The organism is Microbacterium testaceum (genome assembly GCF_006539145.1).
GTDB lineage: Bacteria > Actinomycetota > Actinomycetes > Actinomycetales > Microbacteriaceae > Microbacterium > Microbacterium testaceum.
The window spans coordinates 222476-279668 of record NZ_BJML01000001.1 but is presented as its reverse complement, the minus strand read 5'-3'; the positions used below and the strand labels follow the sequence as shown (position 1 = coordinate 279668).

Here is a 57193-nt window from a genome sequence, read left to right as displayed (position 1 = left end):
AGCCACCAGACGAACACGGTGGCGATCACGACGAGCACGAAGCCGAGGTCGAGAAGGGGGAACTGCGGCCCGAGGAGCTTGGGGAACTGGGCGTTGGCGGGTGTTGCCGCCGAGATCGGCTGGTCGCCCGCGGGACGCTGCAGCAGTCCCGGGGTGCGCACCATCCACGTCACCAAGTAGTAGGCGACGTAGTTGAGCATGATCGTGAGGATCACCTCGTGCGCCCCCGTGCGCGCCTTCAGCAGGCCGACGATGCCGCCCCAGATCGCTCCACCCGCGATACCCGCGACGAGCGTGAGCGGCAACTGGATGATCATCGGCAGGTTGAGGTTGAAGGTGATGAGACCGGCGAAGGCGCAGGCGATGAGGATCTGACCGCGCCCACCGATGTTGAACAGTCCCACCCGGAACGCGAGGGCGACGCCGAGACCGGCCGCGATCAGCGGAGCCGCGAACCCGAGAGTGTTCGTGAGCGGGCGGATCTGCGCGCCGAAGTCGGAGACGCGGGAGTTGAAGACCGCACCGCGGAACAGCGCCTCGTACCCGCCGTAGACGGAGTTCCAGATCGCGCCCAGCATGTCGCCGGGCCGCGCGAAGAAGTAGCCGGAGGTCTCGCGCACCTGGTCATTCGTGGCCGCCATCAGGATGCCACCCACGATCATCGCCGCGACGACGGCGAGGAGCGTCGTGATCCACGACGAACGCAGCAGCTCGGTGAGGAACTGGTTCGTGCGGGGCGGCGCGGGCGTCTCGGCCGGGCTGTGGCCGGTCAACGGCCCCGATGCGGTCGGCAGCTGCTCGGGCGGGAGACCTGCGTCCCCGGTCGCGCCCGTGCTCGGGTTGTGGCCGCTCACGCTGTCTCCTCCGCGGGCTGCTCGCCCGCCATCATGAGCCCGAGGACCTCGCGCGGGGTGTTCCCCGGCACGATGCCCACGATGCCGCCGCGGTACATGACCGCGATGCGGTCGCCGAGGGCGGCGATCTCATCGAGCTCGGTCGACACGACGATCACGGGCACGCCCGCATCGCGCGCGGCGACGATCTGCTTGTGGATGAATTCGATCGAGCCGACGTCGACGCCGCGGGTGGGCTGGGCGGCGACGAACAGCTTCAGCGGACGGCTCATCTCGCGGGCGATGACGACCTTCTGCTGGTTGCCGCCCGAGAGGGTTCCGACCGGGGTGGATGCCGACTGGGTACGGATGTCGTACTCCGCGATGCGGTCGCGAGCGAAGGCGGTGAGCGCGGCGCGCTTGATCGTGCCGCCGGAGACGAACGCGGAATCGGAGGAGCGGTCGAGGATGAGGTTCTCGGCGACGGAGAAGCCGCCCACCAGTCCGTCTTCCTTGCGGTCCTCGGGAACGAATCCGACGCCCGCGTCGAGGATCGCGCGCACGCTCTTGCCCACGAGGTCGGCGCCGTCGAGGTCGACGGTGCCCGTCACGCCCTCGGCGAGACCCACGATGGCCTCCACGAGTTCGGTCTGACCGTTGCCCTGGACACCGGCGACGGCGAGGATCTCGCCGGGCCGCACGTCGAGGTCGACGTCGTCGACGACGACGGTGCCGTCCGCGGTCACGACGCGCAGGTTGCGCACCGTCAGACCGCCGGATGCCGCCGCCTTCGGTGCGTCCTTGACGACGGTCAGCTCGACGGCGCGCCCCACCATGAGCGAGGCGAGCTCGCCGTTGCTCGCCGTAGGCTCGGCCTCGCCGACGATCTTGCCGAGGCGGACGACCGTGATGCGATCGGCGACCTCGCGCACCTCGCGGAGCTTGTGCGTGATGAACACGATGGACGTGCCCTCATCGCGCAGCTGACGCATGATGCCCATGAGCTCGTCGGTCTCCTGCGGAGTGAGCACGGCCGTGGGCTCGTCGAACACGAGCACCTTGGCATCCCGGGACAGGGCCTTGATGATCTCGACGCGCTGCTGCACGCCCACGGGCAGGTCGCCGACGAGGGCGTCGGGGTCGACCTCGAACCCGAAACGCTGCGCCACGTCGCGGACGTGTTTCCGAGCCGCGTTCAGGTCGAGCGCACCCAGGGTCTTGGTGTTCTCGTGACCGAGCATGACGTTCTCGGCGACGGTGAAGACGGGGATGAGCATGAAGTGCTGGTGCACCATGCCGATACCCGCGGCCATGGCGTCGCCGGGGCCGCGGAAGCGCTGGACGACGTCGTCCAGCAGGATCTCGCCCTCCTCGGCCTGATACAGGCCGTAGAGGACGTTCATGAGTGTGGATTTACCGGCACCGTTCTCTCCGAGGAGAGCGTGGATCTCACCAGGCTGGACGACCAGATCGATGTGGTCGTTCGCAACCAGGGACCCGAACCGCTTGGTGATGCCGCGGAGCTCGAGCTTCATGCTGTGCACCCTATTCGAAGACGTTAAGAAGACGGAAAGAAACCGCGGTCCCTCGGACTCCTGGTCCGAGTGACCGCGGCTGATTCTCTGGGCCTCACGGCCGCGGCCGCCCGGACTCCTGGTCCGAGCGACCGCGACGCGAGACGTGCTGCTTACGGCGAGCTGGGCGAGGTGACCTTCAGCGAGCCGGAGACGATCTGCTCGCGCAGAGCCGACAGCTCGTCCTGCAGACCGGCAGGCAGGGTGAACTTCGAGTTGAAGTCGGCCAGGCCGACGCCGTCGTTCTCGAGGGTGCCGACGTACGGCGTCACGTCGAAGTCGCCCTTGGCGGCCTGGGTGACCGAGTCGTACACGGCGGTGTCGATGCGCTTGAGGATCGAGGTCAGGACCAGGTCCGACACGTTCGGGTCGGCCTTGGCCAGGTCGGAGTCCACACCGAGCATGACGCTCTTCGAGCCGCTGTCGCGGATCGCGTCGGCGGCGCTGCTGTAGATCGGGCCACCGACGGGCAGGAGCACGTCGACGCCCTGGTCGAGCAGACCCTGAGCGGCCTGCTTGGCCGCGTCGTTGGCGGCGAACGCACCGGTGAACGAGCCGTTCTGCGCGGCGACGTCCCAGCCGAAGGTCTGGACGCTGGCGCCCTTGTCCTCGTCGAACTTCTTCACGCCGTCGACGAAGCCGTCCATGAAGATGGTGACGGGCGGGATCGGGATGCCACCGACGGTGCCGACCTTGTTGACGCCGTTCTCGGCGGAGTAGGCGGCGGCGGCGTATCCACCGAGGTAGGCGGCCTGGACGGTGTCGAACAGCAGCGGCTTGATGTTCGGCGCGTCGGTCTTGCCGTCGTTGTCGGTGTCGGCACGGTCGTCGATGATCGCGTACTGCAGGTTCGGGTTGGCCTTGGCCGACGCGACGGTGTCGGCGCTGAGCTTGAAGCCGACCGCGACGATGAACGTGCAGCCCTCGGCGACGAGGTTCTCGAGGTTCGGGGCGTAGTCGTTGGCCGAGCTCGACTCCACGTCGATCGCCTTGACGCCGAGCTCCTTGGCGGCCTTGTCGATGCCTTCCTTGGCCGACTGGTTGAACGAGCGGTCGTTCCAGCCGCCGTCGTCCGAGATGATGCAAGGGGTGAAGCCCTCGACGAGGTCTCCCCCGGCCGCAGCGGTCGAGCCGTTGCTCTCGGGCGCAGCGCCGCAACCGGCGAGCAGCACGGCGGCGCCGATCATGGCGAGGCCGCTGACGACGGCCTTCTTCGTGGTCTTCACGAATGGTCCTCCAAGACGGATGCCCCCAACGGGTTTGAGGGACGATCCCGTCACGTTACCTACTGTGTCGCCGCGCTTGCGTGCCGGGACCCCCCGCGTGCGCCAATGGTTACAAAGACGCAATCTCGCGTCACGCCCCCGCCACACATCGCGCCAAACGAGAGACCGGATGCCACGAAGTGTGGCATCCGGTCTCAGAACCGTTTCGAGCGTCGGCGCTAGAGGACGTCGCCTCGACCCGTGAGCTTGAGCGCGTCCACGACGCCCTTCACGCGCTGGGCGTTCTCGCTCGTGGTGACGAGCAGGGCGTCCGGCGTGTCGACCACGACGATGTCGCGCACGCCGATGAGGCTGATGACGCGCTTCGTCTGCGAGACGACGATGCCGCTGGAGGCGTCGGAGAGCACGCGCGCGTCCTCGCCGAGGATCGCGAGTTCGTTCCGACCCCCCGAGGAGTTGAGCTTCGACAGGCTCGCGAAGTCGCCCACGTCGTCCCAGTCGAAGTGCCCCGGGATGACCGCGAGGCGGCCCTTCTCGGCGGCGGGCTCGGCCACCGAGTAGTCGATCGCGATCTTCTTCAGGCCCGGCCAGATGCGGTCGACGGCGGGGCCGCGACGGTCGCGGTCGTCCCACGCCTCGGCGAGCTCGAGCAGACCCGCGTGGAGCTCCGGCTCGTTGACGGCGAGTTCCGCCAGGAGAACGTCGGCACGAGTGATGAACATGCCGGCGTTCCAGAGGTAGGCGCGGTCGGCGAAATACTGCTTCGCCGTGTCGAGGTCGGGCTTCTCGACGAACCGCTCGACGACGTAGGCCTCGGGGGCGCCGTCGACGATGAGTTCACCGGCCTGTTTGATGTAGCCGAACCCGACCGACGGTTCGGCGGGCTGGATGCCGATCGTGCAGATGTATCCCTCGCGCGCGACCGCGACGGCCTGCCGCACGGCGAACTCGAACTGGCGGGTCTGGCGGATGACGTGGTCGGCCGCGAACGAGCCGATGATGACGTCGGGCTCGCGACGGACGAGGATGGCCGCGGCGAGGCCGATGGCCGCCGAGGAATCGCGCGGCTCGGACTCGAGGAAGACGTTGTGATCGGGTACACCCGGCAGCTCGCGCTCGACGGCTGCGCGGTGGGCGCGGCCGGTCACGACCGCGATGCGCCCTTCGCCCGAGAGCGGGGCGAGCCGGTCCCAGGTGTCGCGCAGCAGCGTCTGGCCCGACCCGGTGAGGTCGTGGAGGAACTTGGGTGCGTCGGCACGGGAAAGAGGCCACAGGCGGCTGCCGATCCCTCCGGCGGGAATCACGGCGTAGAAGTCGTCGATAGCGGGGTCTGCCATGGCTCCGACCCTAGCGGTCGTGTCTGCGAGCCCACCGGAGGCGGGACGCGCGGTGGCGCTCGGCGAATCGGCATCCGCAGATATCTCGATATCGAGAGAGTCTTAGGTGGCCCTAATCCCCGCCGTTCATAGGCCGGACGTAGTATTCAGTGGCGCCCGTGTGACGCTGGGAGCCCGTGCGGGCCCCACACCGTGTTCGATCAGGGAGGACGACCGTGTCAGCACCAGCACGTGCCACGCCGTCGGTGAAAGAGACCACCTCGAAGAGGCCCCGCGGCACTCTCTACCGGGGCCGCGAAGGCATGTGGTCCTGGGTTCTGCACCGCATCACGGGTGTGGCGATCTTCTTCTTCCTCCTGGTGCACATCCTCGACACGGCGCTCATCCGCGTCTCCCCCGAGGCCTACGACGCGGTCATCGGCACCTACAAGAACCCGATCATGGGTCTGGGTGAGGTGGCGTTGGTCGGCGCGATCGCTTACCACGCCTTCAACGGCCTGCGCATCATCCTCGTGGACTTCTGGCCCTGGGCCACGCGTCACCAGCGTCAGCTGTGGTGGGGCGTGCTCGGCCTCTGGGTCGTCACGATGCTCGGCTTCACGCCGCGCCACCTGATCAACGTCTTCAGCGCCGTCACCGGGAGCCACTGATGTCCGTCGCCCAAGAAGCCGCCACGATCCCCGCGCCCCGCACGCCCAGCGTGCGCAAGAAGGGCTCCAACCTCGAGAAGTGGGGCTGGATCTACATGCGCGCCTCCGGCGTGCTGCTGATCGTCCTGATCTTCGGCCACCTCTTCGTCAACCTCATGACCGGCGAGGGCATCCATCAGATCGACTTCGCCTTCGTCGCGGGCAAGCTCGCTTCGCCGTTCTGGCAGTGGTGGGACGTCCTGATGCTGTGGCTGGCCCTCATCCACGGCGCCAACGGCATGCGCACGATCGTCAACGACTACGTCGGCAACGCCACCGTCCGCAAGATCCTCATCGGGTCGTTGTGGGCCTCGGCCGGATTCCTCATCCTGCTCGGCACGCTCGTCGTCTTCACCTTCGACCCCTGCCTCGGTGTGACCGAGAGCAGCTCCCTGTGGGACGTGTGCCAGTCGGCCTGAGCCGGCGGCATCCCTTCTTCCCCTGACAGCAGAGGTATTGCACACGTGAGCACTCAGACCGCTTCGGACTCGATCGTCAAGGACGGCGTCCACTACCACCAGTTCGACGTCGTGATCGTCGGCGCCGGCGGCGCCGGGATGCGCGCGGCCATCGAGGCCGGACCCGGCGCGAAGACCGCCGTCATCTCGAAGCTGTACCCCACCCGCTCGCACACCGGTGCGGCGCAGGGCGGCATGGCGGCGGCGCTCGCCAACGTCGAGGAAGACTCCTGGGAGTGGCACACCTTCGACACCATCAAGGGCGGCGACTACCTCGTCGACCAGGATGCCGCGGAGATCCTCGCCAAAGAGGCCATCGACGCCGTCATCGACCTCGAGAACATGGGCCTGCCGTTCAACCGCACGCCCGAGGGCAAGATCGACCAGCGTCGCTTCGGCGGCCACACGGCCGATCACGGCAAGACCCCCGTGCGTCGCGCGTGCTACGCCGCCGACCGCACCGGCCACATGATCCTCCAGACGCTGTTCCAGAACTGCGTCAAGCTCGGCATCAACTTCTTCAACGAGTTCTACGTGCTCGACCTCATCACGGTGAAGGATGCCGCGGGCACGACGCAGGTGGCCGGCGTCGTCGCGTACGACCTCGCCACCGGTGAGCTGCACGTCTTCCAGTCGAAGGCCGTCATCTTCGCGACCGGCGGGTTCGGCAAGATCTTCAAGACCACCTCGAACGCCCACACCCTCACCGGTGACGGCGTGGGCATCGTCTGGCGCAAGGGCCTGCCGCTGGAAGACATGGAGTTCTTCCAGTTCCACCCGACCGGCCTCGCCGGTCTCGGCATCCTGTTGACCGAGGGTGCGCGCGGCGAAGGTGCGATCCTGCGCAACGCGAGCGGTGAGCGCTTCATGGAGCGCTACGCCCCCACCATCAAGGACCTCGCCCCCCGTGACATCGTCGCCCGCTGCATGGTGCAAGAGGTCGCAGAGGGCCGCGGCGCCGGTCCCCACCGCGACTACGTGCTGCTGGACTGCACCCACCTGGGCGCCGAGGTCCTCGAGACGAAGCTCCCCGACATCACCGAGTTCGCCCGCACCTACCTGGGCGTCGACCCGGTCGTCGAGCCCGTGCCGGTCATGCCGACCGCGCACTACGCGATGGGCGGCATCCCCACCAACATCAAGGCCGAGGTGCTCGCCGACAACGACACGGTCGTTCCTGGCCTCTACGCCGCCGGCGAGTGCGCGTGCGTCTCGGTGCACGGCTCCAACCGCCTGGGCACCAACTCGCTGCTCGACATCAACGTCTTCGGCAAGCGCGCCGGCCGTAACGCCGTCGAGTACGTCAAGACCGCCGACTTCGTCCCGCTCCCCGAAGACCCCGCCGCCGAGGTGCGCGGCCTCATCGAGGACCTGCGCAACAACAGCGGCACCGAGCGCATCGCGGTGCTCCGCAAGACGCTGCAGGACGAGATGGACAAGGGCGCGCAGGTCTTCCGTACGCACGAGTCCCTCGCCCACGTCATGGACGTGATCGCGGATCTGCGCGAGCGCTACAAGAACATCCACGTCGACGACAAGGGCAAGCGCTTCAACACCGACCTCCTCGAGGCCGTCGAGCTGGGCTTCCTGCTCGACCTCGCCGAGGTCGTCGTGTACTCCGCGCAGAACCGTGAAGAGAGCCGCGGCGGTCACATGCGCGACGACTTCCCCACGCGCGACGACGAGAACTACATGCAGCACACCATGGCGTACCTGTCGGGCGACCCCCACTCGTCGCACCCGGCCGATCACATCGAACTCGGCTGGAAGCCCGTGGTGTTCACCAAGAACGAGGCCGGGGAGCTCCGCTACCCGCCGCTGGAGAGGAAGTACTGAGATGGCATCCACCGTCATCGAACAGGTCGACACCTCGGACGAGGTCGCGGAGACCCCCGAAGACACCGGGATCCAGTCGTTCCTGGTCACCTTCAACATCCGCCGCTTCGACCCCGAGGTCGACGACGAGCCGCGCTGGGTCGACTACGACGTGGAGCTGTACTCCACCGACCGCGTGCTCGACGCGCTGCACAAGATCAAGTGGGAGGTCGATGGTTCGCTGTCATTCCGCCGCTCGTGCGCGCACGGCATCTGCGGTTCCGACGCGATGCGTATCAACGGCCGCAACCGCCTGGCCTGCAAGACGCTGATCAAGGATCTCGACATCTCGCAGCCCATCTACGTCGAGGCGATCAAGGGGCTCCCCCTCGAGAAGGACCTCATCGTCGACATGGAGCCGTTCTTCGCCTCCTACCGCGAGGTGCAGCCCTTCCTCATCTCGAACTCGAAGCCCGAGCCCGGCAAGGAGCGCGTGCAGTCGATCGTCGACCGCGAGGTGTTCGACGACACCACCAAATGCATCCTGTGCGCCGCGTGCACCTCGTCGTGCCCCGTCTTCTGGACCGACGGCCAGTACTTCGGCCCCGCCGCGATCGTCAACGCGCACCGCTTCATCTTCGACTCGCGCGACGACGCGGGCGATGTGCGCCTCGACATCCTCAACGACAAAGAGGGCGTGTGGCGCTGCCGCACCACCTTCAACTGCACCGAGGCGTGCCCCCGCGGCATCGAGGTCACCAAGGCCATCGCCGAGGTCAAGCAGGCCGTCCTCCGCGGCGGTCGCTGACCCCTCCCCCTCGCGAACGGCGGGTGCGCTTCGGCGCCCCGCCGTTCGGCGTGAGCGGCCCTGACATCCCGGATGCCGTGAGCTCTGCGCGACGCGGGTGTCACGGCATCCATTCATTAGGCTTTCCCGGTGACCGAGACCCGCCACGACCCGCGGCCGCTTCCCGCGGTGCGCGACGACGACGCGTCGCTGCGCGACCGGCTCGAGGCGGCGCAGACCGCCGTGCGCGAGCGCCTCGATCAGCCGATCGCCCGTGCGGCTCGGATCGCGCAGTGGTTCCCGATCCGGGTCTGGCGGCACTTCCTGCAGCACAACGGGTTCCTGCTCGCCGCGGGCATGAGCTACCAGGGGCTGTTCGCCGTGTTCTCGGCTCTGTACCTCGCCTTCGCCGGCGTCGGCATCTGGCTCGGCGGCAGCAAGACCGCGATCGACGGCCTCATCCACATCGTCAACAGCTACATCCCCGGCATCATCAGCGAGAACGGCCTCGTCGACCGTGACCAGGTCGAGGCCGTCGCTCAAGAGAGCGGTCGACTCCTCACGATCACGGGTGTCGTGGCCGTCGTGGTGGTCGTGTGGACGGCGATCGGGTTCGTCACGTTCACCCGCCGAGCCGTACGCGATACGTTCGGCCTCCCCTTCGATCTGCGCAACTACGTGCTGTTGAAGGCCCGCGACCTCGTCGCCTCGCTCCTCTTCGGCATCGCCCTCCTCGTGGGCGCGCTGCTCGGTTCGATCACCACCGGTGCCGTCGACCTGGTGTTCGGTTTCATCGGGTGGGATCGCGAGACCCTCGGCTGGTCGGTCGGCGCGCGGGTCGTGTCGCTCGTCGTGGCCTTCGGCGTGAACACCGTGGCGCTCGCCTCGCTGTTCCGTTTCCTCACCGGCACGACCCTGACCTGGCGACGCACGTGGCCGGGCGCGATCGTCGGCGCCACGGGCATGGTCGTGCTGCAGGTCGCCGCCGGCTTCCTCTTCGTCTACACGCCGTCGAACCCTCTGCTGGCCACCTTCGCCGTGCTCATCGGGTTCCTGCTGTGGTTCCGCTTCATCGGGATCGTGATCCTCGTCTCCGCCGCGTGGATCGCCGTGTCCGCGAGTGACCGCGACGTTCCCCTGCGCTCCCCCGAGGACCGACTCGCGATGGAACAGGCGGCCCTCGTCATCGCCGCCCAGGTCGGGGTGCGCGAGGCCGAGAAGCACCTCGCGATGTCGCGGTGGCCGTGGCGCTGGCGCGCGAAGCGCGCCCTCCGCTCGGCGGAGAAGCAGCTGGCACGGGCCCGGGCCGACGTCCCCGCGCCGCGTCGGGTGTCGCTCATCCCCGACTGAGCAGTACCCCGCCGCCGCCGCGTGCGACCTCGATGTCGGAGGCCTTCGTTAGGCTCAACGGGTGGCTCGTTCCGTACGCATCGTCTCCGTCAACGTCAATGGCATCCGTGCCGCCGTCCGCAAGGGCATGACCGAGTGGCTCGACGCCTCGGGCGCCGACATCGTGGCTTTGCAGGAGGTGCGGGCGACCGCCGAGCAGCTGGCTGAGGCCCTGCCGGGGTGGGAGATCGTCAACGACGAGGCGCTGCAGAAGGGCCGCGCGGGCGTGGCGATCATCAGCCGCCTCCCCGGTGTCGAGACCCGCACGCACCTCGGTCCCGAGCCGCTCGACGCCTCCGGCCGATGGATCGAGACCGATTTCGACATCGACGGCGAGACCGTCACGATCGTCAGCGCCTACGTGCACAGCGGCGAGGTCGACACCCCGAAGCAGGATGCCAAGTGGTTGTTCCTCGATGCCATGGAACGCCGCCTCGTCGAGCTCAAGGCCGAGCGCGAGCTGGCACTGGTGGTGGGCGACCTCAATGTCGGTCACCGCGAGCTCGACATCAAGAACTGGCGGGGCAACCGCAAGAACGCGGGCTTCCTCCCCCGTGAGCGCGCGTACTTCGACCGCTTCTTCGGACCCGAGGGCGAGCAGGTCGAGGGCGTCGACGGTTCGACGGGCGCGGGCCTGGGCTGGATCGACGTCGGGCGCCGCGCCGTCGGCGAGGTCGACGGGCCGTACACGTTCTGGTCGATGCGCGGAAAGGCCTTCGACACCGACAGCGGCTGGCGCATCGACTACCACGTCGCCACGCCCGCCCTGGCCGAGCGCGTCACGTCGTACAGCGTCGAGCGCGCCCCCTCGTACGACACTCGCTGGAGCGACCACGCCCCCGTCATCGTCGACTACACGCTCGGGGCCTGAGGCCGGCCGAGGCGGGCGTCCGTCGGCATCCCTCCCCCGTCTCACCTCGGCGCACGGATCCCTCGGCGAACGCCCGGCCGCCCGACGCCTAGGATCGAGGGGTGACCCAGCAGCGCCTCTACTCCGGAATGCAGCCCTCCGCCGACAGCCTCCAGATCGGCAATTACATCGGAGCCCTGCTGCAGTGGCGCGACCTCCAGGACGAGTACGACGCCTTCTTCTCGGTCGTCGATCTGCACGCCCTGACGCAGCCCGGCGACCCCGCCGAGCGCCGCGAGAAGACCCGCCGCACCGCCGCCCAGTACATCGCCGCCGGCATCGAGCCCTCGCGCTCGACCCTGTACGTGCAGTCGCACGTGCCGGCGCACGCCGAGCTGCAGTGGGTGCTGTCCACCCTCACCGGTTTCGGCGAGGCCGGGCGCATGACCCAGTTCAAAGACAAGTCGGCGCGCTACGGCACGGATGCCACCAACGTCGGCCTCTTCACCTACCCGGTGCTCATGGCCGCCGACATCCTGCTGTACCAGACCGATGTGGTGCCCGTCGGCGACGACCAGAAGCAGCACATCGAGCTCACGCGCGATCTCGCCGAGCGCTTCAACCAGCGCTTCGGCGAGACCTTCACGGTGCCCAAGCCCGTGATCCGACGTGAGACCGCCCGCATCTTCGACCTGCAGAATCCGACGTCGAAGATGTCGAAGTCGGCCGAGTCCGACGCCGGTGTGCTGTGGCTGCTCGACGACCCGAAGGTCAGCGCGAAGAAGATCATGCGCGCCGTCACCGACTCCGAGGGCGCGGTGCGCTTCGACCGCGACGAGAAGCCGGGCGTCTCGAACCTGCTGGTGATCTACTCGGCCCTGACCGGCCGCGAGGTCTCCTCGATCGAAGACGAGTACGCCGGTCGCGGCTACGGCGACTTCAAGAAGGGCCTCGCCGAGGTGGTCGTGAACGAGTTCGAGCCCGTGCGCACCCGCGCCCTCGAACTGCTCGACGACCCCGCCGAGCTCGACCGCGTGCTGGCGGTGAACGCCGGCAAGGCGGCATCCGTCGCCGAGAAGACCCTCACGGATGTGTACGACCGGATCGGTCTGCTGCGCCGCGGCTGACCCCTCCCCTCCGACGCCCGCGCGACCTCTCGGCTCGTGCGGGCGTCGTCGTCTGCGCCGCCGGGGCGGGCGCATCGGAATCGGATAACCGCACCGCAATCGGATGCCGGGGCTCATGGCATCCGATTCCGACGCGTTTCTCCGACACCGAGGTGGGGCGAGACCCGTCCGCCGCCGCCGGTAGCGTGGCCGCATGGAACCGGAGATCCTTCGCACCGCCCGCCTCGAGCTGTCGGCGCCGCGCGTGAGCGACGTCGCCGTCATCCACGAAGAGTGCCAGGATGCCGCGATCCAGCGGTTCACGACGGTGCCGTCACCGTATCTGCTCGCCGATGCGGAAGCATTCGTCGAGCTCGCGCACGGCTGGTGGGCCGAGGGGTCGGAGGCGACGTGGGCGATCCGGCTCGAGCAACGCCTCGTCGGGATGGTGGGCCTGGCCAAGCTGCCGAGCGGCGCCCCGGAGATCGGGTATTGGGTGTCGTCGACCGTGCGGGGGCGCGGCATCGCGAGCGAAGCGGCTCGAGCCGTGGTCGACTGGGCCTTCTCCCCCGAGCGTCCGGAACTGGCCCGCATCGAGTGGCGCGCCGTCGTCGGCAACCTCGGGTCGGCGCGCGTCGCGCGCTCGCTCGGCTTCCGCTACGAGGGCCTGCTGCGGCAGGCGCACGTCAATTCGCTCGGCCGGTCGGACCTGTGGGTGGCCGGTCTGCTGCGTACCGACCGGCGCGACCGGCAGCCCTGGCCCGTGATCTAGGCCGGCCGCAAGGCCCGACCGGATGTCGGGGGTCGGTGGCACCATGGGCCCATGCCGGAGATGCCAGAGGTCGAAGGGCTCGTCAAGTTCCTGCGGGGGCGACTCGCGGGGCTTCGCGTCGACAAAGCCACCGTGTCGGCCATCAACGCCCTCAAGACGTACGACCCGCCCCTGACCGATCTGGTCGGCGCCCCGGTGACGGCCGTCGAGCGGCACGGCAAGTTCGTCGACGTGGCGACCGACGGCGGCATCCACCTCGTCTTCCATCTCGCCAAGGCGGGCTGGCTGCGGTGGTACGACGCACTGCCGACGACCCTCATCAAACCCGGCAAGACTCCGATCGCGCTGCGCGTGGGCTTCGACGACGGATCGGGCTTCGACCTCACCGAGGCAGGAACGAAGAAGTCGCTGGCCGTCTACGCGGTGACCGACCCGGCGGAGGTACCCGGCATCGCCCGGCTCGGCCCCGATCCGCTCGACGACGATTTCGGTCGCGCCGAGTTCGGCGCTCTCCTCCACGGGCGCCGTACGCAGATCAAGGGCGTGCTGCGCGATCAGTCGATCATCGCGGGAGTCGGCAACGCCTATTCCGACGAGATCCTGCACGCCGCCAAGATGTCGCCGTACGCGTTGGCAGCGAACCTCACCGACGACGAGGTCGATCGCCTGTTCGAGGCGATGACGACCACTCTCGCCGAGGCGATCACCGCGGCCCGCGGCAAGCCGCCCGCCGAGTTGAAAGATGCGAAGCGTCGCGGCATGCGCGTGCACGGACGCCGCGGCGAGGCCTGCCCCGTGTGCGGCGACGAGGTGCGCAGCGTGTTCTTCGCCGACAACTCGCTCGAGTACTGCCCCACGTGTCAGACCGGCGGCAAGCTCCTGGCCGACCGGCGCCTGTCTCGGTTGCTCAAGTAGGTCGGGGCGTCGACCGCCGGCTGCTTTCGAAACGTCGCCGTATGACCGGGAATGAAACCGCCGAAGGCACGTTGAGTAGGATCAGAAGTGCAACAACGTGCTCCGGGGTCGGTGAGAATCCGAACCGGCGGTGATAGTCCGCGAACCCCTCCGCTCCGGCGGTGGGGCCGATCCGGTGGAATTCCGGGACCGACGGTGATGCGACGGGTATCCGTCGCTAGTCCGGATAGGAGGCAGCACGGATGGCGCGACGCGCCTTCCCGCTGGCCCTGCCCCGATTCCGCGGGAAGGACAAGGAAATGGCATCCGCCGTCGAGATCGACGCCATGCGGCGAGCGCTGGAGCTCGCCCGGCGCGGCCCGCGCGGGCTGAACCCCCAGGTGGGTGCCGTCATCCTCTCCCCCGCCGGTGACATCCTCGCCGAGGGCTACCACCGGGGCGCCGGGACCGCGCACGCCGAGGTCGACGCCCTGTCGCAGCTGTCTCCGGATGCCGCGCGCGGCGCCACCGCCGTCGTGACCCTCGAGCCCTGCAATCACACCGGTCGCACCGGGCCGTGTGCTCTCGCGCTCATCGAAGCCGGTATCGCTCGGGTCGTGTACGCCCTGGACGACCCGACCGATGCGGCGTCGGGCGGTGCCGACAGGTTGCGCGCCGCCGGGGTCGACGTCGAATCGGGCCCCGAGGCGGATGCCGCCGAACAGCTCGTGCGGGACTGGACCCACCTGCAGCGCACGGGCCGCCCACACGTCACGGTGAAGTGGGCGCAAAGCCTCGACGGTCGCGCCGCCGCTGCCGACGGAACGAGCCAGTGGATCACCGGACCCGACGCCCGCCGAGACGTGCACGCGCGGCGCGCACAGGCCGATGCGATCGTCGCGGGTACTGGCACCGTACGCTCCGACGACCCCGCGCTGACCGCGAGGGCGGACGACGGGTCGCTCCTCGAAGACCAGCCGATGCCCGTCATCGTCGGAGAGAGCGAGACCGCTTCGGATGCCGCCGTGCGCCGTCACCCGCGCGACCCCCTGTTCTACTCGACGCACGACCTGCACGCGGTGCTCGAAGACCTCGCCGAGCAGGGCGTGCAGCGCGTCTTCGTCGAGGGCGGCCCGACCCTCGCGAGCGCATTCATGCGCGAGGGTCTCGCCGACGAACTGCTCGTCTACATCGCGCCCGTGCTGCTCGGGGGTTCGCGCCTCGCGCTCGGCGACGTGGGCGTGCCGAGCATCGATGCCGCGAAGCGCCTGTCGGTGGCATCCGTCACCTCCCTCGGCGACGACCTCCTGATCGTCGCCCGCCCGGCCGTGCCCGGGCCCCGAAGCCCCGAGACTGTGCCCGCGACCGCGGGCGAGAACGAAGGAGTGGCCTGATGTTCACCGGAATCGTCGAAGAGATCGGTGCCGTCACCGCCGTCGAGCCCTCGGGCGACGGCGTGCGGCTGACGTTGCGCGCCCCCCTGTCGGTGTCGGATGCCGGCCACGGCGACTCGATCTCGGTCAGCGGCGTGTGCCTCACGGTCGTCGATCAGGGCGAGGACTGGTTCACCGCCGACGTCATGAAGCAGACCCTCGACATGTCGACTCTCGCCGGAGTCGCCCCCGGACGCCCGGTCAATCTCGAGCGAGCCACGGCCGCCCACGGTCGCCTGGGCGGTCACATCGTGCAGGGGCACATCGACGGCACCGGCGTCGTCCGCGAGGTGCGGCCCGGAGCCCAGTGGAGCGTCGTGCGGGTCGGCATCCCGGCTCACCTCGCGCCCCTCGTGGTCGACAAGGGATCCATCGCGATCGACGGTGTCTCGCTCACCGTGAGCGCCGTCAGCGAGGCCGACGAGGCCGAGCCCTGGCTCGAGGTGTCGCTCATCCCCGAGACCCTCGAGGCGACCACGCTCGGCCGCGCCGAGGCCGGCACCCCCGTCAACCTCGAGACCGACATCCTCGCGCGCCACGTGCAGCGCATGCTCGCCTTCCGTACGACACAGAATCCCGCGGCCGCCGCCGCATCGACCGAGAGGGGCTCCGCATGAGCCTGTCCACCATCCCCGAGGCCCTGGAGGCCCTTCGTCAGGGTCGCCCGATCCTGGTCGCCGACGACGAGAACCGCGAGAACGAGGGGGACGTCATCCTCTCGGCGCAGCTGGCGACCCCCGAGGCCCTCGCCTGGACCGTCCGGTGGTCGAGCGGCTACGTGTGCGCGCCGATGCCCGCCGAATGGGCCGACCGCCTCGATCTGCCGCCGATGGTCGAGGTCAACCAGGACGCCCGCGGCACCGCGTACACGGTGAGCGTCGACGCCGCGACCGGTGTGACCACCGGTATCAGCGCTGCCGACCGCGCGCGCACGTTGAACGTGCTGGCCGACCCCGAGGCGACCCCCACCAGCGTCATCCGCCCGGGTCACGTCCTGCCGCTGCGCGCCGTCGACGGCGGCGTCCGCGAACGCGCCGGTCACACCGAGGCCGCGGTCGACCTCATGCGTCTCGCGGGTCTCGAGCCGGTCGGCGCGATCGCCGAGGTCGTCGCGGAAGACGGCAGCATGATGCGGCTGCCCGGGCTCTTCGAGCTCGGCGAGCGCGACGGCATCCCGGTCATCACGATCGAGCAGCTCATCGGTTACCTGAACGACACCGATCCGCTGCCGGCGACCGCCCCCGCGCGCCGCCGCGTGAGCCTGCGCGCCGAGTCGAACGTCCCCACCTCGCACGGCACCTTCCGCTTCCTCGCCTACAAGGACCGCATCACCGGCACCGACCACCTCGCGGTGGTCTCGGGCGACCTCACCGAGAAGGCACCGCTCGTGCGCGTGCACTCGGAGTGCCTGACCGGCGAGGCGTTCGGCTCGCTCAAGTGCGAGTGCGGCCCCCAGCTCGAGGCGGCGCTCGACACGATCGACCGCGACGGCGGCATCGTCATCTACATGCGCGGTCACGAGGGTCGCGGCATCGGCCTCATCAACAAGCTGCGCGCGTACAACCTGCAGGAGCGCGGCCTCGACACCGTCGACGCCAACCTCGCCCTGGGCCTGCCCGCCGATGCGCGCGACTATGCCGCGGCCGCCGGCATCCTGGCCGACCTCGGGGTCGACAAGGTGCGCCTGCTGACCAACAACACCGACAAGGTCGCGCAGCTGCGCGGCTTCGGTCTCGACGTCGTCGAACAGGTTCCCCTGCTCGTGGGCGTGGGACCCAACAACCACCAGTACCTCGAGACGAAGCGCGACCGCATGGGCCACATCATCGCCGAGGACGACCTGCGCGACGCCCTCGCGCACATGAAGGAAGAGAGCGCCTGATGGCCGGCAGTGGAGCACCCGAGACCGGCGGCGTCGACGCGTCGGGTCTGAACGTCGTCGTGATCGCCGGCACCTGGCACGACGTGATCACCGACGGCCTCATCGCCGGAGCGAAGCGCGTGCTCGACGCCACCGGCGCGACGTACCGCGTCGTGCGCGTGCCCGGTTCGTTCGAGCTGCCCGTGGCCGCTCGCGCGGCCTTCGAGGGCGGGGCGGATGCCGTGGTCGCCCTCGGCGTGATCATCCGGGGCGGGACGCCGCACTTCGAGTTCGTCTCGTCCGCGGCGACCGACGGCCTGACGCGCGTCGCCCTCGATGCGGGCAAGCCCGTGGGCTTCGGCGTGCTGACCTTGGACGACGAGCAGCAGGGCCTCGACCGGGCCGGCCTCGAGGGCTCGAAGGAAGACAAGGGCGAAGAGGCGGCCGATGCCGCCATCCGCACCGCCCTCGTGCTGCGCGACCTGCGCGGCTGAACCCGGTCCGCGGCGCCCGGGCTCACACGCGGCAGAGGGGCGCGAAATGTGCAGCGGGGCGGACGATGTTCGCCCCGCTGCACATTTTCCGCCCCGCCCCACCCCCGCGGCGACGCCCGACGGTGAGGCGCCCCTTCCTGGCGGCGAGGGCACAGCATCCCTACCCTGACCGGTATGGAGATCCTGCGCAGCGTCGTCGTCCTCGTCCACCTCGTCGGGTTCGCCGTCCTCTTCGGCGCCTGGGTCGTCGAGGCCGTGGCCCGCCGCACGCGCGTGACGCCGTTGATGAGCTACGCGCTCGTCATCTCCCTGGTCACCGGCCTGGCCCTCTCTGCGCCGTGGGGCCTCGACCACGACCTCAACTACGCCAAGATCGGCGTCAAGCTCGTCGTGCTGATCGTCATCGGCGCGCTGCTGGGCATCGGTTCGGCTCGTCAGAAGCGCACGGGCACCCTTCCTCCCGCGATCTTCTGGCCCATCGGCATCCTGGCTCTGCTCAACGCCGGGCTCGCGGTCGTCTGGCACTGACGACAGCTCCGGCGCCGTTCGGCGGCCGCTCAGCGCGCGCATAGACTGGAGGGTCTAGACGCCCCTCACTCGGGGACGTTCCCGGTGCTCCTTCGCGCACCCGCTCACACCCACCCCCGTGATCGCGGCGCGCCACCGCTGCGCCCCATCCCGGACGCGATTGATCGACCTTCTCGTCAGGCAGTCATGACCATCTCCTCTCCCTCCACCCGATCGGCCGCAGCGCCCGCGAATCCCCGTTCGCGCGTCATCACCGCCAGCCTCATCGGCACCACGATCGAGTTCTACGACTTCTACGCGTACGCCACGGCCGCGGTCCTCGTCTTCCCGATCCTCTTCTTCCCGACCGGCAACGAGACCACCTCACTGCTGCTGTCGTTCAGCGTGTTCGGCGCCGCCATGGTCGCGCGCCCCCTCGGCGCGATCGTCTTCGGCCACTTCGGAGACCGCTTCGGCCGCAAAGCGACCCTCGTGGCCTCTCTGCTCACGATGGGTGTCGCCACCTTCCTCATCGGTTGCCTGCCCACCTTCAACGAGATCGGTGTCTGGGCGGCCGTGCTGCTGCTGGTCATGCGTCTCGCGCAGGGCTTCGCGCTCGGTGGCGAGTGGTCGGGCGCGGCCCTGGTCGCGACCGAGAACGCCCCCAAGGGCAAGCGCGCCCTGTTCGGCACGTTCCCCCAGCTGGGTGCCCCGATCGGCTTCATCATCGCCAACACGGTGTTCCTCGTCATCAACTTCGCGCTGCCGCACCCCGACGGCACGGCGCAGCGGTCGGTGGAGTTCCTCACCTGGGGCTGGCGCGTGCCGTTCCTGTTCTCGGCCGTGATGGTCATCGTCGGTCTCTACGTGCGCCTCAAGCTCGTCGAGAGCGAGTCGTTCGCGAAGGCCGAGAAGAGCGGCGCGATCCGCAAGTTCCCGCTCGGCGAGGTCATCCGCCGCAACTGGAAGCAGCTGATCCTCGGCACCTTCATCATGCTGGCCACCTACGTGCTCTTCTACCTCATGACGAGCTTCACCCTGTCGTACGGCACCAAGCCCACCGCCGAGGGCGCGGCCGCCGCGGCCGAGAAGGCCGGCACCGCGTTCAACGCCGCCACCTACGTCCCCGGCCTCGGCTTCGGCTACACCGACTTCGTCATCATGCAGATCATCGGTGTGGTGTTCTTCGGCGTCTTCACGATGCTCTCCGGCCCGGTCGCCGACGCGATCGGCCGCAAGCGACTGCTGATCGGCGTGACGATCGGCATCATCGTCTTCGGTCTGCTGTTCTCGGTGTTCCTCCTGCCCGCCGCCGATGCGAAGTTCACCGGCGCCCTCGTGCAGGCGTTCCTCGTGTTCGGCTTCCTGCTCATGGGGGCGACGTTCGGCCCGATGGGCGCGGTCCTGCCGGAACTGTTCCCGACCAACACCCGATACACCGGCTCGGCCATCTCGTACAACGTCTCGTCGATCCTCGGCGCGGCCCTCGCGCCGATCGTGGCCGTGGCGCTGTGGGCGGCCGGAAACGGCAACCCGTGGTTGGTGGGCCTGTACCTCTCGGCCATGGGTGTGCTGACCCTCGTCGCGCTCGTGCTCTCGCCCGAGACGAAGGACGTCGACTACGACGACAACATCGCCGCGGGAGCGACCGCGCCGTAACGCGTCTGCTCTCGACACACCGGATGCCGCGGGGCCTGAGCTTCGTGGCATCCGGTGTTCTGTTCACCGGCGAGGAACGCGACCGACGGGATCGATGGCGCGGGGTACGGTCGAAGCACCCCATTTTCTTCCCGAGGTGAGCATGTCCGTTCCCGCTCCCGCGCGCGGTCGGCGCGGTCGCCGTGTGCCCGAGGGCCCGCGCGCGTCGTTCCGTCAGCTGCTGCCCTTCCTTCTCGAACACACGCGCACGCTCGTCGTCGTCGGGGTGCTGAGCGTCCTCGGCGCCGCCGCCACCCTCGCGCAGCCGCTGCTCGTGGGCCAGGTCATCTCGCGCGTGCAAGAGGCCGTTCCCCTCGGGGCGCTGGTCTGGCTGCTGGTCGCGTTCGTGGTGCTGTCGTCGGTCATCTCGGGGTTTCAGCACTACCTGCTGCAGCGCACCGGCACCGCGGTCGTGTTCTCGAGCCGACGCCGATTGATCGGGCGCATCCTGCGCCTGCCGATCAGCGAGTTCGACGCCCGCCGGACGGGCGATCTGGTCTCGCGCGTGGGCACCGACACGACGCTGCTGTATGCGGTGCTCACGCAGGGATTCGCGGATGCCGTGGGCAACGCGCTCATCCTCGTCGGTGCCGTCATCGCGATGGCGTTCATCGACCCGCTGCTGCTCGTGCTCATCGTGGTGGTCGTGGGCGCCTCGCTCGCGGTGGTCGTGCTGCTGAGCACACGCATCCGCGCGGCCTCCGCCGTCCAGCAGGCCAAGGTCGGCGAGCTGTCGTCGGGCGTCGAGCGGGCGGTGGGCTCGATCCGCACGATCCGCGCGTCGGGCGCCACCGAGCGCGAGATCGCCGCCGTCACCGAGAACGCCACCGCCGCCTACGCGGCGGGAGTGCGCATCGCCCGCGTCTCGGCGCTGATCGTGCCGATCGCCTTCGTCGCCCTCCAGGTCTCGCTGTTGGTCGTGCTCGGCGTCGGCGGGTACCGCGTGGCATCCGGGGCCATCGACGTCGCATCGCTCGTCACGTTCGTGATCTTCCTGTTCCTTCTCGTGCAGCCGCTCGCCTCGGCGATCGGGGCCATCACCTCGGTGAACCAGGCGCTCGGGGCGCTCGGTCGCATCCAAGAGGTGCTCGACCTTCCCCTCGAAGAAGACGACGACCGGCCCTCGGCGGCCTCTCCGATGACGGATGCCGCGGCCGTCGAGTTCCGCGACGTGCGCTTCCGCTACCCCGATCACGTCGTGAAGGCGCGAGAGGCCGCCGCGCAGGAAGCGCGCTCGGTGCTCGCCGAGGTGCACCTGGATGCCGGCGATGCGGAGCCGGAGAGCGACCGCGAGGTGCTGCGCGGGGTGTCGTTCGCCGTCCCGCGCGGAGCGCGAGTGGCGCTCGTCGGCCCCTCGGGCGCGGGCAAGAGCACGATCCTCTCCCTCGTCGAACGCTTCTACGACCCGACGAGCGGCGCGATCCTGATCGACGGGACCGACGCCCGTGATCTCGCACGCACGGAGCTGCGCGCCCGGTTCGGTTACGTCGAGCAGGACGCCCCGACGCTCGCCGGTACGATCGCCGACAACCTCCGCCTCGCCTCGCCCGACGCCACCGATGCGGACTGCGAGCGGGTCCTTCGCGCGGTGAACCTCGGCGACGTGCTCGAGCGCAACGCCCTCGGCGTCGACGCACCGGTAGGCGAGGACGGCGTGATGCTCTCGGGCGGTGAGCGTCAGCGCCTCGCGATCGCGCGCGCCCTGCTGGCCGCTCCCCCGGTGCTCCTGCTCGACGAGTCGACCTCGTCGCTCGACGGCGTCAACGAGCAGCGCATGCGCGAGGCGATCGACGCCGTGGCGACCGACCGCACGCTGCTGGTCATCGCGCACCGCCTGTCGACCGTCGTCGACAGCGACCTGATCGTCGTCCTCGAGAACGGCCGGGTGGTGGGCCAGGGCACGCACAGCGAGCTGGTGGCATCCACTCCGCTGTATCGCGACCTCGCGAAGCATCAGCTGCTGGTCTGAACGACGGCGCGTGAACCCGGGGCACACCGATCAGTCGCCCGCGAGAGCGTCGATCGGCGACACCGCGGTGGCCAGGCGCGTGGGTGTGACGGCGGCGACGGCGGTGAGCAGCGCCGTCGCCAGCGCGACGATGGCAACCGTCACCCAGGGGATGCTCGGCAGGATCAACGTGGGCGACGAGAACAGCGGCGGCACGCCGATCGAGCCGAGCAGCGACTGCGCCCCGGCCCAGCCGTAGACCACGCCGAGCACGAGACCGAGCGCGACCGAGGTCACGGTGAGGTGCGCCGCCTCGAGCAGGACCATCCGGCGGATCTGCGGGGCGGCGAACCCCAGGGTGCGCAACAGGCCGAGTTCCCGGCGCCGTTGGATCACCCCGAGGGTGAGCAGGTTCACCAGGCCGACGGCGGCGATCACCGCCGACACCGCCACGAGCGACATCATGATCGCGGCGAAGGTGTCCATGAGCGACAGCAGTTCCTCCGGGGGTTCGCCGCCGCCCGAGGTGATGAGCACCTCGCGGGCCGACTGCGAGGCGACCGCGAACATCGTCACCAGGGTGACGCCCATCACGACCCCGATCGCCATACGGCTCGAGCGCTCCGGGTAACGCAGGGCGTTCTCGGCCGCCAAGCGCGCCTCGGCGGATCGCCCGAACAACCGCCCGGTCACTCGCAGCAGAGGCGGCATGATCACCGCCGCACCGAGGCTCAGTCCCGTGAAGGAGAAGATGCCGCCCACGAACGCCACCACCACGCCGAGGGGGGACAGCAGGCCCAGGGTGATTCCCGCCGCGAGCACCAGGGTGCCGCCGACGAAGAGGATCCCCGCGGCGATGCGACGACCGCGACCGCCGACGGCCTCGTTCCGATTGCGTTCGGTCGCCCCGGAGATCGCTTGCAGGGGGGTCACCTCGAGAACCCGGCGCGAGCCCGCCCAGGCCGCGGCCCACGTCGTGAGCGTCACGATCACCGCGGGAGCGGCCAGCATCGGCTGGACGAGCGCGTAGCCTACGTCGATCCCCCAGACCGTACGCGCCACCGGCAGAAGCACGGCCGCGGCCGCGGTGCCGCCGCCCAGCCCGATGACGGCACCGACGGCTCCCACGACGAGGCCCTGACGAGCGACGCGCGCCCGCTCCGATCGGGCCGAGGCCCCGATCAGGCGCATCAGAGCGATCTGCCGCGTCCGCCCGGCGACGATGGTCGCGAACGTGTTGGTGGTGACGATCGCCGCGACGAACATCGCCACGCCCACCAGCAGCGTGCTGAGGATCGCCACGACCGCGACGACGCTCTCGCGGCCCGCCAGGTACGGCGCGGCCAGCAGCCACGCACCGATGAACCCCGTCGCGGCGATGAGCAGCGTACCGAAGCCGCTCGAGATCGCGGCCACGAGCACCGATGCCCCCAGGCCGCGTTCCGCGCGCGGCAGGCGGCGCGGGCGCGACACCCCGACCGGCCGCTCGGCGACGACGCTCACGCCCCGACCTCGGACGAGAGCATGTAGGCCGAGATCGCCTCCGCGCTCTGGCGGGGGGTGTCGGCCACGACGCGGCCGTCACCGAGGAAGATCACCCGGTCGGCGTGCGAGGCGGCGACGGGATCGTGCGTCACCATCGCGATCGATTGCCCGTGCTCCCGGCTCGCCGCGCCCAGCAGCGCGAGCACCTCGCGGCCGGTGCGGGAGTCGAGATTGCCGGTCGGCTCGTCGGCGAAGATCAGATCGGGCCGGGTCGCCAAGGCCCGGGCGATGGCCACGCGCTGCTGCTGACCGCCGGAGAGCTCGTGAGGGCGATGACGCAGGCGGTCACCGAGTCCCATCGACTCGACGAGCGCGTCGATGCGGCGTCGAGCCTCGGGCGAAGGCGATCGGCCGGCCAGCTCGAACGGCAGCGTGATGTTGCCCAACACGTCGAGCGTCGGCACGAGATTGAACGACTGGAAGACGAAGCCGACACGCGAGCGACGGAGCACGGTGAGCTCGAGGTCGCTGAGACCCGTGATTTCGGTGTCGCCGACGAACACGCGGCCCGAGGTCGCGGCATCCAATCCCGCCATCACGTGCATGAGGGTGGACTTGCCCGAACCGGACGGGCCCATGATCGCCGTGAACTCGCCCCGTCGGAGGCCGATGGTGACGTCGTCCAACGCGTGGACGCGCGATTCGCCGGCCCCGAAGGTCTTGGTGAGGTTCTGGACCCGCGCGGCCATCGGCGCGGCGTCGGAAGGAGGCTGCTGCATGTCTCCGACGCTACGAATCACCCCCGGCCCGCGTCATCGACCTCACGTCGCCCCGTCGTACATCTGGAGGATGACGCGGCGCCGGCTGCCGCGGGGATACGTCTCGCGAGGGATGCCGGATCATCCCCGGGGACGACGATCCCGAGCCCCCCGCCCGGTCACGATCGACCCATGACATCGCACCGCACCTCACCGCTCCTGCTCGCCCTCGCCGTCGCCGCGGGTGGAGCCCTCTCCCTCTCGCTGGCCGGGTGCACCGGCATCCAGGAGGCTTTCTCGCAGGAGGTCACGGCGGAGTACACCGACGCGGCCGACCTCGCCGCCCGGGCCGACACCACCGTGCCCTGGCTGCCCGCCGATGCGACCGCGATCGTCCTGAAGACCAAGCGCGACGGCGAGGTCGCCACCGCGATGACGCGGAGCGGCTCCGCGCTCGACCCGAAGACCTGCGTCGAGGTGGAGCGACAGTCCGCCCCGACCGTGCACCTCGACGACGCGCCCGACGTCTACGCGACGAGCCGGGTGTTCGCGTGCGGGGCGTGGTCGGTGATCGCGACGGACGCCGGCTGGTACGGCTGGACGCCGAACAGCCCGGGCGAGAAGGAGCAGTCGCCGACCGGATCCTGAGCGCACGCGCATCGACGCCCCTCCCGCGCGCCAAGAACGGGAGGGGCGTCGATTCGAGGGCTCACCCGTCCGCACAAGACGGGCGCGGGCGAGCCGGTCTCAGGAGCGCTGCAGGCGGTAGCGCAGCGCGGCGAGCTCTGCGCGCAGGGCGGCCGGCAGGTGCGAGCCGAAGGTGTCGTAGAACTCCTCGGTCAGGTCGGCCTCGGCGAGCCACGAGCTGCGGTCGATCGAGAACAGCTCCTCGAGGTCGGCGGCGGGGAGGTCGAGGCCCGACAGCTCGAGATCCTCGATCCGGGGCAGACGACCGATGGGGCTGTCGACCGCGTCGACCTGGCCGTCGACGCGACGGATGATCCAGTCGATCACGCGGGCGTTGTCGCCGAATCCGGGCCAGAGGAAGCGGCCGTCGTCGCCCTTGCGGAACCAGTTGACCTGGAAGATCCGGGGCGCGCGGTCGAAGCGGAGCTTCTGGCCGACCTTCAGCCAGTGACCGAAGTAGTCGCCCATGTTGTACCCGCAGAACGGCAGCATCGCGAACGGGTCGCGGCGGAGCTCGCCGACCGTGCCCTCCTGCGCCGCCGTCTTCTCGCTCGAGACGGTCGAGCCGATGAACACGCCGTGCGACCAGTCGGTGGCCTCCACCACGAGCGGCACGTTGGTGGCGCGGCGACCGCCGAAGAGGATCACATCGAGCGGCACACCCTCGGGGGCCTCCCAGTCCTCGGCGATCTGCGGGCACTGTGCAGCTCCGACGGTGAAGCGCGAGTTGGGGTGCGCGGCGGGGCGGCCCGACGCGGGCGTCCAGGGCTTGCCCTCCCAGTCGATGAGGTGCGGGGGCGCCTCGTCGGTCAGCCCCTCCCACCAGACGTCGCCGTCGGGGCGGAGCGCGACGTTGGTGAAGATCGTGTTTCCCCACAGCGTCTCGATCGCGGTGACGTTGGTCGACTCGCCGGTGCCGGGTGCGACCCCGAAGAACCCGGCCTCGGGGTTGATGGCCCACAGACGCCCGTCCTCGCCGGGGCGGATCCACGTGATGTCGTCGCCGAGGGTCTCGACACGCCAGCCGGGGATCGTCGGCCGCAGCATCGCGAGATTCGTCTTGCCACAGGCCGAGGGGAACGCGGCGGCCACGTGGTACGCCTTGCCCTCGGGGTCGATGACGCGGATGAGCAGCATGTGCTCGGCGAGCCAGCCCTCGTCGCGGCCGATGACCGACGCGATGCGCAGCGCGAAGCACTTCTTCGCGAGGATCGCGTTGCCGCCGTAGCCCGAGCCGAACGACCACACCTCGAGCGTGTCGGGGAAGTGGACGATGTACTTCTCATCGTTGCAGGGCCACGCGACGTCGGCCTGGCCGGGGGCGAGAGGCGCGCCGACCGAGTGCACGGTCTTGACCCAGGGTGCACCGTTCGCGATCTGCTGCGTGACCGCGGTGCCGACGCGGGTCATGACGCCGATGGATGCCACCGCGTAGGCACTGTCGGTGATCTGCACGCCGATGTGGCTGAGGGGTCCGCCGATGGCACCCATGGAGAAGGGGACGACGTACATCGTGCGGCCGCGCATCGAGCCCTCGAAGACCCCGTTCAGCGTCTCGCGGATCTCGGCGGGGGCGATCCAGTTGTTCGTGGGACCAGCGTCTTCTTCGCGGTTCGAGGCGATGTACGTGCGCGACTCGAGGCGCGCGACGTCGCCGGGGTGCGAGCGGGCGAGGTACGAACCGGGACGCCACTCGGGGTTGAGCTTGATGAGCTTGCCCTCGTCGACCATCTCGCGCAGCAGGGCGTCGTTCTCGGCGGCCGAGCCGTCGACCCAGTGGATGCGGTCGGGCTGGGTGAGGGCGGCGACCTGGTCGACCCACGCGGTGAGGGCGGCGAGGCCGGGGCCTTCGACGGCGGGGCGTTCCCCGTGGCCGGCGCGAGCCACGCGGCCCGCACGGGTGACGGGCGCGGCGGTGCGCGGGGTGGAGTTGAAGATGTCGGCGAGTGCCATGTCGTTCTCCTCGGTTGAGAGCGAAATCGGTGGTCTTCCTCCATGTTGGGCGCGCGAGCGACTTCTTTCCGAGAAATTTGCCCGTAAGAATCAACGATCTTTCGATATGGTCAAGGAATGGCATCGTCGTTCGAACTCACGACCCTGGGGCACCGCATCCGGCACCACCGACTCGCGCGCGGCTACACCCTCGACGAGCTCGGTGCGATGGTCGGCGTCGCCGGCAGCCAGCTGAGCCTCATCGAGAACGGCAAACGCGAACCGAAGCTCTCCCTCCTGCAGGAGATCGCGCGGGCCACCGAGACCGAGGTCACCGAGCTCCTCTCGCGGGAGCCCCCGAACCGCCGGGCGGCCCTCGAGATCGAGCTGGAGCGGGCGCAGACAAGTCCGTTCTTCCGGCAGCTCGGCATCCCTCCCGTCAAAGTGACCAAGGGAACGAGCGACGACACGATCGAGGCCGTGCTGGGCCTGCACCGCGAATTGCAACGGCGCGAGCGCGAGACGATCGCCAGCCCCGAAGAAGCCCGCCGCGCCAACACCGAACTGCGCCTGCGCATGCGGGAGACGTCGAACCACCTGCCCGAGATCGAACGTCTCGCCGAGAAGCAGCTCAAGGCCGCGGGGCACTCGACCGGCGCCCTCACCCACCGCACGGTGAGCATCATGGCGGAACAGCTGGGCTTCGAACTCATCTACGTCAGCGACCTGCCGCACTCGGCGCGCTCGGTCACCGATCTCGAGAACGGGCGCATCTACCTGCCTCCCGCGTCAATCCCGGGCGGCCACGGCCTGCGATCGATGGCTCTGCAAGCGATGGCGCACCGTCTGCTCGGACACCGCCCGCCCACCGACTACGCCGACTTCCTGCAGCAGCGCCTCGAGATCAATTACTACGCCGCCTGCTGCCTCATGCCCGAGACGAGCTCGGTCGCCTTCCTCACGCAGGCGAAGAAGGACCGCAACCTCGCCGTCGAGGACTTCCGCGACGCGTTCGGGGTGACCCACGAAGCAGCCGCGATGCGCATGACGAACCTGATGACCGTGCACCTCGGCATCCGCCTGCACTTCATGCGCGTCGACGGCGACGGTGCGATCTCGCGCGTCTACGAGAACGACGACCTCCCCCTGCCCACCGACGTCACCGGCTCGGTGGAAGGGCAGATCGTGTGCAAGAAGTTCTCGGCGCGGTCCGCCTTCGACGAGCACAACCGCACCACCGAGCACTACCAGTACACCGACACTCCCGCCGGAACCTACTGGTGCTCGAGCCAGACGGGAACGACCTCGAGCGGCGACTTCTCGATCACCGTGGGCGTGCCGTTCGACGACGCTCGGTGGTTCCGCGGACGCGAGACCACGAAGCGGGGCGTCTCGCACTGCCCCGACGAGTCGTGCTGCCGCCGCCCCGACACCGAAGCCGCGGAGCGCTGGTCGGGCAAGGCCTGGCCGAGCGCCCGCGTGCACCAGTACATGTTCTCGCCGCTCCCCCGCGGGATGTTCCCGGGCGTCGACGACGCGGAGGTCTTCTCGTTCCTCGATCGCCACGCGGACGGCTGACCGGGGGCATCACACGCGTGAGGCGCCAAGATGGGTCGCCTCGGGAGGCTCGCAAGCGACAAAACGTGGCGACTCGCGCAGGAGGACGGACGCACGGATGCCACGGCCCCGGGGCCTGGGGAGCGCGGGGTCGTGGCATCCGATCGTCCCTACCGTGCGCGCAGCAGACCCGTCTCGTCGTGGCAACCGACGTAGGTGAATCGCTGCTGGACGTCGGTCGGAACGGTCACCTCGTGGAAGAGCCGCAGGCGCGTCTCCGGCCCGAAACTCGAGAGATGTCGCATCGCCGCTCCGAAGATCTCGACGTGGGTCAGGTGAGAGGCCGCCCAGTCTTCCAGCGCCGCCATGTCGCGCCACCAACTCATTCCGAAGGTCCGGTCGGTGGGCTGATCGTCCTCGTCGAGGACCACCATGAAGCGATTGTCGTAGCACCCGATGGATCCGCCCTCGTCGCGGAGGAAATCCATCCCCGCCCGCAGCGGCGGTTCGACGGTCGACAGGTAGAGATCGCGCTCACGATCGCCGGTGTCGGTGATGTCCTGCCCCGATCGGATCAGGCAGGCGTTGCCATGCAGACGCACGTCCCGCACCCGACCAGATCCGGTGACGACGAGCTCGCCCGAGGGCCAGAGCGGATCGGTCTGCGCGAGCGGAAGGCGGTCGCGCATCGACCCCCAATAGGCGTGCTCCTCGATCATCCCGCTCATCTCCGTCCCCACCTCGGCGACACCCTCGGGGCGGTCGGAGGCGGAGAAGATCGTCTCGAAGCGCTCCAGGTCGGGCGTGACGAGCTCGAGGAAGCGCCCCACGCCGTCCTCCACGCGGTCGGGGTCGAGCCACGCGGCGCCTACGGACGCGAACCAGCGCTCGAACGCGCGCGGGTCGCTCCAATACGCCGTGTCGATCGTCGTCGTATATCCCTGTGCGTCGATGTAGCGAGCGCGTTGCACGGAGCCGGGACCGTCGTGCGCGGAGCGCGCCTCGCGCATCTCACCCAGGGCGGCAGCGGCCCGAGGATCGTCTGCGTCCCGGCTCTGCACCCCGAACGACGCCATCACCACGGCGTCGACCTCGTCACCGAAACGCGCCGAGAACGAGGGATAGGGAGGCTGATACGAGCCGGGCGTGTGCTTCGGCCGGCGGTCGGGGCGCCGAAGCTTCGGCGCGATCGAGGACTCGAGTCCCATCGACGTCATTCCGCGCTGACGAGGTCGTCTGCCACGACCGGCTCCGCAGCAGGGATGTCACGAGCGGATGCCGCGACCTTGGGCAACCGCCCCGTGTCGCGGTGGTGGAGGGTGAAGACGTCCGGCCGAGAGTAGTGTCCCACGGGGTCGGCGGCGTTCTTGGCGGCGAGGATCGCGGAGTAGTCGATGTCGGCGAAGAGGATGCCCTCCTCGTCGGGTGCGAGCGGGTCGGCGAGCGAGCTTCCGTCGGGACCGAAGATCCGGGCGTATCCGCCGCCGAGTGGCAGCATGGCGCGCTTGGCATCGGTGTCGGCGAACAGCTCCTGCGCCGCTGGTCCTACGGTCGCGCACGGAGCGAGAACGAAGGTCTGCCCCTCGACGGCGTACTGGCGTGACGCACCGACATTGACCTCGGGCCCGAGGGCGTTGACGGCGCCGCCGAAGATCGAGAAGCTCGGCCACGCGGCGACGTGCAACTGCTCGTCTTGCGAGAACATCGCGTACTTGGTGAGCGGCTGCAGGTGCTCCCAGCAATTGAGCGAACCCACGCGACCGACGGGCGTGTCGACGACCACGACGTCGGAGCCGTCACCGTCGCCGAACTGCGTTCGTTCCACGTGGGTCGGCTTGAGCTTGCGGCGCGTGCTGAGGGTTCTTCCGTCCGCGTCGATCACCGCCTGCCCCATGTAGAGCGATCCGCCCGAGCGCTCGCTGAATCCGAACGCGAGCGAAATGCCGAGGGACCGGGCGACCGATTCGAGTCGCTGCCACTCGGGGCTGCCGATCTCGAGGGAGTTCGCGGCGTACGGCACGACGAATTGAGACTGCCAGGCGACCGAATCCAGCCACAGGAACCAGGGGTATCCGGGCAGCCAGACCTCGGGGAAGGCGACGATCTCGGCGCCACCGTCGCGCGCGTCGCGAGCGAACGCCTCGAGTTTGTCGATGCCCCCGTCCAGGTCGTTCCAGACGGGTTCGGCCTGCACGGCGGCGGCGCGGAAGCTCTTGCGGTAATCGGGCATGAGGACTCCTTCGGGTGAGCGGCATCGGATGATCCGCGGTGCCCACACGTTAGGAGGGAGGGGTGCCCGCGTCTCCGACTTCGCGCGCACGGTGTCCGGCGATGCACGCACCACCCATCGACGGACGTCACGGCATCCGGCGATTCGCGCACGATATCCGACCGCATCCCCGATCGACAGGCAGGCGAGGGGGAACCAGGCGTACCATCCCCGCATGTCACCTGTGGCTGTCTCCTCCGTCGCGGAGTGGACGCGCGCGTGCAGTGGCGCCTTCGTCCCCCTCCGCGTGAGCGCGACCGCGGCCGCCTTTCACGCCAGCCTGGCTCAGGTCAGGCTCGGCCCGGCCGTCACGGTGACCCGCGTCATGAGCGAGGCGTCGACGGTCTACCGAGACCAGGACCTCATTCGCCGTCAGCCACGCGACGACGTGCTCCTCTCGCTGCACCGTCGTGGACGCGGATGGATCCGTCAACACGGCCGTACGGCCGAACTGGGCTCCGGATCGGCGGTCATGTACGACGCCGCCTCCCCGTACGCGCTGTCATTTCCCGCTTCGATGAGCGAGGTGGTGCTGCAATTGCCCCGCCGCACGCTCACCAGCGCGGGCCACACGTTCGCCGGGCTGACCGCGGTCGACATCCCCGACTCCGCGCAGTTGCGCGCGCTCACCCTGCTGGCCTCGTCGATCCAGCGCCCGGCGGCCGAAGAGGCGGAAGCCATCGGCGATGCGCTCATCGGACTGCTCCGCGCGGTCGTCCAGGGCCGCGACGCGGGCGCGCCCGCCACCGATCCACACCTTCTCGTCGAGGGCATACGTCTCTGGATCGACGAGCAGTGCGTCGATCCCGATCTCACCCCCGAGCGGATCGCCGCCCACTTCCACCTGTCGCTTCGCACGCTGCAGAAGCTCTTCGCCGCAGACGGCGAATCCCCGGCGGCGTTCATCCGTTCCTGCCGGTTGCGTCGCAGCCGGTCCCTGCTGGGCGGCGGGATGAGCGTGGCCGAGGCCGCGCGGCGCACCGGTTTTCTTGATGTCGACGGCTTCACCCGCGCGTTCAAGCGCGAGTTCGCGCAGACCCCTTCATCCGTGCGCTCGGCCGGCCACTGACGCCGGTACCCGCGGTCGTCACCCGGGACGACGGATGCCACGACCCCGGGCCCTCGCGGGGCGCCGGGATCGCGGCATCCGGTGCTCAGGCGTAGGGGTTCGCCGTCAGCGTGTACTTCGTCTGCAGGTACTCGTGGATGCCCTCGTCGCCGCCCTCGCGGCCGAGTCCCGACTGCTTCCAGCCGCCGAAGGGGGCCGCGGCGTTGGAGACGACGCCGACGTTGAGGCCCATCATCCCGGTCTCGAGCTTGTCGATCATGCGCTGGCCGCGCGCGAGCGACTCGGTGAAGACGTAGGAGACGAGCCCGTACTCGGTGTCGTTGGCGAGGCGCACGGCGTCGTCTTCGTCGTCGAAGGGGATGATCGCGAGCACGGGTCCGAAGATCTCCTCGCGGAGGATGTCGCTGCCGGGTTTCACGTCGGACACGACGGTCGGCTCGAAGAACGTGCCGGGGCCGTCGATGGGCGAACCGCCGGTGGTGACGGTGGCGCCGCGCTCGACGGCATCCCCCACGAGGGTCTTGGCCTTGTCGACGGCGCGGTCGTCGATGAGGGGGCCGATCTGCACGCCCTCCTCGGTGCCGCGGCCGATCTTCAAGCCCCGCACGCGCTCGGTGACGCGGCGGGTGAACTCGTCGGCGATCGAGCGCTGCACGATGAAGCGGTTGGCGGCCGTGCAGGCCTGGCCGATGTTGCGGAACTTCGCGAGCATCGCACCCTCGACCGCCTTGTCGAGGTCGGCGTCGTCGAACACCACGAAGGGGGCGTTGCCGCCGAGCTCCATCGACGTGCGCAGAACGCCCGGTGCGGCCTGCTGCAGCAGCTTCACGCCGACGGGGGTCGAGCCGGTGAACGAGAGCTTGCGCAGCCGCGGGTCGGAGATGATGCGCTCCGAGACCGGGCCGGTGTTCGTGGTCGTGACCACGTTGACGACACCGGCGGGGAGCCCCGCGTCCTGCAGGATCTGCGCGAAGAACAGCGTGGTGAGCGGGGTGAGGGTGGCCGGCTTGATGACGACCGTGCACCCGGCGGCGAGCGCGGGCGCGATCTTGCGGGTGGCCATCGCGAGGGGGAAGTTCCACGGCGTGATGAGGTAGCAGGGGCCGACCGGGTGCTGCGAGACGATCATGCGGCCGGTGCCCTCGGGGTTCGCGCCGTAGCGGCCCTGGGTGTGCGCGGTGACCTCGCTGAACCAGCGCAGGAACTCCCCGCCGTAGCCGACCTCCCCGCGCGCCTCGGCGAGGGGCTTACCCATCTCCAGCGTCATCAGCAGCGCGACGTCTTCCTTGCGCTCCTGCAGCAGGTCGAAAGCGCGGCGGAGGATCTCGGCGCGTTCGCGAGCGGGGGTCGCCGCCCAGGACGGGAACGCCTCGGCCGCGGCATCCATCGCCGCCACCCCGTCGTCGACACTCGCGTCGGCGATTTCGCGGATGACTCCGCCGGTAGCGGGGTCGTTGACCGCGACGGTCTTGCCGCCCTCGGCAGCGCGCCACTCGCCGTCGATGAGCAGACCGGTGGGAACGGATGCCAGCAGCTCGCTCTCGCGCGAATCAGTCATGAATCCTCCAGGATCGGGGCGGGGTTCTCCGCCCATTCTTCTCAGCCCGCGGGTGCGTGCCGATATACGTGGCGTACAAGGGGGTGACTCCGGTCGCCGTCATGGCCAGCACACGGCGTCCGGCGGACGTCCCGCGCGTGCGCGCACGCCCGGCGCTCGAGCGGAACACCCACGCATAAACGCTTTCCGCGCGCATAAACGTGCCGTGCTCGCGTTTATGCGCGTGGATCGCGTTTATGCGCGGGGGTGCGGATGCCGGGGTCGACGGCGTCAGCGCGATGCCGCGGCCGTCGGCTCCGCCATCGCACCGGTGAGGAACCGCTCCAGCCCGACCGGATCGGTGAGCGGCAGCACGTGCGCGACGTACTGATCGGGCCGCACGACGACCACGGCCCCCTCGGCGCCGATGCCGCGCTCGGCGAAGACGTCGCCCGTCGTCCAGGCCGAGGGCGCGGCGGCGAACACCTTCTCGAGGTCGGTGAGCCCCAGCGGCCCGGACTGCGGGCGGAAGAGCGTCGGTACGTCGACCACGTCCTCCCAGCGACCGGGGTACACCACCTTCGCGTCGAAGACGGCGTCGAGGTCCGCTCCCTCGGGAGTGAACCGCTCGACGACGGCCCGCGCCGCGCCGACCCAGTCCTGCAGCGCCGTGCCCTCGGCATCCGCGAAGACGTACAGGCGCCAGCGCCCGTCGGCTTTCGCGTGGTGGCCCAGGTGCACGGCGTTGCCGTCGCACACCCGCACGACCTCGACGCTGTGGAAGCGTTTGCCCACCGGGAATCCGGATGCCAGTTCCTGGGCGGCGTCCGCCGCGACGATACGCGAGGGGGCGTAGTGTGTGCCGAAGCCGGAGGGGAACTCCGCGGTGGCGAGGTAGTAGGTCGCGAGCTCGTCGGGGTCGGTGATCTCACCGGGCTTGCGGGCCATGAGCGACGACCACTCGCGGTCGAAGTCGATGAGCTGCTGGGCGACCGGGCGGCGCTCCTGATCGTAGGTGCGCAGCAGCTCGACGGGCGCGAGGCCGGTGAGCACGTGACCGAGCTTCCAGCCGAGGTTGAAGCCGTCCTGCATCGAGACGTTCATGCCCTGGCCGGCCTTCGCGCTGTGCGTGTGGCAGGCGTCGCCCGTGAGGAAGACGCGCGGGTCATCGAGATCATCGACGAACTGATCGGTGACCCGATGGCCCACCTCGTAGACGCTGTGCCACGCGACCTGCTTCACGTCGATCGAGTACGGGTGCAGGATCTCGTTCGCCCTCCGGATGACCTCGTCGATCGGCGTCTGACGCACGCGGTGGTCGTCGTCCTCGGCGACCTCGCCGAGGTCGATGTACATGCGGCTGAGGTAGCCGCCTTCGCGTGGGATGTGCAGGATGTTGCCCGCCGCGGCGTTGATCGCGCACTTGATCCGCCAGTCGGGGAAGTCGGTCTCCACCAGCACATCCATCACACCCCACGCGTGGCGGGCGGCTGCGCCGACGTGCGTGCGGCCGATCGCCTGGCGCACACCGCTGCGCGCTCCGTCGCACCCCGCGACGTATTTCGCGCGGATCGTGCGCTCCCCCTCGGTCGTACGCACGCGCACCTCGACGTGGTCGCCCTGCACCTCGAGGTCGAGGAACTCCACGCCGTAGTCAGGGGCGATGCGCGCGGGCCCGTGGGCCGCCGCCTCGGCGAAATAGTCGAGCACGCGCGCCTGATTGACGATCAGGTGCGGGAACTCGCTGATCTTGTACCCGTAGTCCTCGGTGCGCGTCGTGCGGACGATCCGGTCGGGGTGCTCGGGGTCGGGTGCCCAGAAGTTCATCCAGCCGATGTTGTACGCCTCGGCCGTGATGCGGTCGGCGAAACCGAACGCCTGGAACGTCTCGACGCTGCGCGGCTGGATGCCGTCGGCCTGGCCCAGCGACAGTCGCCCCTCCCGCTTCTCGATGAGGCGCGTGGTGAGCTGCGGGAACTGCGACATCTGGGCCGCGAGCAGCATTCCGGCGGGACCGGACCCCACGATGAGCACGTCGACCTCGTCGGGGAGGCGTGCCGGCCGGTCGATGCCGGTTCCGGCGGCGTTCTGCACGCGCGGGTCACCCGAGACATAGCCGTGGTGGTGGAACTGCACTGTTTCTCCTGACGTCGATGTCGAGGTTGCTCACGAGACCGTCGTGTTCTATATTCGAACGCAACGTTCTGCTATCGAACGAAAGGTTAGCCGAGCCATGTCATCGCGGCAAGACGCAACGCCCGCTTCGCAGACGCTCAGCCGCGGCATCCGCCTGCTCGAAGAACTCGCCGATGCCCGCACCCCGCTGACGATCGACGACCTGGCCACGCGTGTCGGGCTCCACCGCTCCGTGGCCTATCGACTCCTGCGCACGCTCGAGGACCACGGACTCGTGACGAGGGATGCCGCGGGCGCGGTGCGCCTGGGAACGGGCCTGGCGGCTCTCGCCGCGGGGGTCGCCGCCGACCTGCAGGCCGAGGCCCTGCCCGAGCTCACGGCCGCGGCGAACGAGCTGGGCATGACGTGCTTCCTCGTCGTGCTCGACCACGACGAGTGCGTGACCCTCCTCAGCGTCGAACCACGCCACGCGACGACGACCGTCGCGCAGCGGCCGGGGACGCGGCATCCCGTCACCCGGGGAGCCCCGGGGCGGGCGATCCTCGCGCAGATGCCCCCGGGCCGCTGGCCCGACGCCGCCGACGCCCGACTCGCGGCCGAGGTCGCCGACACCGCCGAGCGCGGCTGGGCGACCAGCCACGACGAAGTCATCCCGACCCTGCGCGCCGTCGCCGCGCCGCTCAGCGTGCAGGGGCGGCAGCCGGCCGCCGTCGCCGCCGTGTACGTCGCGACCGATCGCGACGACGCGGCGATCGGGTCGCGGCTGACAGCGGCGGCCGAGGCCATCCGCCGCGCACTCTAGGGCGCGTCAGCCCGTCAGGCCCGTCCCGCACGAGGAGCAGAAGCGCGCTCCCGCCGGGTTCTCGGAACCGCAACCGCCGCACGACGCGACCACCGCGAGCGGGGAACCGCACTCGCCGCAGAACTTCCCGCCGTGCGATTGCGCCCCGCACGCACCGCAGCGCGGGCGGGCCTGCGTCTTGAGGTCGGCACCGCCCAGCAGGTCGACGGTCTCGAGCCGCTCCTGCACCTGACGACGTCGCGCCTCGGCCTGCAACTGAGCCAGCTCTTCCGTGGCATTCGGCGAGCAGCGCACGCACTGACCCACCCCGTCGTTCCAGCACCCGTCGCCGCAAACCCAGTCGCTGCAGCCCCGGCACTGATGGAATCGCGGCGCGATCTCGGCCGTCGCCGCACGGAGCGCCTCGTCTTTCGCGGGTGAGTTGGTGCCGCGATCGAGAAAACGATCGGCCATCGACGCGAATTGCGACACGGGGCCGCCGAAGAGGTTCCCGATGCCGCGGGCGAGCTTCTGCCCCGCGGCGCGCGGGTCGGGACGGAACGCCGAGCGGTAGCCGTTGCCGCAGCGTTCGCAGCGGAACTCGAATTGGAAGCCGTCCATGTTGGACAGATCGGTGAAGTTGTCGGTGAACGGGACGAGGTCGCTCATGTCACTCCTGATCGAGGCGAGGGGCGCCGGCGGCGCCGCGGGGGGTTGCGGGCCGCGGCCCGAAGACGAGGTCGACGAGAGGTCCGAAGTCGTAGCGGTCGCCGAAGTGCGGGGCCTGCATGAGGAGCAGGTTGTTCATCAGCATTCCGCGCCCCATGAACGCCCAGAGGTCGAGGTCGCTCGCGCCGGCATCGCGCAGCGTGCGGTAGACCTCGTCGAACTGCCGACGTGACTCGACCCCGATCTCGGGTTCGGCGGTCGCGGCCGAGAACGCGTGAGCCCAGACGAGAACGGCCTCCGGCCGCGAGAGGACGAGCTCGCGGTAGGCGGCGCCCAGCCGGTCGGGGTCGAAGCCGGCGCCCGAGGCTCCGCGGAAGGCGCGCGTGATCTCGGCCCCGGCGTGAGCGTGCGTGCGCACGAACAACTCGAGCTTCGACCCGAAGGTGCGAATGACGTAGGGCTGCGACACCCCCATCTCGCTCGCGACCTGAGCGGTCGAGGTGCCGAAGTAACCGCGGGCGGCGAAGGCACGGACGGAAGCCGTGAGCAACTCGTCGTCGCGCGCGGTGCGGCGGCGGGGGCTCGGCATCCGTTCTCCTTCCGGGGAGGTTATCGCTCGATAATACCGACGGCATCGCACCCCGCAGCCGGATTCTCGTCCCCGGTCCCGGAGTGCCACCGCCCCGCGCACCTATACTCGATCCCGTCAGGCGCACGAGGCCGTGCGTCGCTGCTCGAAAAAAGGGCACGTAGCGGAATCCCCGCGAGACACATACGGCATCCATCCGTTCCGTCTCGAAAGGCTCCCCCCGTCATGCCCACCGTTTCCGCGCACGTCGCGCACACCCTCGCTCGCCACATCGACACCGTCTTCGGCGTCATGGGCAACGGCAACGCCTATTTCCTCGACGCGCTGGGGCGCGAGACTCCCTCAGGTTTCGTCGCCGTGCGGCATGAGGCGGCGGGCGTCGTCGCCGCCGACGCGCACTACCGCGCCTGCGGCCGCCTCGCCGCTGCCACCGCCACCTACGGCGCCGGCTTCACCAACACGCTCACCGCGCTCGCCGAGGCCGTCCAGGCGCGCACCCCTCTCGTGCTGATCGTCGGCGATGAGCCGACCTCGGGCCCGCGCCCCTGGGGTGTGGACCAGATCGCCCTCGCCGCCGCCGTCGGCGCGCGCACCTATACCGTCGGTCACCGCGACGCGGCGGCCACCATCGTCATCGCGATCGAGCACGCCCTCACCTACCGCCTGCCCGTGGTTCTCGGCATCCCGTACGACGTCGCCACCCGTGAGGCCGGTTCGATCCCGCCCGCCGAGGCCCCCGGCGCCGCCCCCGAGGTCACGCCCGAGCACCCCCCTCTCGGCGCCTTCGCCGACAAGGTCATCGAGCAGATCGTCGACGCGCTGGCATCGGCCGAACGACCGCTGCTCCTGGGGGGACGCGGCGCCTGGCTGGCCGGCGCGGGAGCGGCGCTGGACGACCTCGCCGCCACCGCCGGAGCGCTGACCACGACCAGCGCCCTGGGCCGCGGCCTGTTCTCGGATCCGGCGCGCGACCTCGGTGTCGCCGGTGGCTTCGGCGCTCCCGGCGCGATGGAACTCGTGCGCGAGGCCGATGTCGCCGTCGTCTTCGGTGCGAGCCTGAACCAGTTCACGATGCGCTTCGGCGAGCTCTTCTCCCCCGGCTCGCGGGTCTTCCAGGTCGACCTCGCGCCGACGGCGACGCACGCGCACATCGGCGGGTACGTGCGGGGGGATGCCGCTGACGTCGCCATCGAGATCACGCGCCGCCTCCGCGCGCAGGGCGCGACGCCCTCGACCTGGGGCCAGGGCCTCGACCTCGCCGCCGCCCGCCGCCAGCCCGAGGGTCAGGGCACGGGTCCCGACGGGCGCCTCGACCCGCGCACCGCCGCCGCCCGCATCGCCGAACTGCTGCCCCAGGACCGCGTGATCGTCTCGGACGGTGGGCACTTCCTCGGCTGGTCGAACATGTACTGGCCGGTGGCCTCGCCCGACCGCATGATCATGGTCGGAACGGCGTACCAGTCGATCGGCCTGGGCTTCCCGAGCGTCCCCGGCGCCGCCGTCGCCCGCCCGGACTCCACGATCGTGCTCACCACCGGCGACGGGGGCGGACTCATGGCCCTCGCCGACCTCGAGACCGCCGTCCGGGTCGCGGGCGGCCGCGGTATCGCCGTGGTCTGGAACGACGCGCAGTACGGAGCCGAGGTCCTGAACTACGGCCTCAAGGGCCTGCACCCCGATCCCATGCTCATCCCCCAGGTCGACTTCGCCGCGGTCGCGCGCGGGTTCGGCGCCGAGGGCGTGGTGGTCGAGTCGGTCGACGACCTCGAGGCCCTGGCATCCTGGGTCACTCGCCCGGCCTCCGAGCGGGACTTCCTCCTGCTGGATCTGCGCGTGAGCGCGGCGGTCGTCGCACCGTACTGGGAAGAGATCGCGGCGCGCTGACCGGGTCGGGCGCGGGACTCCCGAGAATCCGTGCGTCCGCAAAGAGCCGGGGCGCCCTCCTCGGGCACCCGCCCTGCCGTGCCCAGCTCCTGGATGTTTCGGGCTGTGCCGTCTGAAGAACGGCCCGCCCGACCCCCGGCGGCCCGGATCTCAGGAGTTCGGTGCGCGCACAGAGCTCCGGGCCTGGCACGCCCCGGCACGCCGAACGGCCCCGCCGCACCGAAGCGCGACGGGACCGTGACGGCCGGGCTCAGGCCTTCGACAGCCCGCGCACCGGGCTGACCGACTGCTCGGCCTCGTGGTCGGGGCCCAGCGGGATCCCGCTGCGATCGCGCAGCACCAGCGTCGCGACGGCGCCGAGCACGACCATGCCCGCGAGGTACCAGGTCACCGACATGGTCGACCCCGTCGCCTTGACCAGCGCCTCGGCGATCGTCGGGGCGAACGCCCCGCCCAGGATCGCGCCGAGGGCGTACGAGATCGACACCCCCGAGAAGCGGATGGATGCCGGGAACAGCTCGGCGTACAGCGCGGCCTGGGGTCCGTAGGTGAGGCCGAGGCCCACGGTCAGCACCACGAGACCCAGGGTCAGCAGGCCGATGCTCGTGGTGTTGACGAGCGGGAACAGCACGAAGACCCCGACCAGCAGCGCCGCCCACCCGATCAGGTAGGTGGCGCGTCGGCCGATGACGTCGCCGATCCACCCGCCGATCCAGGTGAAGACGAGCCACGACACCGCCGACAGGGTCACCGCGCCGAGCACGTCGGCGGTGGCCAGACCCACGGGTCCGTCGGGGTTGGTGGCGTAGCGCTGGATGTAGCCGCCCGTGGTCATGTAGCCCACCGCGTTGTTGCCGGCGAACACGAGGGCGGCGATCAGCACGAGCAGCGCGTGCTTGCGGAACAGCTGCACGATCGGCATCCGCGTCTTCTCTTTGCGCTCGGCGAGCTCGAGGAAGACCGGGCTCTCCTCGACCTTCCGGCGCACGTAGTAGCCGATGAGGATCAGGACGAACGACAGCAGGAACGGCACGCGCCAGCCCCACACGAGGAAGGCGTCGCCGGGGGCGACGACCGCCATGAGGGCGAGCATGCCGCTCGCCAGCAGCAGACCCAGCGGAACGCCGAGCTGGGGGGCGGCGCCGAAGAGGCTCCGCTTGGCCTTGGGGGCGTGCTCGACGGCCATGAGCACCGCGCCGCCCCACTCGCCTCCGGCCGAGATGCCCTGCAGCACACGCAGCAGGATCAGCAGCACGGGGGCCGCGACGCCGATGACGTCGAAGGTCGGGAGCACGCCGATCAGGGTCGTCGAGGCGCCCATGAGGATGAGCGTGATCATCAGCACGACCCGGCGGCCGTACTTGTCGCCGAGATGGCCGGCGAGGAAGGCGCCGAGGGGACGGAACAGGAAGCTGAGCCCCACGGTGAGGAACGACAGGATCTGCGCGACCCCGGGTCCGGCCGGTGCGAAGAAGAGCTGGCCGAAGACCAGCCCCGCAGCCGAGGCGTAGAGGAAGAAGTCGTACCACTCGACGGTGGTTCCGACCACGGTGGCGAAGACCACGCGGCGGCGATCGCCCGAGGTCGAGATGGTGCCGGTCGGGGTGAACCCGGCCGAGCGGCGAGAGGGTGCGGTGGACATGAGTGGCTCCTTTGACGTCATCGTCGAGACCGCGACGTCGCTGTCGAGAGGTCGGCGGGGTCGTGCTTGCCCCCGCCTCTCGGATCATATACGATTTCGAATACGACGCAAGGGAGCTTCATGAACGACATCGCCGACCCCCGGTTCGCCGTCCTCGGCGAGCGCCCGGGCAAGATCGTGGCCGTCCACCTGGCCTACGCCTCGCGCGCCGACCAGCGCGGCCGCCGCCCGGCCGCCCCCTCGTACTTCTTCAAGCCGTCGAGCTCCCTCGCCCCCTCGGGCGTCGAGATCGAACGTCCCGCGGGCACCGAGCTGCTCGCGTTCGAGGGCGAGATCGCCCTCGTCATCGGCGAGCCCGCCCGATGGGTGACGCCCGACGCCGCGTGGTCGCACGTGGCATCCCTCACCGCCGCGAACGACTTCGGTCTCTACGACCTGCGCGCCAACGACAAGGGCTCGAACGTCCGCACCAAGGGCGGTGACGGCTACACGCCCCTCGGACCGGCGCTCCTCGACGCCCGCGACGTCGATCCGGCGGACCTGCGCCTGCGCACCTGGGTCGACGGCGACCTCGTCCAGGACGACTCGACCGCCGGGCTCATCTTCCCCCTCGCGCAGATCGTCGCCGACCTCTCCCAGCACTTCACCCTCGAGACCGGCGACGTCATCCTCACCGGCACCCCCGCGGGATCCTCGGTCGTCACGCCGGGCCAGGTCGTCGAGGTGCAGGTGGATGCCGGCCCCCTGTCGACCGGGAAGCTCCGCACCACGGTGGCCCAGGGCGACCGGCCGTTCGATCCCGCGATCGGTTCGCTGCCCGCGGTCGATGACACCCAGCGCACCGAGGCGTGGGGGTCGGCCGCGGCCGCCGCTGCCGCGGGAACAGGGGACGCCACCGACGCGGGGCGATCCGCCGCGGATGAACCTGTTCCCGCCGACTCCCCTGTTCCCCTGACCGCCGCAGCCCCCTCGCTCTCGCCCGAACTGCGCGACAAGCTCTCGCGCGTCCCCGTCGCCGCCCTCAGCGGGCAGCTGCGCAAGCGCGGCCTCAACGACGTGACCATCGACGGCGTGCACCCCCTCACCCCCGGCAGCCGGTTCGTCGGCACGGCGCGGACCCTCCGGTTCGTCCCCCATCGCGAAGACCTCTTCGCCCTGCACGGCGGCGGGCAGAACGCGCAGAAACGCGCCTTCGACGCCGTCGAGGAGGGCGAGGTGATCGTCATCGAGGCCCGTGGCGAGACCGGTTCGGGCACGCTCGGCGACATCCTCGCGATCCGCGCTCATGCCCGCAAGGCCGCCGCGATCGTCACCGACGGGGGCGTGCGCGACGCCGAAGCCGTGGCCGCGGTCGGCATCCCCGTCTTCACCGCCGGCCCGCACCCGGCCGTCCTCGGCCGCCGTCACGTGCCGTGGGAGACCGATGTCGCGGTGGGTTGCGGCGGCACCACCGTCGAGCCCGGCGACATCCTCGTCGGCGACGGCGACGGGGTGATCGTCATCCCGCCCGCCCTGGCCGACGAGGTGGCCGACGCCGCCCTCGCACAGGAGCAGGAGGATGCGTGGATCGCCCGTCAGGTGGCATCCGGTCGTCCCCTCGAGGGACTCTTCCCGATGAACGCCGCGTGGCGCGCCCGCTTCGACGGCGAGAGGAACGCCTGATGGATGCCGCGACCCCGCCCACCGCGCACGCGTCGAGCCAGAGCAAGTCGCAGCAGGCGTACCACTGGATCAAGAACCGCATCGCGTCGCAGGAGTTCACGCCCGGCTACCGGCTCGTGCTCGGCTCGATCGCCGGGGAACTCGACATGAGCGTCGTGCCGGTGCGCGAGGCGATCCGCCAGCTCGAGGCCGAGGGGTTGGTCATGTTCGAGCGGAACGTCGGCGCCCGCGTCTCGATGGTCGACGACACCGCCTACCGCTTCAGCATGCAGGCGCTGAGCCTGCTCGAGGGAGCGGCGACCGCGCTGTCGGCCCGAGCTCTGACGACCGACGACGTACGTCGCGCGCGCCAGGTCAACGAGCTCATGGTCGAGACGCTCGAGCACTTCGACCCCCGCGCCTTCACCGCGCTCAACCAGGAGTTCCACGCGATCCTGTTCGAGAAGTGCGCCAACCCCCGCATGCTCGAGCTCGTGCAGGCCGAGTGGGCGCGCCTCGGGCACCTGCGCGACTCCACCTTCAGCTTCGTCCCCGGCCGCGCCGCCGAGTCGGTCCGCGAGCACGAGAACATCCTCGTGCTGATCGAGAACGGCGCCCCGCTCGCCGAGATCGAGAAGGTCTCTCGGCGTCACCGCTCGGCCACTCTCGATGCCTACATGATCCACGAGCACCCCGACCAGGTGCTCGGCCTGCCCGCTTTCTGATCCCGGATGCCATCGGCATCCGCCCCCTCCGACGAAGGAGCATCCATGACCCGCCGTATCCCCGCCGAGCTGCCCGAGCGCATCCAGCACTACATCGGCGGCCGTTTCGTCGACTCGGTCGACGGCGACACGTTCGACGTGCTCGACCCGGTGACGAACCAGACCTATGTCACGGCCGCCGCCGGCAAGAAGGCCGACATCGACCTCGCCGTCGAGGCCGCCCGCACGGCCTTCACCGACGGCCCGTGGCCGCGCATGCTCCCCCGCGAACGCTCGCGCGTGCTGCACCGCATCGCCGACCTCGTCGAGTCTCGCGACGAGCGCCTCGCGGAGCTCGAGTCGTTCGACTCGGGCCTGCCCATCACGCAGGCCCTCGGTCAGGCCCGCCGCGCCGCCGAGAACTTCCGGTTCTTCGCCGACCTGATCGTGGCCCAGACCGACGACGCCTTCAAGGTTCCCGGACGCCAGCTCAATTACGTCAACCGCAAGCCGATCGGTGTCGCCGGGCTCATCACGCCGTGGAACACCCCGTTCATGCTCGAGTCGTGGAAGCTCGGTCCGGCGCTCGCCACCGGCAACACCGTGGTGCTCAAGCCCGCGGAGTTCACCCCGCTCTCGGCATCCCTGTGGGCGGGCATCTTCGAAGAGGCGGGCCTGCCCGAGGGCGTGTTCAACCTCGTCAACGGCCTCGGCGAAGACGCCGGCGACGCGCTCGTGAAGCATCCCGACGTGCCGCTCATCTCGTTCACCGGCGAGAGCTCGACCGGGCAGCTCATCTTCGCCAACGCCGCGCCCTTCCTGAAGGGCCTGTCGATGGAGCTCGGCGGCAAGAGCCCCGCGATCGTCTTCGCCGACGCCGACCTGGACGCCGCCATCGACGCGACCATCTTCGGGGTCTTCTCACTCAACGGCGAGCGCTGCACCGCGGGCAGCCGCATCCTCGTGGAGCGCTCGGTGTACGACGACTTCGTACAGCGCTACGCCGCCCAGGCCGATCGCGTGAGGGTCGGCTACCCCGACGACCCCGCCACCGAGGTCGGGGCGCTCGTGCACCCCGAGCACTACGACAAGGTCATGTCGTACGTCGAGCTCGGCAAGAGCGAAGGGCGTCTCGTCGCCGGCGGCGACCGCCCCGAGGGGTTCGCGGAGGGCAACTTCGTGCGGCCCACGGTGTTCGCCGACGTCGCACCCGACGCCCGCATCTTCCAGGAGGAGATCTTCGGCCCCGTCGTCGCGATCACTCCCTTCGACACCGACGAGGAGGCCCTCGCCCTCGCGAACGACACGAGGTACGGCCTGGCCGCCTACGTCTGGACGAACGACCTGAAGCGCGCCCACCTGTTCGCGCAGAACGTCGAGGCGGGCATGGTGTGGCTCAACTCCAACAACGTCCGGGACCTCCGCACCCCCTTCGGCGGGGTGAAGGCCTCCGGTCTCGGTCACGAGGGCGGCTACCGCTCGATCGACTTCTACACCGACCAGCAGGCCGTGCACATCACGCTCGGCGGGGCCCACAACCCGACGTTCGGCAAGGCCCCGGGGCACTGAGCCCGGTCCGCGCGGCAGCTCGGCGGATCGCCTCGCCGCGCTGCCGACCAGATCACGTGACCTGGACGACATCACCGCCCTTGACGGGTGGGCTCGTCGTCGTCACGTGATCTCGACCGCCAACTCCGACCCCCGACGACAACCACGCAAGGACGCGAACAATGACGAAGCACACCGAAGAAGAGAAGACCTCATCCGGGTTCTGGGTGACCCAGGAGGCCCCGATCGTCTCCGACGACCCGATCCCCACCCCGAAGGCCCCCGCGCCCGACATCCTGCGCTGCGCGTACATGGAGCTGGTGGTCACCGACCTCGCGGCATCCCGGGTCTTCTACGTCGACATCCTGGGACTGCACGTCACCGAAGAGGACGACGAGGCGATCTATCTGCGCTCCACCGAGGAGTTCATCCACCACAACCTGGTGCTCCGCCGGGGCGAGATCGCCGCCGTGGCCGCCTTCTCGTACCGGGTGCGCTCGGCGGAAGACCTCGACAGGGCTGTCGCCTTCTACGAGGAGCTCGGCTGCCTCGTCCGCCGCGAGCCGAACGGCTTCACGAAAGGCATCGGCGACTCCGTCCGCGTGGTCGACCCGCTCGGTTTCCCGTACGAGTTCTTCTTCGACACCGAGCACCAGGAGCGCCTCTCGTGGCGCTACGACCTGCACTCCCCCGGTGAGCTCGTTCGCCTCGACCACTTCAACCAGATCACGCCCGATGTCCCCCGCGCGGTGAATTTCATGCAGTCGCTCGGGTTCCGCGTGACCGAGGACATCCAGGACGAAGAGGGCACCGTCTACGCCGCGTGGATGCGCCGCAAGCCCACCGTGCACGACACCGCGATGACCGGCGGCGACGGCCCCCGCATGCACCACGTGTGCTTCGCCACGCACGAGAAGCACAACATCCTCGCCATCTGCGACAAACTCGGCGCCCTCCGCCGATCCGACGCCATCGAGCGCGGCCCCGGCCGCCACGGCGTCTCGAACGCGTTCTACCTGTACCTGCGCGACCCCGACGGCCACCGCGTCGAGATCTACACGCAGGACTACTACACCGGCGACCCCGACAACCCCGTCATCACCTGGGACGTCCACGACAACCAGCGCCGCGACTGGTGGGGCAACCCCGTGGTCCCCAGCTGGTACACCGAGGGCTCGCTCGTGCTCGACCTCGACGGGAACCCGCAGCCGGTCCGCGCTCGCGAGGACTCGAGCGAGATGGCCGTCACGATCGGAGCCGACGGCTTCAGCTACACCCGTGCTCCGGAGGAGCCGGCATCCGCCCCCTCCGCCGAGTTCAAGCTCGGCAACCAGCTCTGACCGCGCCCGCTCCCCCGACGATGTCCCACTTATGGCTGCCTGAGCGCCCCCCAGCCGACCAGAAGTGGGACACGCTTCGCGAAAAGTGGGACGAGGTTCCGGAGACCGACCAAGGAGAACACATGCTCACCGACGCACAGATCGACGCGATCGCGGCCGAACTCGCCGAGGCCGACAGCGCCCACTCCGTCATCCCGCGCATCACGGCGAGATTCCCGGATGCCACGGTCGACGACTCGTACCGGATCCAGGGCCGCTGGCGCGATACGCAGCTCGCCGGCGGCCGCACGCTCGTCGGGCGCAAGATCGGCCTCACGTCGAAGGCGATGCAGCAGGCGACAGGGATCACGGAGCCCGACTACGGCGTGATGTTCGACGACACCGTCTACCGCTCGGGGGCCGAGATCCCGGTGGACCACTTCTCGAACGTCCGCATCGAGGTCGAGCTCGCCTTCGTGCTCAAGACGCCGCTCGAAGGCCCCGAGTGCACGCTCGACGACGCCCTCGCCGCGATCGACTACGCCGTCCCCGCGCTCGAGGTCCTGAACTCGCACATCGAACTCGAGGGTCGCACGATCGTCGACACGATCAGCGACAACGCCGCCTACGGCGCCATGGTGCTCGGCGACGTGCACAAGCGTCCCGACGAGATCGACCTGCGCTGGGTTCCCGGCCTGCTGAGCCGTAACGGCGAGATCGAAGAGACCGGCGTCGCCGCGGGCGTCCTCGGCCACCCGGCCACCGGGGTCGCGTGGCTCGCGAACAAATTCCACCAGCACGGCGCGCGCCTGGAGGCGGGCGAGATCATCCTGGCAGGATCGTTCACGCGCCCGATGTGGGTGTCGCGGGGCGATGACGTCCTCTGCGACTACGGACCGATGGGAACGATCTCGTGCCGCTTCGTCTGACCCCGACCTTCCGCGCCGCCCTCGCGGCATCCGATCGTGCCCTGGCCGGGATGTGGCTGTGCACGGGGAATCCCGTCGTCGCGGAGATCGCCGCGGGCTCGGGCCTCGACTGGTTGCTGATCGACATGGAGCACTCCGCGACCTCGATCGAGCAGGTCCTCGGGCAACTGCAGGTGGCGGCGGCCTACCCGGTCACCCCGGTCGTACGCGTGCCGTCGAACGACCCGGTCACGATCAAGCGCGTGCTCGACGTGGGGGCGCAGAACCTCATCGTGCCGATGGTGTCGTCCGCCGCCGAAGCCCGCGCCGCGGTCGCCGCCACCCGCTACCCGCCCGACGGCATCCGGGGGGTGGGCAGCGCCCTGGCCCGCAGCGCCCGCTGGAACCGCGTCGACGGCTACCTCGCCGAAGCCGCCGACCAGGTCTCGCTCACCGTGCAGATCGAGACCGCCGCCGGCGTCGACGCCGCCGCCGACATCGCCGCAGTCGAGGGGGTGGATGCCGTCTTCGTCGGGCCCAGCGACCTCTCGGCGTCGATGGGCTTGCTGGGTCGGCAGACGCATCCCGACGTGGTGGCCGCGGTCCACCGCGTGTTCTCCGCGGTTCGGGATGCCGGCATCCCGGTGGGTGTGAACGCTTTCGACCCCGCGGTGGCCGACTCCTATCTCGACGCGGGAGCGGACTTCGTCGCGGTCGGTGCCGACGTGGCACTTCTCGCCCGGGCGTCCGAGGCGCTGGCGGCGCGGTTCGTCACCGCCCGCGCGCCGCAACGCGACAGCTACTGAGCGCGCGCCGTCCCGAGGGCCGCGAGCTCGGCCCGCGTGGAGACGCCCGCTTTTCGCAGCAGATTCGACACGTGGAACTTCGCGGTGTTCTCGCTGATCCCGAGGCGTTCGGCGATCGCGCGGTTGCGTGAGCCCGCCACGACGAGGCTGAGAACCTCGCTCTCTCGGGGGCTGAGATCCACCGCCTCGTCGAGGAAGTCGGGGCGCGGGGGCGGATCGAGCGGCAGCACGACCGACAGTTCGGAGCCCCAGCCGGGTGTCGAGGCGACGTCGAACGCGCCGTTGAGCGCGCTGACCCGCTCAACGATGGGCCCCAGCGAGTCGTCATGAGCGGTGAGGGTGCCCGCTCCGTCGTCGCGGATACCGATGAGCAGGTTCAGCCCGTCGCAGTCCCATTGGATGCGCACGCGGTGCGGAGTACCCCGGTCGAGCAGGGCGAGCACGGCGCTGCGGACGATCGCCCGGGCCTCGTGCGCGACTTCACCCGGCAGGGCGCGCCCGGTCGCCGGCGGCTCCACGAATTGCACGTCGAGGTCGCCGTGTCGAACGAGCGGGCGAAGGTCGGTGCGCAACCGGGCGAAGGCCCCGGTGACGGGCTCGAGCAGGGCGCTGCGATGTTGATCGGTGGAGGTCCGCAGCACGACGAGGGCGGCGGCCGCGGTCTCCACGGCCAGGGCGCGTGCCGCGCGGTCGTCGAGGCGCGTGGACCGCAGGATCGCCAGCACCGATTCGAGGGTCACGGCGTGGCGGTCGGCCTGCTCGGCGACGATGCGTTCGTGCTCGATGACGAGGGCGCGAGACGCGGGGGACGACAACTCGACGGACGGCTTCACCCGCCCAAACCTAGCCGACGGATCCGCACCTACCCGATCGGGTAGGTCGACCTGTGCCGTCGACCGGCCATGAGCGCCGCTCCGCCGGCGAAGCATGGGGCCATGACTTCCCCCGACGCCGGCATCGCGGCATCCCTCTCCCGCATCGCGGGCGAGCTGACCTCGGTCGTCGACCGCCTGGCCACCGGCGACAGCGTGGACGACGTGCTCGAGGTGCTGGGCGGCGCCGACCGCGTGTTCGTCCTCGGCGCCGGCCGCTCGGGCCTCGCGCTGCAGATGACCGCGATGCGCCTCATGCACCTCGGCCTCGCCGTGCACGTCGTCGGCGAGACCACCGCCCCCGCGATCCGCGCCGGGGACGTGCTGCTCACCGCCAGCGGCTCGGGAACGACGACCGCGATCGTCCGCGCCGTCGAGACGGCCACCGAGGTCGGCGCCCGCATCGTGGCGATCACCACCGCTCCCGACTCGCCCCTCGGGCAGGCGGCGGACGCCCTCGTCGCGGTCCCCGCCGCGACGAAGCTCGACCGCTCGGGCACGGCCTCCACCCAATACGCCGGCGGCCTGTTCGAGCAGGCCGTCGTGCTCGTCGGCGACGCGATGTTCGACGCGCTCTGGCAGCGCTCGGGCCACTCGGCCGACGACCTGTGGCCCCGCCACGCGAACCTCGAATGACCCTCCACCCCGACAGTCAGGACACCCAATGAAGCTGCAGTTCGCCATGGACACCCTCTCCACCGAGGCCGCCCTCGACCTCGCCGCCGCCGCGGCCCCGCACGTCGACATCCTCGAGCTCGGCACCCCGCTCATCAAGAGCGAGGGCCTGTCGGCCATCACCGCGATCAAGAAGGCGCACCCCGACAAGATCGTCTTCGCCGATCTGAAGACGATGGATGCCGGCGAGCTCGAGGCCGACATCGCCTTCGGCGCCGGAGCCGACCTCGTGACGGTGCTCGGCAGCGCCGGAGACAGCACGATCATCGGAGCGGTCACCGCCGCCAAGAAGCACGGCAAGGGCGTCGTCGTCGACCTCATCGGGGTCGCCGACAAGCCGGCCCGCGCGAAGGAGGTCATCGCCCTCGGCGTCGAGTTCGTCGAGATGCACGCCGGCCTCGACGAGCAGGCCGAGGAGGGCTTCACCTTCGCCACGCTGCTGCGCGACGGAGAAGCCTCGGGCGTGCCGTTCTCGGTCGCCGGGGGCGTCAACGCGTCGAGCATCGCCGACGTGCAGAAGGCGGGCGCGCAGGTCGCCGTCGCCGGCAGCGCCATCTACAGCGCTTCCGATGTGGGCGCCGCCGCGGCCGAGCTCCGCGCCGCGATCGTCTGAGCGTCGACCGCGTCCTGAGAACGGCGATGGGCCGGACGATTACTCGTCCGGCCCTTCGCCGTTTCGAGGGCGAGTCCTCGTTTCGTCCGTGCGATCCCGAGCGACCGGTCTAGCGTGGAGCGGTGACGACTTTTCCGACTCTCCGGGCTCTCGCCGACCGCGCCTCGTTCTTCACCGCCCTCCGCCAGGACGCACTGGGCCAGGCGGCGGAACAGCTCGGCGACCACCGATGGGACGTCGACCTCGCGACGGGGACGTTCGCGTTCTCGTCGACCACCGACCCGACCCGCCGATTCGTCTGCGGCGCGCACCTCATCGCGTCGATCGCCCCCGGTCCCCGCTCCGTGCTGTGGGGGTGGGCGCACCCCGCGGGAGGCGGCGATCGGGGAGTAGCCGCGCAGCTGCGCGCCTACGGCGAGACCCACGGGATCGCCGAGCTCACCTCACCCGAGGTTCCGTTCCCCGCGGATGCCCCGGGCGACGCCGACTGGATCGCGCAGGTCTCGCACGAGATCGCCGGAGCCGCCGTCGACATCACCGGCCGCTCGGCGTACTACTCCGCACCCTCGGGTGAATCCGGCACGCGCGCGGTGCTGCTTCTCGATGCCCCGCTGCCCGCGCTGACCGTCGCCGAGGCGATGATCCGGATGCCGCGCATCATGTCGACCACGACGCCCGCCGATCCGCGCGCGGCCGTGTGGAACCTCGCGCGCTTGGCCGGGTGGACCATGACGTGGACCGACGACGCCTTCTCGGGCGCCGTCGTCACCGATTCCTCCGGCTCGGTCACCTTCGGCTTCGACGAGCAGGCGCGGGTCACGTCGATGAAGGCTTCCCTCGCCGGTACTGCCTGAGAACGCGAAAGGGCCGCGCCGGTACGGCGCGACCCTTTCGAACGGGAGTCAGTCCTCGTCGGCGTCGTCGTCTTCCTCGTCGTCGTCACCGATGATCTCGATGTCTTCGACCTCGAGCTCGGGCGTGAGCTGAACGTGCACGAGAGCATCGGGGAACGACGTCTGACCGGCGAACACCACGATGATCGCGTCGGCGAACACACCCACGCCGATGGCCTCGAGGTCGGTACGCAGGTCGACGTCGGCATCGAGCTCGTCGTCGTCGAGGGCGTCCTCGATGTCGCTCGAGATCTCCTCGACGATCGCGCGCCAGCGCTCCTCACCGACCGAGAGCACGTCTTTGAGGTTGCTCATGATCGCGTCGAGATCCGGCTCTTCGTCTTCGTCGATCTCGGGGTCGAGGTCGACCTCCACCTCGACGCCGGCGGCATCGAGGTGCCCGGACCCGATGACGCTGTCTTCGTCGATCTGGGCGTCTTCGAGCAGGCCGCTCTCGGTGACGCGGCGGAGGAGGTCGTTCAACACGGACTCAGTCATGAGAAAACCTTGCCACGTCGCGGGCACGCGCGCCTCCCCATTGCGCGCGACGCTCCGTCTGTTCAACCGGCGGCAGGCCGCGGTTCACCGTCAGGCGGCGGTCGCGCGCTCCGCGGCCTCGACGACGTTGGTCATCAGCAGGGCGACCGTCATGGGGCCGACTCCGCCCGGGTTGGGCGAGACGAAGCCGGCGACCTCGGCGACGTCGGGGTGCACGTCGCCATAGACGCGCGACTTCCCGGTCTCGGGATCGGTCTCGCGCGTGACACCCACGTCGAGCACCGCGGCGCCCGGCTTGACGTCGGCGGCGCGCACGATGTGCTTGACGCCCGCGGCGGCGACGATGACGTCGGCCTCGCGCAGGTGCTTCGCGAGGTCGGCGGTGCCGGTGTGGGTGAGGGTCACCGTCGCGTTGATCTCGCGGCGCGTCAGGAGCAGCCCGATCGAGCGACCGATCGTCACGCCGCGGCCGACGACGACGACCTCCTTGCCCGTCAGGTCGTAGCCGCCTCGCAGCAGCAGCTCGATGACCCCGCGCGGCGTGCAGGGAAGCGGCGTGAGGATCGGCGCATTGACGTTGAGCACGAGACGGCCGAGGTTGGTGGGGTGGAGGCCGTCGGCATCCTTCGCCGGATCGATCCGCTCGAGGATCGCGTCGGTGTCGAGGTGCTTCGGCAGCGGCAGCTGCACGATGTAGCCGTGGCACGCGGGGTCGGCGTTGAGGCGGTCGATGACCGCTTCGACCTCGTCCTGCGTCGCCTCGGCCGGCAGCTCGACCTGGATCGAGTTCATGCCGATCGCCTCGGACTGCTTGTGCTTCATGCCGACGTACAGCTGCGACGCCGGGTCGGCACCGACGAGGACCGTCGCGATGCCCGGGACGACGCCCCTCTCGCGGAGCGCTGCGACGCGCTCGGCGAGCTCCGCCTTGATCGCCGCAGACGCGGCCTTACCGTCGAGGATCGTCGCCGTCATGGCATCCCTCTTTCTTGAGTATCGATCGGGGTCGTGCGGGCGAAGAGTCGCACGCATAAACGCTGTTCGGTCGCAGAAACGCGCTCTCCCCGCGTTTATGTGCGCGAATCGCGTTTATGCGGGGGTGGGGCGGGCCGGGCACCCGTCCGACACCGCCGGGTCGTCGCCGCGGGCGCCCCGGGCCGGTGAGATCCGCTGCCACGCATAAACGCTCCTCGGTCGCATAAACGCTCCCTCCCCGCGTTTATGTGCGCGAATCGCGTTTATGCGGGGAGGGGGCCGGCCGGGCTCGGCGCCCGACGCCGCGATGATGGCCGGTGGATGCCGAGGCCCGCCCCGGTGAAGACGGACGGGCCGGATGCCGGGACGGGGCCGCACGCGCGACGCCCGCCCCGGCCGGACTCACTGCTGCAGGTCGGGGTAGAGCGGGAAGGCCTCGGCGAGCTTCGCCACACGCGCGCGCAGGGCCTCGACGTCGGCGCCGGGGATCAGCGCGAGCGCGATGATGTCGGCCACCTCCGTGAACTCGGTGTCGCCGAAGCCGCGGGTCGCGAGCGCGGGGGTGCCGATGCGCAGGCCCGAGGTCACCATCGGCGGACGGGGGTCGTTCGGCACGGCGTTGCGGTTGACCGTGATGTGGATGTCGTGCAGCAGGTCTTCGGCCTGCTTGCCGTCGATCTCGGCTTCGCGCAGGTCGACGAGCACGAGGTGCACGTCGGTGCCGCCCGAGCGCACGGCGATGCCGGCGTTCTTGACGTCGTCCTGCGTGAGGCGGTCGGCGAGGATCGAGGCCCCGCGCAGGGTGCGCTCCTGGCGCTCCTTGAACTCCGGCGTGAGAGCCAGCTTGAACGCCGTCGCCTTGGCGGCGATGACGTGCATGAGCGGACCGCCCTGCTGGCCGGGGAAGACCGCGGTGTTGATCTTCTTGGCGAGGTCGGCGTCGTTGGTCAGGATGAGGCCCGAGCGGGGACCGCCGATCGTCTTGTGCACGGTGGTCGACACGACGTGCGCGTGCGGGATGGGTGAGGGGTGCACGCCCGCGGCGACGAGGCCGGCGAAGTGCGCCATGTCGACCCAGAGAAGGGCCCCGACCTCGTCGGCGATCGCGCGGAAGGCGGCGAAGTCGAGCTGGCGCGGGTAGGCCGACCAGCCGGCGATGATGACCTTCGGCTTGTGCTCGAGGGCGAGGCGGCGCACCTCGTCCATGTCGATGATGCTGGTCTCGGGGTCGACGCCGTAGGCGACGATGTCGTACAGGCGGCCCGAGAAGTTGATCTTCATGCCGTGGGTCAGGTGACCGCCCTGGTCGAGGGCGAGACCGAGCAGCGTGTCGCCGGGGCGGGCGATCGCGTGCAGCACGGCGGCGTTGGCCGAGGCGCCGGAGTGCGGCTGGACGTTGGCGAACTCGGCACCGAACAGGGTCTTCGCCCGCTCGATCGCGAGTGACTCGGCGACGTCGACCTCTTCGCAGCCGCCGTAGTAGCGACGTCCGGGGTAGCCCTCGGCGTACTTGTTGGTCAGCACCGAGCCCTGCGACTGCAGCACCGACACGGGCACGAAGTTCTCGGAGGCGATCATCTCGAGGAACCCGCGCTGGCGGTTGAGCTCGCGCTCGAGGACCTCGGCGATCTCGGGGTCGACCTCGGAGAGGGGGGCGTTGAAGTACGGATCGGTCATGCGATCTCCTTGACGATGGTTCCGGATGCCGCGGGCTCGGCGAGCCCGCGTAGATACCGCATCGACCCAGGCGTGCGGTCGAATACCGTCAAGCGGTCGCTCCCCGGTGGTTCCCCACCTCAACGCCAGTCGCGACGGTGCCACTTTAGCGGGTAAACCCTTCGCGGCTCCGCGTATCTCGGCATCCACCGTTCCTCCACAGGAACTCCCCGCCCGCGCGGTCGACTCGACGCCGAGGCATTGCGGATGCCGGAGCCCGGGGCCCGCGTAAAATGAGGGAGTGACCGACTCCCGCAACGTCCGCGCCCAGGCGCCCCTCGCTCCCGGCATGCGCCCCCGGCCGTCGGCGCTGGAGATCGCGAGCGTCGTCTGCGGCCTGTTCGCCTTCGTGACGCTGGCCATCTGGGGCTTCCTCGCCTGGCCGTTCCCCGGGAACATCGTCGCTGGCATCGGCGCCCCGGCGCTCGCGATCCTCGTGTGGGCTCTCTTCGTCTCGCCGCGGGCTGTGCTCGCCGTGCACCCCTTCGTGCGGGCGCTCGTCGAGCTGTTCGTCTACGCCGCCGCGACCGTCGCGTGGTGGAGCATGGGCCAGGCCTGGATCGGCCTGATCTTCGCGATCGTCGCCGTCGTCCTCGGCGCGCTGAACGGCCGACGGCGCCTGGCATGACGGCGGACGAGACGGCGCACTCTGCGCCGTCCGTGCGCCCCCGGAGCGCGGCCGACCAGACTCTCGCGCTGCTCCGAGCAGACCTCGGCCCGCGCGTCGACACCAGGCCGACCGCCCTCGAGGCGGCCCGCGCCGACAAGTCGGGACATGCGGCCGAGGGCACCCCGCTCGCCGTCGTTCACGCGGTATCCGTCGCCGACGTCCAGACGGTGATGCGCATCGCCACCGCCACCCGCACCCCGGTCGTCCCCCGCGGAGCCGGCACCGGACTCGCGGGCGGAGCCAACACCGGCGGCGGCGAGATCAGCCTCTCGGTGCGCGGCATGGATCGCGTGCTCGAGGTCCGCCCCGACGACCTGTTGGCCGTGGTCGAACCCGGCATCCTGAACGCCGAACTCAATGCCCTGCTCGAACCGCACGGCGTGTGGTGGGCCCCCGATCCCGCGAGCCGGGCCATCTCGACGGTCGGCGGCAACATCGCCACGGGCGCCGGTGGCCTGCTCTGCGCGAAGTACGGCGTCGTGCGCGATGCGGTACTGGGCGTCGACGTCGTCCTCGCCGACGGGCGCCTCATGCACTTCGGCCACCGGAGCGTCAAGGGCGTCACCGGACTCGACCTCACCTCCCTCATCATCGGATCCGAGGGGACCCTCGGGGTCGTCGTGGGCGCCACCCTCAAGCTCCGCCGCCTTGTCGAGGGCGAGCGCGTCACCCTCACGGCGCTGTTCGACGGTGTCCGCGCCGCTGCCGTCGCATCCGCCGCGGTCACGGCCTCGGGGGTGCAGCCCGCGATCATGGAGCTGATGGATGCCACGAGCCTCGCGGCCGCGCACCGCCTGCTGTCTCTTCCGGCACCTCCCGAGGGCGCTGCGCAGCTGACCATCCAGACCGACGGCCCCGTCGCCGCCGACGAGGCGTCCGCGATCGCCGAGATCCTGCGCGAGGCGGGCGGCGCCGTCGCCGTGGCCGCGGACGCCGCCGAGGGCGAGGCGCTGCTGGCCGTCCGCCGCGCAATGCATCCCGCGATGGAGACGCTCGGCACGACCCTCATCGAGGACGTCTCGGTCCCCCGCAGCGCTCTGCCCGACATGTTCGACGAGATCGCCCGAATCGAGCGGGAGTTCGGGCTCGTCATCCCCGCCGTCGCGCACGCCGGCGACGGCAACCTGCACCCGAACTTCGTCTTCGAGGGCCCCGAGGTGCCGCCCGTGGTCTGGGAGGCGGCCGAAGAACTGTTCCGCGCCGCCCTCGCGCTCGGCGGAACCCTCACCGGGGAGCACGGGATCGGTGTGCTGAAGCGGCGCTGGTTGATCGACGAGCTGGGCGACGACCAGTGGAAGCTGCAACGCGACATCGCGCACGCCTTCGACCCGCTCGGCATCCTGAACCCGGGTAAGGTCTTCGGCCCCTGACCTCCGCGTCGTTCTCGGCCGTTATGGCCGCGTCGCGCCATCGACGTGATCAGACCGTGATATTGCTCAGGGCGTATGCGCAACATCCACTCGTAGCATAGGAAGACTGACTATCGGGGGGTTTGACTCATGACCGACGGCGCACCTGGCACCGACGGCGCAACCTACGCCTGGGCACCGCCCGAGCCGACGAAGCGCAAGAACCGTTCCGGCCTCTGGATCGGCATCCCCGCCGGCGCGACGGCCGTGGCTCTCATCGCCGCCTCGCTCGTGCTGATCGCTCCCGGAGCCTCGGTCGCGGGCGTGCAGATCGGCGGTCTCACCGCCGGTGCCGCCGCCCAGGCGATCTCGAACCGCCTGGCCGAGACCGCCATCACCGTCGACTCCCCCGCCGGCGCTGTCACCGTCACGGGAGCCGACCTCGGCGCGACCGTCGACGCGGCCGCCCTCGCCGACAAGGCCTTCGCCGACAACCCCATGTGGAAGCCCGCTTCGTGGTTCCCCGAGGGCACCGGCGTGCAGGTGCAGGTGAACGCCGACGAGGCCGCCACCGCGCTGAAGAACCGCGCCCCCGGCACCTACCGTGCGCCCGTCGACGCCTCCATCGCGTACGACGCGGGCTCGCAGGCGTACGTCGCCACCCCCGCCGAAGCCGGCGAAGGCATCGACGTCGCCGCCGTGACCGCGGCCCTGCAGTCCGCGTTCGACGCGGGTCAGAGCAGCGCGACCGTCACCGCGAGCCTCGTGCCCGTCGACGCCCCCGTCTCGACCGATGAGGCCGGTGCCGCCGTCGCCACGCTCAACGGCATCCTCGACTCGGTCGGCTTCTACGTCGGCGAAGAGCGCACCGTCCCCGTCGACCGCGCCACCGCCGCCTCGTGGCTCACCGTCACCCCCGACGGCAAGGGCGACTTCGCCATCTCGGCCGACACCGCCGCGATCCAATCCGCCGTCGCGGGCCTGCCCGGGGCTGTCGACCGCGCCCCCGTCAACGCCGACGTGATCGTCGACACCGGCGGAGAAGTCATCAAGGCCCTCGCCGAGGGCCAGACCGGCCGGGCGCTCGGCGACACCAGCGGAGTGGCCGCAGCCTTCGCGAAGCAGCTCGCCGAAGGCAACGGGCGGTACGCCCTCCCCGTCACCGAGACGGCGTTCGACACCGCCAAGACCGAGCGCCGCATCGACGTCAACCTCAGCACGCAGACCACGACGCTCTGGCAGAACGGCGAGGTGTACCGCACGTACACGATCTCGTCGGGCGCGGGCGACCACGCGACCCACACCGGCAATTTCCGTATCGGCTGGAAGACCCCGATGCA

At 70.1% G+C, this 57193-nt stretch carries 51 protein-coding genes and 2 riboswitches (2 of these 53 cut by a window edge); of the genes, 33 read left to right on the top strand and 18 right to left on the bottom strand.

Annotated elements, in window-relative coordinates:
- The 4 genes from MTE01_RS01435 to MTE01_RS01420 all read right to left on the bottom strand — a co-directional run.
- On the bottom strand, positions 1-854 hold the 5' portion of the coding sequence (locus MTE01_RS01435) for an ABC transporter permease (RefSeq protein WP_103206554.1). Its footprint begins 475 nt before the window's first position; only the first 854 of its 1329 coding nucleotides appear in the window; it begins with the start codon at positions 852-854; its stop codon lies off the left edge, out of view.
- Positions 851-2368: an ABC transporter ATP-binding protein gene (locus MTE01_RS01430; protein ID WP_141375317.1), complete on the bottom strand. Its 1518-nt coding sequence runs from the start codon at positions 2366-2368 to the stop codon at positions 851-853. The genes MTE01_RS01435 and MTE01_RS01430 overlap by 4 nt, the downstream gene beginning before the upstream one ends.
- Positions 2369-2520: 152 nt before the next feature.
- A complete protein-coding gene (locus MTE01_RS01425; protein ID WP_141375831.1) occupies positions 2521-3594 on the bottom strand; it encodes a BMP family lipoprotein in 1074 nt (357 codons plus the stop codon).
- Positions 3595-3851: 257 nt separating this feature from the next.
- Positions 3852-4970: a mannose-1-phosphate guanylyltransferase gene (locus tag MTE01_RS01420; protein ID WP_141375315.1), complete on the bottom strand. Its 1119-nt coding sequence runs from the start codon at positions 4968-4970 to the stop codon at positions 3852-3854.
- Between the two features lie 215 nt (positions 4971-5185).
- Between MTE01_RS01420 and sdhC the strand changes: the two genes are divergently transcribed.
- The 16 genes from sdhC (at position 5186) to MTE01_RS01340 (ending at position 21692) form a co-directional block, all read left to right on the top strand.
- Positions 5186-5620: a succinate dehydrogenase, cytochrome b556 subunit gene (gene sdhC / locus MTE01_RS01415; RefSeq protein ID WP_013583715.1), complete on the top strand. Its 435-nt coding sequence runs from the start codon at positions 5186-5188 to the stop codon at positions 5618-5620.
- Entirely contained in the window at positions 5620-6078 is a 459-nt protein-coding gene (locus tag MTE01_RS01410; protein ID WP_141375313.1) for a succinate dehydrogenase hydrophobic membrane anchor subunit, read from the top strand. The genes sdhC and MTE01_RS01410 overlap by 1 nt, the downstream gene beginning before the upstream one ends.
- A gap of 45 nt (positions 6079-6123) precedes the next feature.
- A complete protein-coding gene (gene sdhA, locus MTE01_RS01405) occupies positions 6124-7953 on the top strand; it encodes a succinate dehydrogenase flavoprotein subunit (RefSeq protein WP_103206558.1) in 1830 nt (609 codons plus the stop codon).
- 1 nt (position 7954) lies between these two features.
- Positions 7955-8740 carry a succinate dehydrogenase iron-sulfur subunit gene (locus MTE01_RS01400; RefSeq protein WP_103206559.1) on the top strand — a complete coding sequence of 262 codons (786 nt, stop codon included), beginning with the start codon at positions 7955-7957 and terminating at the stop codon, positions 8738-8740.
- Positions 8741-8869: 129 nt separating this feature from the next.
- A complete protein-coding gene (locus MTE01_RS01395; protein ID WP_174799619.1) occupies positions 8870-10069 on the top strand; it encodes a YihY/virulence factor BrkB family protein in 1200 nt (399 codons plus the stop codon).
- 61 nt (positions 10070-10130) lie between these two features.
- The gene (locus MTE01_RS01390) at positions 10131-10979 is read left to right on the top strand and encodes an exodeoxyribonuclease III (RefSeq protein ID WP_141375311.1); all 849 of its coding nucleotides are present in this window, start codon (positions 10131-10133) and stop codon (positions 10977-10979) included.
- Positions 10980-11080: 101 nt separating this feature from the next.
- Positions 11081-12085, top strand: a complete 1005-nt coding sequence (gene trpS, locus MTE01_RS01385) for a tryptophan--tRNA ligase (protein WP_103206561.1) — start codon at positions 11081-11083, stop codon at positions 12083-12085.
- Between the two features lie 193 nt (positions 12086-12278).
- The gene (locus tag MTE01_RS01380; protein ID WP_103206562.1) at positions 12279-12836 is read left to right on the top strand and encodes a GNAT family N-acetyltransferase; all 558 of its coding nucleotides are present in this window, start codon (positions 12279-12281) and stop codon (positions 12834-12836) included.
- A gap of 51 nt (positions 12837-12887) precedes the next feature.
- Positions 12888-13751 (top strand): Fpg/Nei family DNA glycosylase, encoded by an 864-nt coding sequence (locus MTE01_RS01375; RefSeq protein WP_141375309.1) that lies wholly within the window; start codon positions 12888-12890, stop codon positions 13749-13751.
- 94 nt (positions 13752-13845) lie between these two features.
- Positions 13846-13994, top strand: a riboswitch (FMN riboswitch).
- 56 nt (positions 13995-14050) lie between these two features.
- Positions 14051-15124, top strand: coding sequence for a bifunctional diaminohydroxyphosphoribosylaminopyrimidine deaminase/5-amino-6-(5-phosphoribosylamino)uracil reductase RibD (ribD, locus tag MTE01_RS01370; RefSeq protein WP_141375307.1), 1074 nt, complete (start codon positions 14051-14053; stop codon positions 15122-15124).
- Positions 15124-15780, top strand: a complete 657-nt coding sequence (locus MTE01_RS01365; protein WP_103206565.1) for a riboflavin synthase — start codon at positions 15124-15126, stop codon at positions 15778-15780. Before ribD ends, MTE01_RS01365 begins: the two co-directional genes overlap by 1 nt.
- Positions 15777-17045: a GTP cyclohydrolase II gene (gene ribA, locus MTE01_RS01360; protein WP_103206566.1), complete on the top strand. Its 1269-nt coding sequence runs from the start codon at positions 15777-15779 to the stop codon at positions 17043-17045. The genes MTE01_RS01365 and ribA overlap by 4 nt, the downstream gene beginning before the upstream one ends.
- The gene (gene ribH, locus MTE01_RS01355) at positions 17045-17518 is read left to right on the top strand and encodes a 6,7-dimethyl-8-ribityllumazine synthase (protein WP_103206567.1); all 474 of its coding nucleotides are present in this window, start codon (positions 17045-17047) and stop codon (positions 17516-17518) included. Before ribA ends, ribH begins: the two co-directional genes overlap by 1 nt.
- A gap of 174 nt (positions 17519-17692) precedes the next feature.
- Entirely contained in the window at positions 17693-18046 is a 354-nt protein-coding gene (locus MTE01_RS01350) for a Fe-S protein (protein WP_103206568.1), read from the top strand.
- Positions 18047-18232: 186 nt separating this feature from the next.
- The gene (locus MTE01_RS01345) at positions 18233-19684 is read left to right on the top strand and encodes an MFS transporter (protein ID WP_116238551.1); all 1452 of its coding nucleotides are present in this window, start codon (positions 18233-18235) and stop codon (positions 19682-19684) included.
- 142 nt (positions 19685-19826) lie between these two features.
- The gene (locus MTE01_RS01340) at positions 19827-21692 is read left to right on the top strand and encodes an ABC transporter ATP-binding protein (protein ID WP_141375305.1); all 1866 of its coding nucleotides are present in this window, start codon (positions 19827-19829) and stop codon (positions 21690-21692) included.
- Between the two features lie 30 nt (positions 21693-21722).
- Here MTE01_RS01340 and MTE01_RS01335 read toward each other — a convergent pair whose 3' ends face one another.
- Complete coding sequence (locus MTE01_RS01335) at positions 21723-23174, bottom strand: FtsX-like permease family protein (RefSeq protein WP_246077936.1); 1452 nt, start codon at positions 23172-23174, stop codon at positions 21723-21725.
- On the bottom strand, positions 23171-23935 hold the full coding sequence (locus MTE01_RS01330) for an ABC transporter ATP-binding protein (RefSeq protein ID WP_170210580.1): 765 nt from the start codon (positions 23933-23935) through the stop codon (positions 23171-23173). Before MTE01_RS01330 ends, MTE01_RS01335 begins: the two co-directional genes overlap by 4 nt.
- A gap of 171 nt (positions 23936-24106) precedes the next feature.
- On the opposite strand from MTE01_RS01330, the gene MTE01_RS01325 reads away from it, so the two are divergent.
- A complete protein-coding gene (locus tag MTE01_RS01325) occupies positions 24107-24562 on the top strand; it encodes a hypothetical protein (RefSeq protein WP_141375303.1) in 456 nt (151 codons plus the stop codon).
- Between the two features lie 99 nt (positions 24563-24661).
- On the opposite strand, the gene MTE01_RS01320 is transcribed toward MTE01_RS01325, so the two are convergent.
- Positions 24662-26554 carry a phosphoenolpyruvate carboxykinase (GTP) gene (locus MTE01_RS01320; RefSeq protein WP_141375290.1) on the bottom strand — a complete coding sequence of 631 codons (1893 nt, stop codon included), beginning with the start codon at positions 26552-26554 and terminating at the stop codon, positions 24662-24664.
- Positions 26555-26671: 117 nt separating this feature from the next.
- Here MTE01_RS01320 and MTE01_RS01315 point away from each other — a divergent pair, with 117 nt between their 5' ends.
- Positions 26672-28111, top strand: coding sequence for an XRE family transcriptional regulator (locus MTE01_RS01315; RefSeq protein WP_141375288.1), 1440 nt, complete (start codon positions 26672-26674; stop codon positions 28109-28111).
- Between the two features lie 149 nt (positions 28112-28260).
- On the opposite strand, the gene MTE01_RS01310 is transcribed toward MTE01_RS01315, so the two are convergent.
- Entirely contained in the window at positions 28261-29298 is a 1038-nt protein-coding gene (locus MTE01_RS01310) for a phenylacetaldoxime dehydratase family protein (RefSeq protein WP_141375286.1), read from the bottom strand.
- Between the two features lie 5 nt (positions 29299-29303).
- Positions 29304-30320 carry a carbon-nitrogen hydrolase family protein gene (locus tag MTE01_RS01305; protein ID WP_103206574.1) on the bottom strand — a complete coding sequence of 339 codons (1017 nt, stop codon included), beginning with the start codon at positions 30318-30320 and terminating at the stop codon, positions 29304-29306.
- Between the two features lie 214 nt (positions 30321-30534).
- On the opposite strand from MTE01_RS01305, the gene MTE01_RS01300 reads away from it, so the two are divergent.
- On the top strand, positions 30535-31428 hold the full coding sequence (locus MTE01_RS01300) for a helix-turn-helix domain-containing protein (protein ID WP_170210579.1): 894 nt from the start codon (positions 30535-30537) through the stop codon (positions 31426-31428).
- A gap of 85 nt (positions 31429-31513) precedes the next feature.
- On the opposite strand, the gene MTE01_RS01295 is transcribed toward MTE01_RS01300, so the two are convergent.
- Together MTE01_RS01295 and MTE01_RS01290 are read right to left on the bottom strand one after the other, a co-directional pair.
- Positions 31514-32986, bottom strand: a complete 1473-nt coding sequence (locus MTE01_RS01295) for an NAD-dependent succinate-semialdehyde dehydrogenase (protein WP_141375284.1) — start codon at positions 32984-32986, stop codon at positions 31514-31516.
- Positions 32987-33256: 270 nt separating this feature from the next.
- Positions 33257-35101 carry an FAD-dependent monooxygenase gene (locus tag MTE01_RS01290; RefSeq protein WP_141375282.1) on the bottom strand — a complete coding sequence of 615 codons (1845 nt, stop codon included), beginning with the start codon at positions 35099-35101 and terminating at the stop codon, positions 33257-33259.
- Positions 35102-35198: 97 nt separating this feature from the next.
- On the opposite strand from MTE01_RS01290, the gene MTE01_RS01285 reads away from it, so the two are divergent.
- Positions 35199-35903, top strand: a complete 705-nt coding sequence (locus tag MTE01_RS01285; RefSeq protein ID WP_116238556.1) for an IclR family transcriptional regulator — start codon at positions 35199-35201, stop codon at positions 35901-35903.
- Positions 35904-35909: 6 nt separating this feature from the next.
- On the opposite strand, the gene MTE01_RS01280 is transcribed toward MTE01_RS01285, so the two are convergent.
- On the bottom strand, positions 35910-36551 hold the full coding sequence (locus tag MTE01_RS01280) for a zinc ribbon domain-containing protein (protein ID WP_103206579.1): 642 nt from the start codon (positions 36549-36551) through the stop codon (positions 35910-35912).
- A 1-nt stretch (position 36552) separates the two neighbouring features.
- Entirely contained in the window at positions 36553-37140 is a 588-nt protein-coding gene (locus MTE01_RS01275) for a TetR/AcrR family transcriptional regulator (protein ID WP_103206580.1), read from the bottom strand.
- 225 nt (positions 37141-37365) lie between these two features.
- Here MTE01_RS01275 and MTE01_RS01270 point away from each other — a divergent pair, with 225 nt between their 5' ends.
- Positions 37366-39024, top strand: coding sequence for a thiamine pyrophosphate-binding protein (locus MTE01_RS01270; protein ID WP_141375280.1), 1659 nt, complete (start codon positions 37366-37368; stop codon positions 39022-39024).
- Positions 39025-39274: 250 nt separating this feature from the next.
- On the opposite strand, the gene MTE01_RS01265 is transcribed toward MTE01_RS01270, so the two are convergent.
- Positions 39275-40666 carry an MFS transporter gene (locus MTE01_RS01265; RefSeq protein ID WP_141375278.1) on the bottom strand — a complete coding sequence of 464 codons (1392 nt, stop codon included), beginning with the start codon at positions 40664-40666 and terminating at the stop codon, positions 39275-39277.
- Positions 40667-40786: 120 nt separating this feature from the next.
- Here MTE01_RS01265 and MTE01_RS01260 point away from each other — a divergent pair, with 120 nt between their 5' ends.
- The 6 genes from MTE01_RS01260 (at position 40787) to MTE01_RS01235 (ending at position 47592) form a co-directional block, all read left to right on the top strand.
- A complete protein-coding gene (locus MTE01_RS01260) occupies positions 40787-42328 on the top strand; it encodes a fumarylacetoacetate hydrolase family protein (RefSeq protein WP_141375276.1) in 1542 nt (513 codons plus the stop codon).
- Positions 42328-43032 carry a GntR family transcriptional regulator gene (locus MTE01_RS01255; RefSeq protein WP_141375274.1) on the top strand — a complete coding sequence of 235 codons (705 nt, stop codon included), beginning with the start codon at positions 42328-42330 and terminating at the stop codon, positions 43030-43032. The genes MTE01_RS01260 and MTE01_RS01255 overlap by 1 nt, the downstream gene beginning before the upstream one ends.
- Positions 43033-43077: 45 nt before the next feature.
- Positions 43078-44580, top strand: a complete 1503-nt coding sequence (hpaE, locus tag MTE01_RS01250; RefSeq protein ID WP_141375272.1) for a 5-carboxymethyl-2-hydroxymuconate semialdehyde dehydrogenase — start codon at positions 43078-43080, stop codon at positions 44578-44580.
- A 161-nt stretch (positions 44581-44741) separates the two neighbouring features.
- The gene (gene hpaD / locus MTE01_RS01245; RefSeq protein WP_141375270.1) at positions 44742-45899 is read left to right on the top strand and encodes a 3,4-dihydroxyphenylacetate 2,3-dioxygenase; all 1158 of its coding nucleotides are present in this window, start codon (positions 44742-44744) and stop codon (positions 45897-45899) included.
- A gap of 122 nt (positions 45900-46021) precedes the next feature.
- A complete protein-coding gene (locus MTE01_RS01240; protein ID WP_141375268.1) occupies positions 46022-46807 on the top strand; it encodes a fumarylacetoacetate hydrolase family protein in 786 nt (261 codons plus the stop codon).
- Complete coding sequence (locus tag MTE01_RS01235; protein WP_141375266.1) at positions 46792-47592, top strand: HpcH/HpaI aldolase family protein; 801 nt, start codon at positions 46792-46794, stop codon at positions 47590-47592. Before MTE01_RS01240 ends, MTE01_RS01235 begins: the two co-directional genes overlap by 16 nt.
- Here MTE01_RS01235 and MTE01_RS01230 read toward each other — a convergent pair.
- Positions 47586-48425: a helix-turn-helix transcriptional regulator gene (locus tag MTE01_RS01230; RefSeq protein WP_246077935.1), complete on the bottom strand. Its 840-nt coding sequence runs from the start codon at positions 48423-48425 to the stop codon at positions 47586-47588. The genes MTE01_RS01235 and MTE01_RS01230 overlap by 7 nt on opposite strands.
- 102 nt (positions 48426-48527) lie before the next feature.
- Between MTE01_RS01230 and hxlB the strand changes: the two genes are divergently transcribed.
- The 3 genes from hxlB (at position 48528) to MTE01_RS01215 (ending at position 50606) form a co-directional block, all read left to right on the top strand.
- Complete coding sequence (gene hxlB, locus MTE01_RS01225; protein ID WP_174799618.1) at positions 48528-49100, top strand: 6-phospho-3-hexuloisomerase; 573 nt, start codon at positions 48528-48530, stop codon at positions 49098-49100.
- Positions 49101-49128: 28 nt separating this feature from the next.
- Positions 49129-49752, top strand: a complete 624-nt coding sequence (gene hxlA / locus MTE01_RS01220; RefSeq protein ID WP_141375260.1) for a 3-hexulose-6-phosphate synthase — start codon at positions 49129-49131, stop codon at positions 49750-49752.
- Between the two features lie 122 nt (positions 49753-49874).
- Positions 49875-50606, top strand: a complete 732-nt coding sequence (locus MTE01_RS01215) for a DUF6882 domain-containing protein (protein ID WP_141375258.1) — start codon at positions 49875-49877, stop codon at positions 50604-50606.
- A gap of 48 nt (positions 50607-50654) precedes the next feature.
- Here the strand turns inward: MTE01_RS01215 and MTE01_RS01210 are convergent, their stop codons facing one another.
- The 3 genes from MTE01_RS01210 to glyA all read right to left on the bottom strand — a co-directional run bounded on the left by MTE01_RS01210 (position 50655) and on the right by glyA (position 53795).
- Positions 50655-51143, bottom strand: coding sequence for a cytochrome C5 (locus MTE01_RS01210; RefSeq protein ID WP_116238566.1), 489 nt, complete (start codon positions 51141-51143; stop codon positions 50655-50657).
- A 90-nt stretch (positions 51144-51233) separates the two neighbouring features.
- Entirely contained in the window at positions 51234-52118 is an 885-nt protein-coding gene (locus MTE01_RS01205; RefSeq protein WP_141375255.1) for a bifunctional methylenetetrahydrofolate dehydrogenase/methenyltetrahydrofolate cyclohydrolase, read from the bottom strand.
- Positions 52119-52520: 402 nt separating this feature from the next.
- On the bottom strand, positions 52521-53795 hold the full coding sequence (glyA, locus tag MTE01_RS01200; protein WP_103206595.1) for a serine hydroxymethyltransferase: 1275 nt from the start codon (positions 53793-53795) through the stop codon (positions 52521-52523).
- 57 nt (positions 53796-53852) lie between these two features.
- Positions 53853-53938, bottom strand: a riboswitch (ZMP/ZTP riboswitch).
- A 137-nt stretch (positions 53939-54075) separates the two neighbouring features.
- Here glyA and MTE01_RS01195 point away from each other — a divergent pair.
- From MTE01_RS01195 to MTE01_RS01185, 3 genes are all read left to right on the top strand, one after another.
- Complete coding sequence (locus MTE01_RS01195; RefSeq protein WP_246077934.1) at positions 54076-54462, top strand: YrdB family protein; 387 nt, start codon at positions 54076-54078, stop codon at positions 54460-54462.
- Complete coding sequence (locus MTE01_RS01190) at positions 54459-55874, top strand: FAD-binding oxidoreductase (protein WP_141375253.1); 1416 nt, start codon at positions 54459-54461, stop codon at positions 55872-55874. The genes MTE01_RS01195 and MTE01_RS01190 overlap by 4 nt, the downstream gene beginning before the upstream one ends.
- Before the next feature lie 129 nt (positions 55875-56003).
- On the top strand, positions 56004-57193 hold the 5' portion of the coding sequence (locus MTE01_RS01185) for a L,D-transpeptidase family protein (protein WP_141375251.1). The gene runs 211 nt beyond the window's last position; only the first 1190 of its 1401 coding nucleotides appear in the window; its start codon is at positions 56004-56006; its stop codon lies beyond the right edge, outside the window.

Bases quoted from the DNA above. Each gene is read 5' to 3' on its own strand.
- MTE01_RS01350 (WP_103206568.1), top strand. From the start codon at position 17,693: ATGGAGATCCTGCGCAGCGTCGTCGTCCTCGTCCACCTCGTCGGGTTC.
- MTE01_RS01280 (WP_103206579.1), bottom strand. From the start codon at position 36,551: ATGAGCGACCTCGTCCCGTTCACCGACAACTTCACCGATCTGTCCAAC.
- MTE01_RS01325 (WP_141375303.1), top strand. From the start codon at position 24,107: ATGACATCGCACCGCACCTCACCGCTCCTGCTCGCCCTCGCCGTCGCC.
- hxlB (WP_174799618.1), top strand. From the start codon at position 48,528: ATGACTTCCCCCGACGCCGGCATCGCGGCATCCCTCTCCCGCATCGCG.
- MTE01_RS01380 (WP_103206562.1), top strand. From the start codon at position 12,279: ATGGAACCGGAGATCCTTCGCACCGCCCGCCTCGAGCTGTCGGCGCCG.
- hxlA (WP_141375260.1), top strand. From the start codon at position 49,129: ATGAAGCTGCAGTTCGCCATGGACACCCTCTCCACCGAGGCCGCCCTC.
- MTE01_RS01295 (WP_141375284.1), bottom strand. From the start codon at position 32,986: ATGACTGATTCGCGCGAGAGCGAGCTGCTGGCATCCGTTCCCACCGGT.
- MTE01_RS01275 (WP_103206580.1), bottom strand. From the start codon at position 37,140: ATGCCGAGCCCCCGCCGCCGCACCGCGCGCGACGACGAGTTGCTCACG.
- MTE01_RS01400 (WP_103206559.1), top strand. From the start codon at position 7,955: ATGGCATCCACCGTCATCGAACAGGTCGACACCTCGGACGAGGTCGCG.
- ribD (WP_141375307.1), top strand. From the start codon at position 14,051: ATGGCATCCGCCGTCGAGATCGACGCCATGCGGCGAGCGCTGGAGCTC.
- MTE01_RS01240 (WP_141375268.1), top strand. From the start codon at position 46,022: ATGCTCACCGACGCACAGATCGACGCGATCGCGGCCGAACTCGCCGAG.
- MTE01_RS01365 (WP_103206565.1), top strand. From the start codon at position 15,124: ATGTTCACCGGAATCGTCGAAGAGATCGGTGCCGTCACCGCCGTCGAG.
- glyA (WP_103206595.1), bottom strand. From the start codon at position 53,795: ATGACCGATCCGTACTTCAACGCCCCCCTCTCCGAGGTCGACCCCGAG.
- MTE01_RS01210 (WP_116238566.1), bottom strand. From the start codon at position 51,143: ATGACTGAGTCCGTGTTGAACGACCTCCTCCGCCGCGTCACCGAGAGC.
- MTE01_RS01310 (WP_141375286.1), bottom strand. From the start codon at position 29,298: ATGGGACTCGAGTCCTCGATCGCGCCGAAGCTTCGGCGCCCCGACCGC.
- MTE01_RS01190 (WP_141375253.1), top strand. From the start codon at position 54,459: ATGACGGCGGACGAGACGGCGCACTCTGCGCCGTCCGTGCGCCCCCGG.
- MTE01_RS01305 (WP_103206574.1), bottom strand. From the start codon at position 30,320: ATGCCCGATTACCGCAAGAGCTTCCGCGCCGCCGCCGTGCAGGCCGAA.
- hpaE (WP_141375272.1), top strand. From the start codon at position 43,078: ATGACCCGCCGTATCCCCGCCGAGCTGCCCGAGCGCATCCAGCACTAC.
- ribA (WP_103206566.1), top strand. From the start codon at position 15,777: ATGAGCCTGTCCACCATCCCCGAGGCCCTGGAGGCCCTTCGTCAGGGT.
- MTE01_RS01285 (WP_116238556.1), top strand. From the start codon at position 35,199: ATGTCATCGCGGCAAGACGCAACGCCCGCTTCGCAGACGCTCAGCCGC.
- MTE01_RS01260 (WP_141375276.1), top strand. From the start codon at position 40,787: ATGAACGACATCGCCGACCCCCGGTTCGCCGTCCTCGGCGAGCGCCCG.
- MTE01_RS01425 (WP_141375831.1), bottom strand. From the start codon at position 3,594: ATGATCGGCGCCGCCGTGCTGCTCGCCGGTTGCGGCGCTGCGCCCGAG.
- MTE01_RS01320 (WP_141375290.1), bottom strand. From the start codon at position 26,554: ATGGCACTCGCCGACATCTTCAACTCCACCCCGCGCACCGCCGCGCCC.
- hpaD (WP_141375270.1), top strand. From the start codon at position 44,742: ATGACGAAGCACACCGAAGAAGAGAAGACCTCATCCGGGTTCTGGGTG.
- ribH (WP_103206567.1), top strand. From the start codon at position 17,045: ATGGCCGGCAGTGGAGCACCCGAGACCGGCGGCGTCGACGCGTCGGGT.
- MTE01_RS01270 (WP_141375280.1), top strand. From the start codon at position 37,366: ATGCCCACCGTTTCCGCGCACGTCGCGCACACCCTCGCTCGCCACATC.
- MTE01_RS01420 (WP_141375315.1), bottom strand. From the start codon at position 4,970: ATGGCAGACCCCGCTATCGACGACTTCTACGCCGTGATTCCCGCCGGA.
- MTE01_RS01255 (WP_141375274.1), top strand. From the start codon at position 42,328: ATGGATGCCGCGACCCCGCCCACCGCGCACGCGTCGAGCCAGAGCAAG.
- MTE01_RS01375 (WP_141375309.1), top strand. From the start codon at position 12,888: ATGCCGGAGATGCCAGAGGTCGAAGGGCTCGTCAAGTTCCTGCGGGGG.
- MTE01_RS01330 (WP_170210580.1), bottom strand. From the start codon at position 23,935: ATGCAGCAGCCTCCTTCCGACGCCGCGCCGATGGCCGCGCGGGTCCAG.
- MTE01_RS01265 (WP_141375278.1), bottom strand. From the start codon at position 40,666: ATGTCCACCGCACCCTCTCGCCGCTCGGCCGGGTTCACCCCGACCGGC.
- MTE01_RS01315 (WP_141375288.1), top strand. From the start codon at position 26,672: ATGGCATCGTCGTTCGAACTCACGACCCTGGGGCACCGCATCCGGCAC.
- MTE01_RS01345 (WP_116238551.1), top strand. From the start codon at position 18,233: ATGACCATCTCCTCTCCCTCCACCCGATCGGCCGCAGCGCCCGCGAAT.
- MTE01_RS01205 (WP_141375255.1), bottom strand. From the start codon at position 52,118: ATGACGGCGACGATCCTCGACGGTAAGGCCGCGTCTGCGGCGATCAAG.
- MTE01_RS01340 (WP_141375305.1), top strand. From the start codon at position 19,827: ATGTCCGTTCCCGCTCCCGCGCGCGGTCGGCGCGGTCGCCGTGTGCCC.
- MTE01_RS01430 (WP_141375317.1), bottom strand. From the start codon at position 2,368: ATGAAGCTCGAGCTCCGCGGCATCACCAAGCGGTTCGGGTCCCTGGTT.
- MTE01_RS01410 (WP_141375313.1), top strand. From the start codon at position 5,620: ATGTCCGTCGCCCAAGAAGCCGCCACGATCCCCGCGCCCCGCACGCCC.
- MTE01_RS01300 (WP_170210579.1), top strand. From the start codon at position 30,535: ATGTCACCTGTGGCTGTCTCCTCCGTCGCGGAGTGGACGCGCGCGTGC.